This is a genomic window from Thermostichus sp. MS-CIW-26 (assembly GCF_054059115.1).
On sequence record NZ_JBSSBV010000005.1, the window covers coordinates 1 to 57,671 of the forward strand.

A 57,671-nucleotide genomic window follows, 5' to 3' on the forward strand; every position below is an offset into this window, starting at 1 on the left:
CGGGCCTGTTTTGTTCTCTGGTAGAGCAGAGCAGGCTCAGGGCTACTGAAAGCCCGCTCCGTAACGCTTTAGCGGTCGGAGTCGGGTAGTTTACCTTCTCCTCTGTCCGATCCCCCAGCCAAGACCAGGCAGAAAAAAACCGGACTCGGCTTCAAGCCTGCCCGTTGATGGATCCCCTCACCCCTTTCCCACAGGGAGAGGGGAAGACTAATCTGCGCCTTTCACTAGCCGACGAAAGGCCTTTTTGCCCACCTGCAAAATCCGCCCGGCCAGCTCCGAGGCATGGGCAAACTCCAGGTCGGGATCCTCCACCTTTTGCCCATCCAGCCGCACGGCGCCCCCTTGAATCTGCCGACGGGCCTCGGCGGCACTCTTGCACAGGCCACACTCACGCAGGATGTAGCTGAGTTTAACAGGGTAAGACAACCCATCGATGGCAAAGGTGGGGATGGATCCCGTTTCGGCAAGAATACCGTCTAGCACCAGGGCTTGGGCGGTGCGCTGGGCCTCTTCTGCCGCTGCAGGGGAGTGAAACTGGGCCACTAGGGTCTTGGCTAGGAGGATCTGCCGCTGGCGGGGATCCTGCGGCAGCTCGGCAAGGGGCACTGAGGTGAGCAACTCAAAGTAGCGCTCCACCAGGTGATCCGGCACCTTCTCCAGCTTGGAGTACATGGTGAGGGGATCCTCAGTCAGCCCCACGTAGTTGTTTTTGGACTTGGACATTTTCTGGTACCCGTCCAACCCCTCCAAAAGCGGCACCGTCACGCAGAACTGCGGCGCTTGGCCCTTCCAGATTTGCAGATCTCGCCCAGTGAGCAGGTTAAAGCGCTGGTCGGTTCCCCCCAGTTCTACGTCGGCTGCCAGAGCCACCGAGTCGTAGCCCTGCAGGAGGGGATAGAGAAATTCGTGCAAGTATACCGGCGTCCCGGCTTGGTAGCGCTGGGCAAAGTCTTCTTTGGCCAGCATCTGCCCCACCGTCATCTGGGCCTGGAGTTCGATCAGCTCACTGAGAGTCAGGTGGGCCAGCCACTCGCTGTTGCGGCGCACCTCCAGCCGGCCAGGGGTCTCAAAATCCAAGATCTTGCCGGCCTGCTCCAAATAGGTGCGGGCGTTTTCCTCCACTTCTGCTGGGGTGAGGCGGGGACGGGCCTGCGATTGGCCAGTGGGATCCCCGACCAGCGCCGTGAAGTCCCCGATGAGCAAAATAGCCACATGGCCCGCATCCTGGAACTGGCGCAACTTGCGCAACACCACTGAATGGCCCAGGTGTAGATCCGGTCGGGTGGGATCGATGCCCAGCTTCACCCGCAAGGGACGATTTGTTGTGGCCAGGCACTCCGCCAGGGCAGCAGGCCCTCCCGGAAAGATCTCGGCCACCCCCCGCTCAACAATTTGGGCTATCAACGGATCCCGGTACGCTGGCGAAACTGAGGCTGACGATATACTCAAAGCCTGATCCTCCGGCTGAACCCATGAGCCATTTTAAGCCCACGCAAATTAAGCCCACGCAAAAGATGGTCGGCTCTCAACTCGCTCCACCTAGCCCGGTTGGAGTTGTCGATGGGTGAGGTTGGCCATCCTGCTGCCCCAATAGACGCCGCCCTATAATGGGTCTGGCTTGTTGTTGCTTTGCAACACGGACGTGACAGGGTTTTTGACGTGACCTACGGTCGCAGACCATTGGCCCGCCGGGCGAGAAAGCCGGGGTTGGAGCGTGTCTCCAATTCCCCTTTTTCCGGATCGGGGTTTGACGAGCACGCCGACTATGCCCCACCCGCCCGCCCCTCCCGGATCGCCCAGGTTGCCGGTGCAGTAGGCAATCTGTTGCTGGGATCCCTGCTCTTGGGATCCACGGCAACGGCTGCCGGATTGGTGGGGCTGGCCATTAGCTTCCGCAACTTGCCGGACGTGCATCAATTGCGGGATTACGTGCCCATTGCCACCACCCACATTGTCGATATTCGGGGCGAGCCCATTGCCAGCCTACATGGGGAGGCCAACCGGGAAGTGATCTCCCTTGAACAGGTCTCGCCGGAGATGAAAAAGGCCTTGCTGGCCATTGAAGACAGCCACTTTTACACCCATCCAGGCATTAATCCGGTCAGCTTGGGCCGGGCGATCCTAGGCAGTGTGGAGGGGGGTATAGGCTCGGCGGGGGGGGGATCCACCCTGACAATGCAGTTGGTCAAGAACCTGTTTTTGAGGCCGGAGCGTACCCTCAGCCGTAAAGTCGCCGAGATCGTGTTGGCGGTGCGCCTAGAACAGGTCTTCAGCAAAGACGAGATCCTGGAGATGTACCTCAACCAGGTGTACTGGGGGCACAATCTCTACGGCATCCAGGCGGCGGCCCGCAGCTACTTCAACAAGGATGCGTCTGAACTGAACTTGGCTGAAGCGGCGATGTTGGCTGGGATCCTGCCGGCCCCGGAAACCCTCAGCCCCTTTCGCAACCTGGAGGGAGCCAAACGGCGGCAACACCTGGTGCTGGATCGTCTGGTGGAGCTGAAGTGGATTACCCCCGAGGAAGCCCAGGCGGCGCGGGAGCAAAAGCTGACCTTAGGCCGCATTACCTCCTTTCAAAGTAACGCCCCAGCAGTTACCGACGCCATTGAGGCGGAGCTGCGGCGCCGCTATGGGGAACAAGCTCTAATGCAAGGAGGTCTGCGGGTTCAGTCCACCATCGATCTGCGTCTGCAGCGCCTTGCCCAGCGCATTGTCAATGAAGATGGCCCCCGCATTGGGGCAGCTCGTCGTGCCGATCAAATGGCTTTGGCGGCAGTGGATCCCCGTACCGGCTATGTGAAGGCCATTGTGGGCGGGATCAACGCTCAGCGGGGCCAATTTAACCGCGCCACCCAGGCGTTTCGCCAAACGGGATCCACCTTTAAGCCCTATGTGTACTACGCGGCTCTGGCCAGCGGGCGCTATTCACCCGGCAGCATCTTGGAAGATACCCCCGTCACCTATCCCGGCTCGCCGCCCTACAGCCCGAAAAACTACGACAACACCTTTTATGGCTCCCTCACCTTTGCTCGGGCTTTGGAGCTCTCCCGCAACGTGCCCACGGTCAAGTTGGCCGATGATGTCGGGATCCGCAACGTCATTGCAGCGGCTCAGGCCACCGGTATTACTGCCGAGATGTTCCCCAACTTGGCCACAGCTTTGGGCTCGGCCAGCATCAGCCCCCTGGAGATGGCGGCTAGCTATGCGGTCTTTGCCAACGGCGGATATCGGGTGGAGCCGACCCTCTTGGCCCAGGTGGTGGATCGCAACGGCCAAATCCTCTTCGAGGCCAGGCCTCAGCCGCAGCGGGTTTTGGATCCCTGGGCGGTGGCTACGCTCAACCAAATCCTCAAAGGGGTAGTGACCCAAGGCACCGGGACGGCGGCTCGTTTGGATGACGGGCGACCTGTAGCCGGCAAAACCGGCACCACCTCCGATTTCCGCGACGCTTGGTTCATCGGCTATGTGCCGCAACTGTCTACCGCCATTTGGATTGGCAACGACAACAACTCCCCCATGCTGCCCGGCACCGCCGGCGGGGCCTTTGTTGCCCCCACCTGGAAGCGCTTTATGACTGAGGCTCTGCAAGGGATCCCACCTCAGGATTTCCCCAGCCCGCATCAATTTCCCCCTCCCCGACCATGAGCTACAGCGAGGAGCGGCTGGCGCGCATCGAGCGCACGGTGGAGGCCAATGCCCAGGCCATCGCCCAACTGGCCCGGCAAAACCAAGAGCTGATGCAAACCATTGCCGGCACTGAGGAACGCATTGCCAGGGCCGAGGAGCGCATTGCCAGAGCCGAGGAGCGCATTGCCAGAGCCGAGGAGCGCATTGCTGGCGCCGAAGAACGTCTGGAGGCCGAGGTCAAACGCTGGGACGAGCGGTTTTTCCAGCTCAGCCGCGATACCCTCAACTTCACCCGCAATGTAGTGACCATCGCCGCCATCACGGCTGTTTTGATCCCCCTGCTCAGGGATGTCGCTCCCCTGCTGATCGAGCTGTTGCGGGAGGGATCCCGTTAGCCCTCTGTAGCTGGGACATCTCGCTTTTCCAACCGCTGGCCAACAAGTGGTTATCGGCAATTGCGCTGAGACAGCCGCGATTCCACCTCTCTGGGGTCGAGCAGGGTTCCAACCGGAATCGAGGTGTCCAAGGGATCCCAGCGCGTACTGATTCTGAGTTACACTAAGACTGCAAAGAAAGGTAACGCCTTTTTCTGGTTCTCCTGACCCTTCACCGCGTTCTTTCTTGCATTCCTTGCACAAGACACAGAGGACAGACGATTATGGCTTTTGAACTCCCGGCTCTGCCCTATCCTGCCGACGCGCTGAAGCCCTACATGTCGGCAGAAACCTTCTCCTACCACCACGGCAAGCACCACGCAGCCTACGTAGCCAACCTGAACAAGCTCATCGAGGGCACCAATCTGGCCAACAAGTCTCTGGAGGAGATCATCAAAGCCACCTTTGGGGATCCCAACAAAGCGGGTATCTTCAACAATGCTGCCCAAGTTTGGAATCACACCTTTTTCTGGGAATCCATGAAGCCAGGCGGGGGAGGTGCGCCTACCGGGCCTATTGCCGACAAGATCAACGCCGACTTTGGCGGCTATGACAAGTTTGCAGAAGCCTTCAAGACGGCAGCCGCCACCCAATTTGGCAGCGGTTGGGCCTGGCTGGTGCTGGACAACGGCACCCTGAAGGTCACCAAAACCCCCAATGCCGAAAACCCCCTGGTTTACGGCCAAACGCCCCTGCTCACTTTGGATGTGTGGGAGCACGCCTACTACCTGGATTACCAAAACCGGCGGCCTGACTTCATCAGCGCCTACCTGGAGCACCTGGTGAACTGGGATGCCGCCAATGCCCGGCTGGCTGCCGCCTGACTCCACCTGTTCTGGGATCCCTTGACGGGGGATCCCATCGAAGACTAGCCCTATGTCTCTGTTTGCGAAGGGATCCTTGGGGATCCCTTTTTTGCCTCTAGTCTCTTCCCAGGCGTTCCCGCTCCTCGCGCAACCGCTCCAGAAAGCCAGGGGTGGGAGGTTGGGTTGGAGGGGCTGCAAGGGGAGCAGAAGTTGGAGCAACCCGGTTCATCTGGGGGAACAGGGGTTGGTTGATGGGCGGCGGGGGGAGAGGTTTGGCCGGGACAGGGGCTGGAGAAGGTGGAGCAGCGGGCGTGGGCACGGCAACCGGTCGGGGCGGCGGCGCAGCAGGCACTGGAGTGGGAGGGGACACCTGCCGAGTTGGAGCGGGGGGCTGAGGGGTAGAGGACACTGCCTCTGGAGTTGCCTCCGGCCTGGGTGTGGGCTCGCTTGCGGACTCACCCATTCCCGGATCGGGGGCAGGATCATCCTCAAACACCGGTTTGCCCTCCGGATCCCGCGGCAGCCAGTCCAGCAGAGGTTCAGGAGTGGCTGAGGGATCCCGCTCAGGGTGCTCTGCACCGCCGACTGGAAGGGGGCGTTCGGGGGCAGCAGGCGGTCTTTCGCTGCCTGGGCCCGGATCCAACAGCAGACGCAGGCCCCAGAAGGTGCTCCCCGCAATGACAACAAAAAGGGCTATCCCAGCCCAGAGGGGAAACGGCTTGGCCTCGGGCTCTGCCTGGGTACTGAGCAGGTGTGTGCCCGACTGCCCTGTATCCACCGCCGCCAGGGTGCGCTCGGAGAAGATGGGTGCGGTTGGGGGGGGCGCGAGGGAAGAGCTGGCAGCGCTCTGGGAGTGCAGGGATCCCTCCAATTGGGCGCTGAGAACCTTCATATCTTGGGGCCGCTGGTCGGGATCTTTGGCCAGACAGGAGAGCACCACCTGTTCCAGCTCCAGCGGAATCTCATAGGGCAAATTCGAGCGATCGAAGGGCTGAGGCTGTTGGTAATTGTGGGCCTCGTACCAGCCGGGGAAAGAATCGCTCTTGGGTCGCAGAGGTTGTTGCCCGGTCAACATGCGGTAGAGCACCACGCCAAACGAGTAGATATCCGAGCGGGCATCCAAGGCTTCCCCGCGCAGCTGTTCGGGAGAGGCGTAGCGCACCGTACCCAAAAAGCCGGTGGTCTGGGTGCCAAGGGCAAGGGAAACGTCGCTGAGGAGCTTGGCAATGCCGAAATCCAAGATTTTGACGGTTTCCCCCAGGGTTTCATCTTTTAGGACGAAGAGGTTGCTGGGTTTGATGTCGCGATGGATCACCCCCTTGATGAGATGGCCATCCTGCTCAGTCTCCAGGTTGTGGGCGTAATAGAGACCGGCGCATACTTGGCGGGCCATCCTCACCACCTGTTGAGGCGGCAGCACCGGCTGCTTGAGCATTAGCTCCCCCAAACTGCGCCCCGTCAGGTATTCCATCACCAGGTAAGGTTGGTCGTTCTCTAGGCCATAGTCCAATACCTTGACAATGGCAGGGTGCTCCCCCAGCAGCGTGCTGATGCGAATTTCCTGCTGAAAACGTTTGTGCAACTGGCGTCGGGTGTTGTCATCGCCTGCTAAGTTTTGGTGCAACAGCTTGACCGCCACCGGACGGTTGAACAGGCGCGTATCGACAGCCTTGAACACCCGCCCCATGCCACCTGCTGCAATGCTGTGAACCAGTTGATAGCGCTGGCCGATCACTTTTCCAGGAGCAAGCTGGTTCATGGGCAGCCCAAGAGCATGTACCCTCTGATTCTAATGCGTGTTTCTCGGGGGTTTCTCCCGCCTTTCTCTGGGCACTACTGCCAAGCTGTTTTCACTGCTTAATGTGTCTTAATGTGTCTGATGTACTTACTTTTGAATACTTATTAAACGCCCTGCCAGTAATTGAAGGCCGGACAAAGTCTGTGGGGCATCGAGAGCTACTTGGATCTGGAGGGATCTGATAGACTCATGCGGGCGCTTTGCCGGGTCTGTTCATTAGCTGTCTGTCGGGTATTTATGCTGGCTCACTGGCTGCAAATTTCGGGGATCCCTCTAGCCATGATTGGCCCTGTTGAGAATCCGGTGCTGGTGTTTTTGATCATCCTGACCATCATGCTGGTGGCTCCCTTGCTGTTTGAGCGGCTGCGCCTGCCGGGGATCATCGGGTTAATCTTGGCTGGGCTGGTGGTGGGGCCCTACGGCTTGGGCATCTTGCGGCGGGACGAGACCATCATCCTGCTGGGCACGGTGGGGCTGTTGTTTCTCATGTTCATGGCGGGGCTGGAGACCAGTCTGGAAGATTTGAAGCTCAATGCCGGGAAGGCCACCATCTTCGGGGCGCTCACCTTTCTGTTGCCCATGCTCATTGGCACAGTAGCGATGTTGGCCATTGGGTATGGCTTTCTGGCGGCGGTGCTGGTGGCCTCTTGTTTTGCCTCTCACACCCTGATCGGTCTGCCCATCATCTCGAAGCTGGGGTTGATGCGCCTGCAGACGGTGACGGCAACTTTGGGGGCCACCCTTATCACGAATGTCCTGGCTTTGTTGGTGCTGGCGGTGGTGGTGCGCGCCCACCAAGGGGAGCTGTCGCTGCGCTTTTGGCTGACGTTGATCCCTTCCATTGCCCTCTACACGTTTGCCACCCTGTGGGGGGTGCCTAAGCTGGGCAGTTGGTTCTTTCAACGCTTTGGTCACGACGAGGGAGCAGAGTTTACTTTCGTGATCGCCACTTTGTTTGTGGTGGCCTACGGAGCGGGGTTGATCGGCATTGAGCCGGTGGTGGGAGCCTTTCTGGCCGGGACGGCCATTACCCCCATCATCCCCCAGCTCAGCCCCCTGATGAACCGGATCCAGTTTATCGGCAACACCCTGTTTGTGCCTTTTTTCTTGATCTCGGTGGGGATGCTGATCAATCCCGGCATTCTCTTGGGAGAGCCGCGCTCGCTGCTGGTGGGAGGGGTGATGATCGCAGCGGAGGTGGTGAGCAAGTTTCTGGCCGCTTGGATCCCGGCCCAACTGTTTGGCTGGCGCTTTGCCAGCACGATGATCATGTTCGGTTTGTCGATGGCTCAGGCGGCGGCTACCCTGGCGGCGATCACGGTGGCTTTTCAGGTGGAGTTGGTGGATGAGCTGACGGTGAACGGCACCATTGCCATGATCCTGGTGACCTGTGTTGCCTCGCCTTGGATTGTGGCCCGCTGGGGAGAGCAAATGCAGCCCACCGAAGTGGCGGCAGAGTCCACTGAATTGCCCAAGCCAGATTGGGGAGCTCGCGTCTTGGTGCCGGTGGCCAACCCGGATACCGAAAGCAACCTGCTGCAGTTGGCTTTGATTTTGGCCAAAAAAGATGGGGGAACGCTGCTGCCGCTGCATGTTTTGTCTGACCGCGCCGGGATCTCGCCGGCAGCCCTGGCTCGGCAAGAGCAGTTGTTGACCTTTGCAGAAGCTCTGGCCCACAGCGCCGTGACCCGAGTGGAGCCGATTCGGCGGGTGGATGACTCGGTGGAAAAAGGGATCATTCGCTCGGCGGCGGAACGGCAGGCGACCTTGGTGATCCTGGGCTGGAAGGGCTACTCCACCTATGCGGAGAACTTTTTCGGCAGCATCATTGACGCGGTGGTGCGGCAGGTGGGGATCCCAGTGTTGATCACGCGGTTTCCGGTACCCATCGAGACGGCGCGCCGCATCCTCTTGGTTGCACCGGAGCTGGAGGTCTCTCCCGGATCCCTGCAGCAGACCCTTGGGCTGGCGCAGACGCTGGCCGGCGAATTGAAAGCGGGTTTGCAGATCCTGCTGGTGCAAACCCGACCTGGGCGGGAACGCTCCCCAGCCTTGCCGGCAGAAAGCTATGCCCACTTGCCGGTTCAGCGGGTGCAGGGGGGGGTGGTGGCGGAAGTCTTTAAAGCGCTGCAGCCGGGAGATGTGTTGGTGTTGATTCCCAGTGAAACCGGCAACCGGTCGCGCCTGGGCCGAGAGCCGGAGACCATCGCCCGCAACCGACCCAGCCTTCCCATCATCGTGGCGCATTTGCCGCGGGATTCAGCTCATCCCTTGCGCCAAGGAGATGGGGTTCTGGCGGCCGCAGAGCCCACTTGACAGGGATGGCATTGGGGTGTTGTCTGGCGGACTGGAGCTCTTGTCTCAACGACGCCCCGGCTCCCCTGGTAAACTGGGATACCCCAGGTTCGGAGCAGTCGTGAGCCAGAAGGGAGGCCCAGAGCCATAGACTATGTTGATTGAGGAAGTGGGGATAGTGCCCTGCGGAGCACAGGAGTATGGTTGCCTATTTGCTAGAAGTCGGCTGTGAAGAGCTCCCAGCCAGTTTTGTGGATTCGGCTCTGGAGCAGTGGCGAACCGGGATCCCGGCCTCTTTGGCGGAGGCCCATTTGCAAGCGGAGCAGATGCAGCTTTTCGGTACGCCGCGCCGCCTGGCGGTTCTGTTGCAGGGGTTGCCCACCCAGCAGCCGGATCGCACTTTGGAGGTGAAGGGGCCGCCGGTTCAGGTCGCCTACCAAGATGGCCAGCTCACCCCTGCCGGGGAAAAATTTGCCCAAAAACAAGGGGTGGATCCCGGCAGCCTGGAAATCCGGCAAGTGGGCAAGGGATCCTTTGTGTTTGCGGTGCAGCGGGTGCGGGGCCGACCAACAGCAGCTGTGCTCCAGGAACTGGCACCCGCCTGGATTACCAACTTGAGTGGTGAACGGCTGATGCGCTGGGCCTGCGGGGATCTGAAGTTTCCGCGCCCCATCCGCTGGCTGGTCTCCCTTTGGGATGATCAGGTGCTGCCTTTGCTGCTGCCGACCCACGAGGACAATTCCATGCCGGGCTTGGTGGCGGGGCGGGTGAGCCGGGGGCACCGCGTTTTGGGATCCCAGCAGGTTGTCCTGGAGCGGGCCGAGAGCTACGTTCAGCAAATGCAAGAGGCGGGGGTCAGCCCCGATCCAACAGCGCGAGAGGCATACATTCAGGCTGAGGTGACCAAGCTGGCCAGGCAAGTGAATGGGGAAGCCCAGATCCCTGCTCCTTTGCTGCGGGAGGTGGTGCACTTGGTGGAGTGGCCGACGGCGGTTTTGGGGCGCTTTGAGCCAGAGTTTTTGCGCTTGCCCCCTGCGGTGATCGAGACGGTGATGATCACTCACCAGCGCTACTTCCCAGTACGGGATGGCCGGGATCCCAGAAAATTGCTGCCCTATTTCATCACCATCTCCAACGGCGACCCCCGGCAATCGGAGCGGATCGGGGCAGGCAACAGCCGTGTGGTGCGGGCGCGCCTGGCGGATGCCCGCTTTTTCTACGAGGAGGATCGGCGGATCCCCTTGGCGCAGCGGGTGGAACGCCTGCAGGCGGTTACTTTTGCCGAAGGGCTGGGCTCCATGCGGGACAAGGTGGAGCGCATCCGCCACATCAGCCGCCTCATTGCCGCTGCCCTGAACTTGGATCCCCAGGAGCAGGCGCTGGTGGATCGCACGGCTTACCTGTGCAAGGCGGATCTGGTTACCCAAATGGTGTACGAGTTCCCGGAGCTGCAGGGGATCATGGGGGCCGACTACGCTCGGCAGGATGGGGAACCGGAGGCGGTGGCCGAGGGGATTGAGCAACACTACTGGCCTTTGGGAGCGGGGGACGCTTTGCCCAATTCCTTGACCGGGCGGGTGGTGGGCTGGGCAGATCGCCTGGATACCTTGGTGGGCATGTTTCACTTGGGGCGGATCCCCACCGGCTCCTCGGATCGCTTTGCCCTGCGGCGGGCCGCCAACAGCCTGGTGCTGGTTGCCTGGGATGCCGGCTGGACTTTTGACTTTAACTCCCTGTTGCAGAGTGTGGTGCAGGACTATGCCGTTCGCGCTGGCGGGCCGCAGGCCTTGGGAGATGTCCACACCTTGCGAGCCTTGCAGGAGTTTTTGGCCCAACGGATACAGACCCTTTTGCAGGAGGAAAAACGGATTGATTACGACTTGGTCAGGGCTGTGGTGGGGGATCCCGAGTCGGTCAAAGCGGAGGATCCCCAGAAGGCCGAGCTCACCATGCGGGCCCTGGGCAACCTGCCCTTGACTTTGCTGCGGGCGGAGTACCTGCAACACCTGCGGGCCACCGGGGAATTGGCGGATCTCTATCCCACCCTCAATCGCTGCGCCCGCCTGGCAGCCCAAGGGGACTTGGACTACGCCGTGGTGGATCCGGCAGCCGCCGTGGATCCCGGTCAGTTGCAGGAGGCGGCAGAAAGGGAGTTGTACGAGGCTTGCCAGAAGGTCTATCGCCTGGGGGTGGAGCCAGCCCTTCAGGGAGACTTTGTCCCCTTGGTGGAAGCTCTGCAAGCAGCAGCCCCTCAGGTAGCTCAGTTTTTTGAAGCCGTTTTGGTGATGGATCCGGATCCTGTGCGACGGGCCAACCGGCTTAATTTGCTGGGAGTATTGCGCAACCAGTCGCGCCTGTTGGGGGACATGGGGGCTGTGGTCATGGCAGGGGAATCCTCGCCGGAGAAGACCCCCTAGCCGTTTCAGATCAGTTTACTTCGAGACAGATCCCCCTCACCCCCAGCTTCTCTCCCAGAGGGAGCTACCCCCCAAGGACTCTGTCCCACTGGCGCGAACGGCTTGGGAATGGACATATCGTCATTTCCACTCAAACTCAGAACACTGTGCCCACACCTAAACCGTTGGTCGCGTCTTCGCGTCAGCGTTGCGGAACAATAGCGTTGCGGAGCAATAATGCAGGGGGTTAGAAGGTTTTTCAAGGACTCCGTCCCGCTGGCGCGATCAGTAGCCCAGGCGTCTCATCTTAACCTGAACAACCATACGATTTATCCAAGAAATTGCAAACACTGCTGCAAAGCCCGCTGCACCGAGCCTAGGTAGCCCTCTCCAAACAGGTTGAGATGGTTGAGCCAGTGGTAGAGCTGGTAGAGGGGCTTGCGGTGGGGATACCCCTCGTCCAAGGGGTAGGCCTGCTGATAAGCCCGATAGAACTCGGCTGGAAAGCCCCCAAACAATTCTGTCATCGCCAGATCCGTCTCTCGATCCCCGTAGTAGGTGGCCGGATCGAAAATCACCGGGGATCCATCGGCCAAGGCCCCGTAGTTGCCGCCCCACAGATCTCCATGCAACAGAGCGGGTTCTGGCCTGTAGTCCTGAAAAAAGGCTTCCAGCTCCGCCATTACCCGTTCGGCTTGGGCCACCCACGTGCCGCGATACCCCTGTTGGCAAGCCAATTTCACCTGGTAGAGCAGCCGCTGTTCCCGATAAAAATCCGGCCAATTCTGCCGCCAACTGTTGATCTGAGGCGTAGAGCCGATGGTGTTGTCGCGCTCCCAACCGTAGCTGCCGTTGGGGGATAGGGTGCGGTGCAACTGGGCCAACTGGGATCCCAATAAACCCGCAGTCTGCGGACGGGGCGAGGTTAGCTCCAGGTATTCCAGCACCAAGTAGGCCTGCTCTCCTACGGATCCCCAGATGATGGGCTGGGGCACGCGAATGGCCTGGGCAGCCGCTAGGGTTTGCAAGCCCGCAGCTTCCGCTGCAAACATCTCCAGCGCCCTTTCTCCCCCACGGGCCAATTTGACGAAGTAGTCTTTTACCCCTTCTGCAAGAGGGCTTTGGGAAGCGCAGGAAAACCGATAGGTGGCGTTGATGCTGCCTCCGCCCACAGAACGATACTGTAGGGGCCGTAAGGGATCCCCTGTTGCTTCTGAAAGGTGCTGGGCGATGGTCTGCCAAAGAGTTTGCATCAGCAGCAAAAGTCAATTGTCGGAGAAAAACAGGTACTTATGGTCATTTCGGGTAGTCATTTCAGGTTAGGGTGAGACGCCTGAGCCATTGCCTGGGCCATTGAGAAAAGCCCTATGGCCCCGTGCATTCAAAGTTTTAGGTGTGGGCGCAGTCTCCTGGTTTAATTGAAATGACCATAACTCTTTTTTTGTGCTACTTTCACCTTCTCATTCTCAAGAGCACAGTCAATAGCGCGAGGACCCCGTCCCGCTGGCAGGACGGGTTGGACGCCAGACCGGGCTCTATCCTTCAGTCGAGCTTCTGGGTACTGGTCTCCGTCTTGCTGCAGGGCAGCCGAGTCTATCTTGCGCTTGCGGGTCTTGACTTTTGTCGGCCTCAGGTCTTCTCGGTTCAGCCAGCGATAAACTGTTGCACGACTAACCTTGTTCATCCGTGCAACTGCTCCCTTCCTGGACATACCCTATGACTCTCTCTCAGGTCTAAGCTTCCTCCTGAGGTCTACCTCCATGCCTTCTTAGCTGCAGGGCCGTCTCATTCTTAAATGAATTGACCCTGTTCCTAACCTGTGGGGCTCTGGGGTCTTGAGCTTCCGCCTCCTATGGGGAAAGTGGGGGGGAGAGCTGTATCTCAAATTAAGTTCGAATTGAGGTCAGCATTAGCGGCGGAGAGGCTCAGAAATGGCCACCACATCCTGCAGAAACTGATCCTGTTGCTGGCGCAAAATGCCCAGGTCAGGACCTTGGTTGAGCAGGATAAAGCGGGTGCCATCCGGCAATTGCCCCATCATCATCAGCCGATCCGCAGCGGATCCCACCTGAGCAGCCGTGCCTGGGGGCAAGGTGCGCGCCCGCAGGGTGCTGTGGCCAGTGCCCGCTCTGGGCAAGATCCGAGTCGGATCCCCATCTGTGAAATCTACCAGGTGTTCCCAGAGATGAGCTAGGGCGCGGGGGGAAAGGTACAGCGCTCGCCCTCTTTGCCCCAGGCGAATGTCTTGCTCGGCGGGGGCCATTTGGGAATCCAGGCGGGAAATGGGCTGAGCCACCAACCGCTGCCGCAGGTACTCCAGCAGGGCTGTTTCGCCCCCCAGTTCCGCCAACAGGGCTTCTGCCATGGCTCGGTCGTTGCTGCCATTGAGGATCTGCAACAGGGATCCCAGCCGTAGCGAGGTGTAGCTGGCCAGGCAGTGGGCGTCCGCGGGGAGGGCTGTTAGGACTGACACCGAGCCGCGAATGGCAACCGGATGGGGTTGTTGAGTATTGCTGAGGAGTTCTGCCAAACGCTGAGCGCCGCCCAAAGGATCGGGTTGGCCCAGCAAACGGAAGGGGGGCAACACCTTCACATCCCCGTCGATCTGGCGAATGTTGAGGCTATGCAAATGGCGGGCCAGCTCTGCCACATTCGCTTCCGTGAAATAGGGATCCCCGCCACCCACCAGGATCAAATCTCCCGTCAAGCGATGGCCCAACCGATGGCCTGTGGTGTAGAAGCGGGTCTCAAAGCGATGCTCGTAACCCCAAGTCTCCAGGGCCATCAAGCTGATGGCCAACTGATCCAAGGCTCCCACCGGCAAAGGTCGATCCAGCCCATGCTCCGCCAACAGCTCCCCTTCCGGCGTCCAGAGCAGGATCCCCTGTTGAGAGAGCGCTCCCCCTTGGGCCGCCAATCCTTGCAAAAAGCCGGACAAGACCGAAGCGTAAGGAGAATCTTCCCACTGCGGCGATTGGGCGCGGGGCCACCAAGGGGGAAGGCCTGGAGTCCCACTTGGGGAAGGCAGCGGCGGCGGTGGAGTGGGGATGGGGGGGAAGGGATTCTGAGTCAATGTGGGAGACTCGACTTCAGCACCTGTGGGGTTGCTCCAGCAGGCCCCCAAGGCCAAAGCACCAGCTAACGGGATCCCTGCCCAGAGGAGACGACGATGGGGGCGCAACCCCTGTGGGATAAGCGGCATGATGACCTCACAAAGACACTTGCAAAGGACAACGGGCTGGCAAAAGACTTGACGCTACTCTAGTGCCATCCGAACTGCCTTGGCAAATCTCTGTGCCAGCCTTTTCCAGCGTTATCGACTCCGGCCAAGGCAAGCCCATCTTTTGCTTGTCAGGGATCCCAGTCGGCTGTGACGTAAACTACCCGACACCAACCGCTAGGCGGTACGGAGCGGGCTTTTAGTAGCCCTGCAGTTAGCAAGCCAAGCACGAGCCTCTGGGGTGGTTTACAGCACCCCCAATCGACCGTTACCAGTGCCTTAAACAACCGTTTCTGGTGTCCGCAGTATTATTATAGCATTCCTCCCGACACCGACCCTACGGGTACAGTGCGGGGCTCCTGCAATTTCTAGCTGATGGGTAGCCAAAAAATGTTGTATGGCCTGATGGATATCTTTATGGATATCTTTTGCAACTGTAATGGCCGCAGATCGTCTGTTGGCTGTGCAAGGGCTAGGCCGTACTGCAGATCACACAACCTTCTCGGCAAACCGTAAGCTCCTTCTCTCCTTCTCCTCAGTAAAAGATAAAATAGGGCGATTTAGATTCCGAGCATTCCAGGCCGCCGATGGGAAACAGTCAAACCGGGGAGATGGTTCAATCGGAAAAGCAGGCTTTCCTGGAACGGTGGCATGACATTCTCGCCCCCAACTCCCTGGGCTACCGCATTCGGCTGTTGTCTCAATTGGTGCGGCGGAAGTTGCAGTCTCATTTGGAGCCTTTTGGCCTGACCATCTCCCATTGGGTGGTGCTCTGCTGCCTTTGGGAAGAAGACGGGATCCCTACTTCCACTATTTGTGAGCGCTTGCAGCAGTTGGGGGGCACCATGACCGGGGTGTTGGATGGCATGGAAAAACGGGAGCTGATCCGGCGGCAGCGAGATCCTGAGGATCGGCGGATTTGGCGGGTCTACCTCACACCTGCAGGGGAGGAGCTGAAAGACGTTTTACCCCCTCTGATTTGGCAGTTGCGGGAGCAAACCTACGGCTGTCTCAGCCCAGAAGAACAGGCAACCCTCTCGCGGTTGGTGGATCGGCTGATCGCCCATCTGTTAGTGGATCCAGATGCGGCTGTGCTGGCGGAGCCAAGTCAATAGTCTTTATCTTGAGAGCGCCTTTGGGGGAGGGCGGAGCTTTGTCTGGAGATTTGCTGATCCGAAATGCTGAGCTGCTGGTGCCGGAAGGGGATCCCTGGCGGGGGGATGTGCTGGTGCGGGAGGGGCGCATTGCCCAAATCGGCCAAAACCTCTCGCCAGAAGGGGTGGCCAAGGTCATCGACGCCGAGGGCCATACCTTGATGCCGGGGGTGATCGATCCGCAAGTTCACTTCCGCGAGCCGGGCCGAGAGCACAAAGAAGACCTGCAGACGGGATCCTGGGCCTGTGCCCGGGGCGGGGTGACCAGCTTTTTGGAGATGCCCAACACCGACCCGCTGACGATTGACCAAGCGACGCTGGATGACAAGTTGGCCCGTGCAGGCAGCAAGTGTGTGGTCAATTACGGCTTTTTCATCGGGGCCACTGCCGATAACTTAGAAGAGTTGCAAACGGTGCAGGGAGCCTGTGGCATCAAAATCTTCATGGGATCCATGCATGGGCCCCTGTTGGTGGATGATCAGGCGGCGCTGGAGCGGATTTTCGGGGAAACGGATCCCAACTTTTTAATTGCCGTCCATGCCGAAGATCTGTCTCGCATCAAAGCCCGTAAGGCCCTGTTTGCCGGACGCACAGATGTAGCCGTTCACTCGCAAATTCAGGACGAGGAATCGGCCCTGATCGCCTCACGGCGGGCTTTGGACTTGGCCACCCGCTACCGCCATCGGCTGCACATTTTGCACCTCTCCACCGGCCTAGAGGTGGAACTGCTGCGCCAGCACAAGCCGGCCTGGGTGACGGCAGAAGTGACCCCTCAGCACCTGCTGCTCAGCACCGCCGATTACGCCCGGCTGGGATCCCTGGCCCAGATGAACCCCCCCCTGCGGGATCCCCCCAATTCGGAGCAACTGTGGCAGGGGCTGCAGGACGGGATCCTGGATTGCATTGCCACTGACCATGCCCCCCATACTCTGGAAGAAAAGGCTCAGCCCTACCCCCACTCCCCCTCGGGTATGCCGGGAGTAGAGACGGCCTTGCCCCTGATGCTGACTGCAGCGCAGCAGGGCCGCTGCACGCTGGCGCAGGTGGTGCAGTGGATGTGTGAGGCGCCGGCCCGCCTCTACCGGATCCCCAACAAAGGGCGGCTGCAGGTGGGCTACGACGCCGACCTGGTGCTGGTGGATCGCCACACACCCAAACCGGTGCGGCGGGAAGAGCTGCTGACCAAATGCGGCTGGAGTCCCTTCGAGGGCTGGGAATTGGTGGGCTGGCCCCTAGTCACGATCGTGGGCGGACAGATTGCCTTTCAAAACGGCCAGGTGGATCCCTCGGTGCGGGGAAAGGCTCTTCAGTTTCAGCGCTAGCCAGGGATCCCTGCTATCCCGCAAGGGCTTCCGATAGCAGCAGGACAGAAGTGGCGCAGTAGCCTATCCTAGCTTCCCTCTCCCTTTGTGGGAGAGAAGCCAGGCCTGAGGGCGGGATGGCGCAAAAGCCTCAGGAACGGTCTCAGGCTGGTTTGCCGATCACCACACACCTCGGCCTGCTGGGTCCGGCAACTCTGGCCCAGAAACTCGTGTTACTCTGAAAATGATAATTACTGATAATCAAAATTGAAAACAGCAAGGAGGGCCTCATGAAAGTTGCCTACGTGTTCACTCACCCTCGCTGCGGCACCTATAAGTTGGGCCAGATGATCCTGCCCCAGCTAGAAGCAGGGGTGCATGGAGCGCAGGTGGTGGGCATGTTCTTTTTCGACGACAACTGCTTTGTTTTGCGGCAGGGGGATCCCATCGGCGAGCGCCTAGCCAAGATTGCCGAAGCGCAAAACATTTTTCTGATGATGTGCGACATGTGCGCCCTGGAGCGCAACCTGGCGGAAGGGGAACCCAAGTGGTGCGACGCCCAGGGACGTGGGTGCAAGGAGCCGGGCTACTGCGTTCCTAAAAACGTGGTCAAAGGCGTGCAGGTGGGCTGTTTCCCTGACCTCTACGAGGCCTTGAAAGACAACCCACCTGACCAAGTGATTACGCTTTGACGGAAGGACCCCGACTTAGCTGACGGCCACAGCCGCCGGCGGCTCTTGGCTGGGCTGAGAGCCGATCTTGCGGAAGATCAACCGCTCGTTGGCTACATCCACCAAAATGCGGTCGCCGGGTAGGAACTCGTTTTCCAGCAGCTTGGTGGCAATGGGATTTTCGATCTCCCGCTGGATCACCCGCTTCAGGGGACGGGCCCCGAACACGGGGTCGTAGCCCACCTCTGCCAGGTAGTCCTTGGCTTCTTCGGTGAGCAGGATCTCGATTTGCTGATCTGCCAGCAGCTTTTCCACCCGCTGCATTTGCAGGCCGACAATCTGGCGAATTTGCTCTTTGGTGAGGGCGTGGAAGATGATCAGCTCGTCCACCCGGTTGAGGAACTCCGGTCGGAAGTGGTGCCGCAGCATGGCCAGCACCTGAGTTTTCATCTCCTCGTAGCGGCTTTCATCGGCCCCAATTTCCAGGATGAGATCGCTGCCGATGTTGCTGGTCATGATGATGATGGTGTTTTTGAAGTCCACTGTCCGCCCTTGGGAGTCGGTGATGCGGCCATCGTCCAGCACCTGCAGCAGGATGTTGAAGACATCCGGGTGGGCTTTTTCCACCTCGTCAAACAGCACCACCGAGTAGGGGCGTCGCCGCACCGCCTCGGAGAGCTGCCCGCCTTCTTCGTAGCCCACGTAGCCTGGAGGAGCTCCGATTAGACGAGAGACCGAGTGCTTCTCCATGTACTCGGACATGTCGATGCGCACCATCGCCTCGGAAGTGTCGAAGAGGAACTCCGCCAAGGCACGGGCCAGCTCGGTTTTCCCCACGCCAGTGGGCCCCATGAACAGGAAAGAGCCGATGGGGCGATTGGGATCCTTCATGCCGGCCCGGGCGCGCCGAATGGCTGCCGCTACGGCGGCTACCGCCTCGTCTTGGCCCACCACCCGCTGGTGCAAATGGGCTTCCAGGCGCAGCAGCTTCTGCTTTTCCGACTCCATCAGGCTGGTGACTGGGATCCCCGTCCAGCGGGAGACGATCTCGGCAATATCTTCGGGAGTCACTTGCTCCCGCAGCAGCGGCTCGCCGTTGGCCTGCAGCTTGGCCAGGTGAGCCTCCTGCTCTTGGATTTGCCGCTCCAATTCCATCAGCTTGCCGTACTTGAGCTCGGCAGCGCGGTTGAGGTCATATTTTTGTTCAGCCTGTTCGATTTGAAGCTTGACGGCGTCCCGCTCGGCTTTAAGGCTTTGCAGGCGTTCGATAGCCTCTTTTTCAAATTGCCAGCGAGCATTCAACTCCCGTTGTCGCTCCGTCAGGTTGGCCAGCTCCTGCTCAATTTTGCTGAGGCGATCTCTAGAGGCAGCATCATCTTCTTTTTTCAGGGAGAGCTCCTCCATCTGCAGTTGCATGATGCGCCGGTCGATCTCGTCCAGCTCGACGGGCTTGGAGGTGATCTCCATCTTCAGCTTGGCCGCCGCCTCGTCCACCAGGTCGATGGCTTTGTCGGGCAGGAAGCGCTCGGAGATGTAGCGGTTGGAGAGCACCGCTGCCGCCACCAAGGCGGAGTCGCTGATTTTGACCCCATGGTGCAGCTCGTAGCGCTCTTTGAGGCCGCGCAGGATGGAGATGGTATCTTCCACCGAAGGCTGATCCACGTACACCGGCTGAAAGCGGCGTTCTAGGGCCGCATCTTTTTCGATGTGCTTGCGGTATTCATCCAGGGTGGTGGCGCCGATACAGCGCAACTCGCCCCGCGCCAGCATGGGTTTGAGCAAGTTGCCGGCATCCATGGCCCCTTCGCCGGCCCCGGCGCCGACAACGGTGTGCAACTCGTCGATGAAGAGGATGATCTGGCCTTCGGATTCAGTGACCTCTTTGAGCACAGCTTTGAGGCGGTCTTCAAATTCCCCGCGGTACTTGGCCCCGGCAATGAGAGCGCCCATGTCCAGAGCAATGACTCGCCGGTTTTTCAGAGACTCCGGCACATCTCCCCGGTTGATGCGCTGGGCTAGGCCCTCCACAATGGCTGTTTTCCCCACGCCGGGTTCGCCGATGAGGACGGGGTTGTTTTTGGTGCGGCGGGAGAGCACCTGAATGACGCGGCGGATCTCGTCATCTCGCCCGATCACCGGGTCCAGCTTCCCTTCGCGGGCCGCCTGGGTGAGATCGCGGCCATAGCGCTCCAGGGCTTCGTAGCGGGATTCGGGGTTTTTGTCGGTGACCCGCTGTTTGCCTCGCACCTCTTTGATGACCGGTTTGAGGCGCTCTACCGTCAGGCCCAGGGGTGCCAAGACCCGCTTGCCCACCCGCTCATCTTGCAGGGATCCCAAAAACAAGTGCTCCACCGAGATGAAATCATCGCCGTACTCTTTGCGAAACTCCTCGGCCCGATCCAGGGTGGTTTCCAGGCCGCGACCCAAGTAGAGCTGATCCACCCGCGCCAACTTGGGCTGCTGGTTGATGAAGCTTTCCACTTTATCCCGCACCAGCTTTGGATCGATACCTGCCCGTTGCAGGAGGGTTTGGGTGAGCCCCCCCTCTTGATCCAGAAGGGAGATCAGCAAATGCTCGGTTTCCAACTGTTGCTGCTGGTGCCGCCGGGCCACATCTTGGGATTGGACAATGGCGCTCCAAGCTTTTTCGGTAAATTGGTTGGGATTGGTGGGCTGCATAGGAGTTCGGCAGAGCTTTGCTACTCAGTATAGGAAGGCAATACAGACACAGGGAGCACCCTGGACTCTTTCGGGGCAGTAGAGCTGGGTGCCGGAAGCTCCGGTAGGATCTTCCTGATCTAGGTATCGCCTATTTTGCCAGAGCCAGAGTTCGCAACAACCGTCCTCTCCAGCTGCGATCCATGGAGGGATCCCCGCCTTATTCTTCTTCTTCGTAGGGACGGCCTTCCCCGATTACCGCCAGGTCAATTTGTTGGCGGTAGTAATCCACGTTCTTAATCTGCACCTCCACCCGATCCCCCAGGCGAAACTGGCGCCGACTCTTGCGTCCCACCAGCGCCTGCTGACGGCCGCGGTACTCGTACCAATCGTTTTTCAGGGTGCTGACCCGCACCAAGCCTTCCGCCAAGATGGGATCCACCTGGACAAAAAAGCCGTAGTTCTGGACGCCGATGATCAGGCCGGGGAACACCTCTCCCAGGTGCTTTTGCATGAACTCAGAGCGCTTCAGGCCCATCAGCTCCCGTTCCGCCTGCTGCCGGATCCGGTACCCCTCCTGAATTTTGGGCAGTTGCGCCTGGAGAAACGCCTGCCATTCCTCCTGCACCTTGGGCGGCAACACTTGCCAGTCGATTTGGCCGTAGCCGCTGGGGCCGTGCAGATCCACCACAGTTTTGGAGCGAGGGCTGCGGCGATCGCGTCCTTTGCTCAGGGCCAGGTGCAGAGCACGCAAATTGAGCAAGTCGGCATAGCGGCGCAAGGGGGCCGTAAAGGTGGCGTAGGGTTCTTTGAGGCCCAACCCAAAATGGCCCAGGTGTTCTTCCAGAGGCTGGAGACGATACTCGACCGGGGGCAAGGTGGCCAGCATCTGCGCCACCAAGGCCGGGCTCGCGCCAGAGGCCAACACATCGGGAGCGGTGATGCGGGCACAAATCCGCTGCCAGTCCGCCAGAGTTACGACAGCGGGATCTTGCAAATTCAGATCCAGCTTCATGGCATTGGCCAGGCGCAAAAAGCTCTGCAGGGCCTCGGCGGCAGGGGCAGGCTGCACGCGGGCCAAAGAAGGGATCCCCAACTGGCGCAAATGGTGGCCCAGGATTTGGTTGGCCAGCAGGAGAATTTCCGTCATCAGGGCATGGGCGCCGAGGCGATCGCTGATCAAGAGGGGGCCGTAGCCGCTTTCATCGGCAGAGTAGGGAGTGAGCAAATCCAACAGGGGCAGGTCAAATCCCCCCGCCTGGTGACGTTTGGCCCGCAGGATCTGGCTGAGGCGCAGCAGATTTTGCAGCAGGGCCATCAACTCCGGCACTTCTTCGTCGGGGCCCAAGTCGGCGGTGGTGGCCAAAAGAGCCTGCACCTGACCATAGGACAGGTGAGCCCGCGATTGCACCAGGCTGGGGTAAATCTCGAAGTTTTGTACCACCCCTTCTGGGTCGAGGGTCACTAGCAGTGAATAGGCCAAGCGCTCCTGCTGTGGCAACAGAGCCAGGCGGTTGTGCACCTCCGGCGGAAAGAGAGGCAGCACCATCGTATCGAGGTAGACGGTGGCCGTCCGCTGCTGAGCCTCTTGCTCCAAGGGGTGGTCGGGATCCAGCCAGTGGGCTACGTCGGCAATGTGGATCCCCAGCAGCCAGTGGTCATTCTCTTGCCGCTGCAAGGAAACAGCCACGTTGGGTTCCAAGCCGTGGGGATGCTGCAGATCCAAAGGCTCCAAAGTGATGCAAAACCAATCGCGCAGATCGCGGCGGCCCTTTTGGTCAGAGCGGCTGAGCTTTTTGGGCAGAGCTGCTGCTGCCTCCAACACTGGAGCGGGAAACTCCTGCGGTAGGTCGTACTTGCAACAGACCAAATCTGCATCGATGGAGGCCTCTGGGCCGTCGCCCAAAATTTTGCGAATGGTTCCGGTTGGGGGTAGATCCCCCAGCGGGTAGCGATCCACCTCCACATAGGCCACCCGCCCCTCTGCCAGCTCGACAGGGGATCCCTCCGTCAGGGCCAGCTCGAACAGCAGCCGGTCGTCCAAGGGCACCACCCGAAAACCCTGTTCCGTCTGTTTGAGGCGACCCACCAGGGCAGAATTGGCCCGCTCCACAACGGCCACCACCTCTCCCTCAGGGCTGCGGCGACGGTTGCCATCTTTGGTGACCCGCGCCAACACCTGATCCCCATTCCAGGCGCCGCTGAGGTTGCTGCCGTGGATGTACACATCCTCCACCCCCGGCTCGTCCCGAATGGCGAAGCAGAAGCCTTTGCTGGAACAGCGCAAACGCCCCACCACCAAAGATTCGTCCGGCTTGCGCCGATAGCGAGGGGGATCCCCTAGTCGTTCCAGAAACCCGGCCCGCACCAGGCCATCGAGGGCAATCTCGAGCATTTCCGGCGCTTCTGGGTCGGGGGACTGCAAGAGGGCAAGAAGAGTATCTTTGTCGGTCAATTGATCGGGAGGCTGAGAGAGAAAATGCTGAAAAATTCGAGAGAAGTCCATTTTGGGTATTGGCAAAGGGTATTGGCAAAAAAGAAAAAGAGGGGTTAAGACATCGCAAGACCCAACCCGTTGGCGTTAGTCACGCTGGCCGGTGACAATGAAGGCAACCCGCTGGCCGATGTTGGTGCTGTGGTCGGCCAGACGCTCCAGGTAACGGATCGCCAGCAACATCAATAGAATAGGCTCGACCGATCCGCGAATGTCAGACTGCTGCGCCAACGTATTGTAAAGGTTAGTGTAATCTTCATCAACGGCGTCGTCTTCCCGCTTCAGTTGTCGGCCCAGGTCAGCATCCAATTCCGTCAGGGCCACCAGGCTGTGGCTGAGCATTTTCTGGCAACGCTGCATCATCACGCGAATACGACCCAGCTCCGGGGGCGGCGGGTACATGACCAAGCGCAGGGCCACTTCGGCCAAATCTTTGGCGTAGTCGCCAATCCGCTCCAGATCGCGTACCAGTTGCATCAGGGTACTGATCCAGCGCAGATCCCGCGCCACCGGGGAGCGCAAGGCAATCAAATTAATACAGTCTTTCTCGATTTGACGATAAAAACGGTCAATTTGCTTGTCTTGGGCGATCACCTGTTCGGCGGCGGCCAAGTTCTGTTCAAACAGGGCCTGCTGGGCCAAGACCACCGACTTTTCCACCAGCGCCCCCATGCGCAGCACGTCCTGCTGTACCCGTTTGATGTGAAGTTGCAGCTCGGCTTGCCCCATGGCTTTCTCCCATGAATGTGGGCAGGGGGGAAATGTCTGCAGTCGTTTTGGATTCAACAGAGCCAGTTGATCTCAATCATGGCAAACTTCGCCTGGAATAGGGGCAGGGAAGATGGCCAACTTGGGGGAAGATGAAAATAGCGGTTGCCCTTTGAGGGGGATTCGTCTGTCTGGAGTTCTCGGGTTGCTTTGTCATTGAGACGGTCTCATGGCTCTCCCCCCTATCGTTGTGTTGGACGATGATCCCACCGGATCCCAAACCGTTCACAGTTGCTTGCTCCTCACCCGCTGGGATCCGCAGACTTTGAAGCTGGGGTTGCAGGATAGCTCGCCAATTCGCTTTATCCTCACCAATACTCGGGCTTTGCCCCCGGCGAAGGCAGCGGAGGTGACGCGGTCGGTATGTGGGGCGTTGAAGGAGGTGATGGCGGAGCTGGGATGTGAGCAGGCTATTTTCGTCAGCCGCTCCGACTCGACGCTGCGGGGGCATTACCCCCTGGAAACGGATGTGATGGCAGCAGAGCTGGGGCCTTTTGATGCCCATTTTCTGGTGCCGGCCTTTTTTGAGGGAGGGCGCATCACCCGCAACAGTGTCCACTACCTACGGGTGGGGGAGCGCTGGGTGCCGGTGCATGAGACGGAGTTTGCTCGGGATGCGGTGTTTGGCTACCACCACAGCTATTTGCCGGACTATGTGCAGGAGAAAACCCAGGGGCGGATCCGGGCTGAGCAGGTGGAGCGATTGACCCTAGAGCAGATTCGCGCCGGCTGTCTGGAGCGGCTTTTGAGTCTGGAGGGGAATGTCTGCTGTGTAGTGGATGGAGAAACTCAAGCGGATTTGGATCGCTTTGCCCAGGATGTTTGGGCGGCTATAGAGCAGGGGAAGCGCTTTTTGTTCCGCAGCGCCGCCAGCCTCTTGACGGCTTTGGCCCAATTGCCGCCACAGCCGGTTCTGCCAGAGCAGATGGGGCGGTTTGTCCGCTCAGATCGGCCAGGGGTGGTGATTGTGGGATCCCATGTGCAAAAGTCCAGCCAGCAGTTGGCCCGCCTTCTGCAGGAGCCTGAAACCCAAGGCATCGAGGTGGAGGTGAGGCGACTATTGGATCCCGACGCGGAGCTGCTGCCTGGGATCCTGGCCCAAGTTCACAGCGCCTATGAGCAGGGTCTGACGCCGGTGGTCTACACCAGCCGAGAGGAACTGACTTTTGAAAAGGACGCCGTAGAAATGCGCCTGGCTTTTGGACAGAAGGTTTCGCGGTTGTTGATGGGCGTGGTGCAGGGGCTGCCAGAAGGGATCGGCTATCTCATCAGCAAGGGCGGCATCACCTCCAACGACACCCTCAGCACTGGCCTCGACTTGCCGGCGGTGCGTCTGCTGGGGCAAGTCTACCCTGGGATCTCGATGGTGATCACCCCGTCCGATCATCCCCGCTTTCCCAACCTGCCGGTGGTGTTGTTTCCGGGCAATGTCGGCGAGGCGGATACGCTGCTTTTGCTCCACCGTCGCCTCAAAAGTCGGGGCTTGATTTAGGGTGAAGAGGATGGTCTTGTGGGTTCCTCCTGCCGATGGCTGAAGTTGTCCCCCCGCCGGAAGCCTTGCCCACCTCGGATGCCTGGTGGGGATCCCTGCGGCAGCCGCAGGCGGAACTGCCCCCGGCAGTGGTTCACCCTTCTTCCGCTCGTTTGGGCAGCCAATCCTGGGATGCCGATGTGGTGATTGCCGGCGGCACCTTGGGGATCCTTCTGGGGGCGGCTTTGGCCAAGCGGGGCTGGCGGGTGATCCTGCTGGAGCGCGGGATCCTGCGGGGGCGGGAGCAGGAGTGGAACACCTCACACCAGGAGCTGCAGGTGTTGTTAGAGCTGGAGCTGCTTACCCCGCCCGAGTGGGAGGCAGTCCAGGTTACCCACTACCCGAGGGGGCGGATTGGCTTTGGGGAGGGCCCCCACTGGTGGGTGGAGGGAGTGCTGAATGTGGGCGTGGATCCAGTCAGCCTCCTGGAGTTCCTCAAGCAGCATTTCCTGGCCTGGGGGGGCCAAGTGTGGGAGCAGACTGCCTTTCAAAGTGCCACCGTTCACCCCGATGGGATCTGCCTCCAGACCACCAAGGGACAGATCCGTGCTCAACTGCTGGTGGATGCCATGGGGCACCGCTCGCCCATCGCGGCCCAGGCTCGCCAAGGGCAGCCGCCAGATAGCGTCTGTCTGGTGGTGGGATCCTGTGCCCAGGGGCTGCCCGACCAACCCACGGGAGATCTCTTCTACAGCTTTACCCCAGCCCAGAATGGCTACCAGCCCTTTTGGGAAGCTTTCCCTGCCCGCGATGGGCGCACCACCTATCTTTTTACCTACTGCGACCGGGATCCCCGGCGGCCTAGTCTAGAGCAGCTCTGGCGGGATTACTGCCGGCTGCTGCCAGCCTACCAGGGGGTGGAGCTGGCCCAGATCCGCTGGGTGCGCAAGCTATGTGGCGTTTTCCCCGCCTACCGCCGCAGCCCGCTGCAACTGCCCTGGGATCGCCTATTGGCGGTGGGGGATAGCAGTGGCAGCCAGTCGCCTCTAAGCTTTGGCGGCTTTGGCGCCATGTTGCGCCACCTGGATCGCCTACAGCAGGGGATCCACGAGGCCCTGGCGCAACGGCAGTTGAACCAGGCAGCCCTGGCCCTGCTGCAACCCTACCAGCCCAACTTGGCCGTGACCTGGCTATTTCAGAAGGCCATGATTCCCCCTCTGCAGAACAAAAGTTGGGATCCCAATAGCATTAACCGCCTGTTGAGCAGGGTGTTTGCGGCCATGGTTGCCGCCGGCCCCCAGGTGGTGCAGTCCTTTTTGCAGGATGTGGTGCAGTTTGGCGGCTTGGCCCAGGCCCTGTGGGGGATGACGCGTCGGGATCCCAGCTTGGTAGCCAGACTTTTGCCTCGGTTGGGGTTGCCGGAGCTGGTGGCATGGGCGGGCCACTTTGGCGCCCTTGGCCTCTACGAGCTGCTGCAAAGGCTAACAGATCGCCCGGAGCCGGAAACCAACCCCCAAGACTACTTCTGGAAGCGGCGCCGCGAGGCTTGGCGCTACGGCTGCGGTCAAGATTACAAGTTATTTCCATAGTGATTCTGTAGATATTCTATCTGAAAATAGGGGCTTTGAACGAGCTTGAGACGTTCCCCTGACAATCTGCACCGCCGAGGCCCTAACTCGCAGTTTTTATCTCATTAGGAAGAGGAAAGTTGAGAGCCAAGGAGCGGTTGCACTACTGTAATTCAACATAGCTGCAATCAAGACACTCAAGAGATATCGAAACATTGTCAATGTGATCAAGCTCACCATTACGTTTCATGACGTTTGATATCCATAGTGGAAGAGTTGGGAATTCTTTATCCATCCACTCGTCAGTGTAGGAGTTAGCCATGGTTATTCTCGACTACAGCGATACAGACAGTGGCTTCTGGGCTTCGACTCCTCAGGGTTTGGTGGAGGTGATCAAGTTTCAGAATCACTTCTACGCCCTTCGGCAAGTGTACAAACGCGCCCAAGACGCGATATCTGCCTGTCGCGCCGACATTGAAAGGGGATTTCTTAGCATTGTGGTGCAGTTTGAGAATCACGCGGAAGTGTGGGCTCAACTGTCGCCGGGCGTACCCGTGCAGTCCCAACCAGAGGCTGCTCCTACGGGCAACCCTGCCAAGCCCAAGCTGACCTATCGCGGCCAACCGGTGAGCAAACCTTCCCGAAATCCCAGCCTCGCCCGCAGGCCCTTGCCTGACTCCCTCTATTTCCGCGGCGCGAAGATCGGCTAGACCGTTTCCGTTTGCCAGGTCTGGAGCGGTCGAGATTTCCCTTCTGGCCGCAGCCATCTGCGTTAGCGGTGCAAAGCACCATAGAGGCCCACTCCATAGCCCAGTACCTCAACCGGATCCCCTTGGCTTTCTGCCGGCAGTTGGGATCCCTTTCCCAACCACTGGGCCTCGTGGCTATCCAAAAGCTTCTCCCAGGTGCCGCTGGGCCATTGGGTATAGGTGACTGGCTGATCGGGGCTGAAGTTGAAAAGGGCAAGCAAAGCCTGGGATCCCTGGCGGCGGTGCAGGGCAAGGCCAGCGCCCGAAAACAGCTCCACTTCCACTCCATCCCGCTCCAAGTGCTGGAGAGCCGGTTGAGTTTTGCGCAGCCGGATCAGGGCCTGGTACCACTTCCAGAGAACCTGGTGGTGACCGGCCTTTTTCAACTCCCAATTCAGCTTGGAGCGCAAGAAAGTCTCTTCAGCTTGGGGATCCGGCGGCTCTCCCTGCCAGGCAAAGGCGCTGAACTCGCGGCGGCGTCCTTGGCGCACCGCTTCCACCAGGTCGGGATCCCCGTGGCTGACAAAATACAGAAAGGGGGCCACCTCCCCGTATTCTTCCCCCATAAACAGCAGCGGCAGCATGGGGGCCAACAGCAGGGCAGCGGCAGCCAACTTGAGGCCCTCGAAAGAGGTGAGCTGGCTAAGGCGCTCTCCCAGCCTGCGGTTGCCCACCTGGTCGTGGTTTTGAATGCAGACAACAAATTGGGATCCTGACCGTCCGGCGGCGGAGTTGCCGTAACGCCTGGCGCGGTAGCGGGAGTATTGGCCGGAAAAGACGTAGCTTTCCCGGTAGGACTTGGCCAGTTGCTCCAATTGGCCAAAATCCTGGTAGTAGCCCACTGTTTCGCCGGTGAGCAGGGTGTGAACCGAGTGGTGAAAGTCGTCGCACCACTGGGCATCTAGCCCGTAGCCCCCTTGCTCTCGGGGGGTGATGAGGCGGACATCGTTGAGGTCGCTTTCGGCAATGAGAACCCTGGGCCGGCCAGTGCGAGCTTCTAGGGCATCCACCTGCTCTGCCAATTCCTGCAAGAAGGGGTAGGCGCTGAAGTCGTAGATGGCATGCACCGCGTCCAGCCGCAGCCCATCGAGATGAAACTCCTCCAGCCAGTACTCGGCGTTTTGTAGGAAAAACTCTCGCACGCCGTCAGAATAGCGGTCGTCGAAGTTGAGGGCATCCCCCCAAGGGGTGTGGTACTTGTCGGTGAAGTAGGGGCCAAAATCCCGCAGGTAGTTCCCCTCCGGCCCCAGGTGGTTGTAGACCACATCCAAGATGACGGCCAAACCCAGTTGGTGGCAGGCATTGACTAGGGCTTTGAAGCCTGCCGCTCCTCCATAGCTGGTCTGCACCGCGTAGGGGTAGACGCCGTCGTAGCCCCAGTTGCGCTCTCCTGGAAACTGGGCCACCGGCATCAGCTCCAGCACGTTTACCCCCAACTCCACCAATTCCGGCAGGCGAGGGATCAGAGCGGCAAAGGTGCCCTCGAGGGTAAAGGTGCCTACATGCAGCTCGTAGAGGATCCACTGAGACAGGGGGATCCCCTTCCACCCCTGATCCTGCCAGTCGAAGTGGGGATCCACCACCCGCGAGGGGCCATGAACGCCATGCGGTTGACAGCGGGAGGCCGGGTCTGGTCGCTCCACTACCCCTGCCTGGGTGTGCAGGCGGTAGAGGTAGTCCACTGGCCCAGGTGGGATCCCGTCCACCTCCCCCTGCCAATAGCCCTGCTCATCCCGCACTAGAGTAAAGCAACGTTGGACAGGGCTGAGCAGCTTCAGCTCCACCTGCTCAACCAAGGGCGCCCACACCGAGAAGTGATAGCAGCCTGAGCCCAGGGGATAGGCGCCCATCCGCCCGGCCTGGAAGAAAGGAGAAGCCTGCAACACAGAATCTATCCCGCAACTCGGCTTCCACTATAGCGAGCATGCCTGGCAAAAGCCGGAGAGTGGGTTTTTGGCTTCTCCTCTGCCATAGTGGAATGGGTCTGATACATTTACGCTGAACACTGCTGAACATCACTGTTCAACTATGCAGCGATAGCATTCTGTTTGTTTCCATTCGCGTCAGCGGGACGGAGTCCGAACAGAATGGCGGTATCCCGCAAAGCTTTGAGTAGAATACCCAAAGCGCAGTTTCCGTGTCGTCTTACTACCAATTTTCTGCTTTGCTTTGGCTACCATGTTGGCAGACTCGAAAGTAAACAGAAAGATCAACTGGTAGTAATCCGTACTGAACATATTATACATTATTTTCAGTATAGTTGAGCTTATTATTGACTAGAGTCATGCTCTAGCGCTTAGGTCTCATGCTCAACTACCCGCCCAGCTATCCCGATCCCACTGTTGTGGACATCTACCACGGGCAGCCGGTGCCGGATCCCTACCGCTGGCTGGAGGATCTGGATTCGGAGCAGACGCGGGCCTGGATTGAGGCGCAAAACCACCTTACCTTTAACTACTTGCAGCAGATCCCAGCCCGGCAGCGGATCCGAGAACGCCTGACCCAGCTCTGGAACTATGAAAAATACAGCCAGCCCTTCAAAGAAGGGGGCCGCTACTTCTACTTCAAAAACGACGGCCTGCAAAACCAGAGCGTTCTCTACACCCAAGAAAGTCTAGAGGGCCAGGCGCGGGTTTTGCTGGATCCCAACACCTTCTCGGAAGACGGCACGGTGGCTCTAGCGGGCATTGCCATCAGCTGCGCTCGCGACAGCAGTGCGGAGCACGCTGGACGGTATCTAGCCTATGGCCTCTCCTGCTCCGGCTCCGATTGGCAAGAGTGGAAGGTGCGGGACATCGAGACCGGCGAGGATTTGCCGGATCACCTGCGCTGGATTAAGTTCTCGGGAGTAAGCTGGACCCTGGACGGGCAGGGATTTTTCTACAGCCGCTACGACGAACCGGCCCCCGGCAGCGAATACGAAAGCGTCAACTACTTTCAAAAGCTCTACTACCACCGCCTGGGCACCCCCCAGTCAGAAGATGTTTTGGTCTATCACCGCCCCGACCAAAAAGAGTGGGGCTTTGCCGGCGGGGTTACTGAAGATGGGAATTACCTCATCATCTCCGTCTGGCGGGGTACGGATCCCAAAAACCTCATCTTCTACAAAGACTTGCGGGATCCCCAGTCTCCTGTAGTAGAGCTCATCCGCGAGTTTGAGGCCGAATACAGCTTCGTGGGCAACGACGGATCCCGCTTTTGGCTGTTGACGGACTGCCAAGCTCCTCGGCGGCGACTGGTGGCCATCGACTTGGAGCAGCCTGACCGGGTGCAGGAGGTGATCCCCGAGGCGGAGGAGACCCTGCAGGGGGTTAGCTTGATCAACAATCAGTTTGTGGCCTTCTACCTCAAAGACGCCCACACCCAGATCAAGACCTTTGCTTTAGACGGTAGCTACCTAGGAGAAATTCCGCTGCCCGGGCTGGGATCCGCCAGCGGCTTTGGCGGCAAGCGCTACGACACCGAGACCTTCTACACCTTCACCAGCTTCACCACCCCACCCACCATCTACCGCTACGATTTCACCAGCGGCACCAGCACCCTGTTCCGTCAGCCCCAGGTGGATTTCGATCCCCAGGCCTACGAGGTGCAGCAGGTGTTCTACACCAGCAAAGATGGCACCCGCATCCCCATGTTTCTTGTTCACCGCCGCGGCCTGACTCGGACAGGGGATCACCCCACTCTGCTGTATGGCTACGGCGGCTTTGGCATCTCTCTTACCCCCAGCTTTTCAGTGGGTCTGGTGGCCTGGCTGGAAATGGGCGGTGTCTATGCCCAGCCAAGTTTGCGCGGCGGCGGCGAGTACGGAGAAGAGTGGCACCAGGCGGGCACCAAGCTCAACAAGCAAAAGGTGTTCGACGACTTTATTGCCGCTGCCGAGTGGCTGATAGCCCATGGCTACACCAACCCCGCCAAGTTGGCCATCTCCGGCGGCAGCAACGGCGGCCTGCTGGTGGGGGCCTGCCTGGTTCAGAGGCCGGAGCTGTTTGCAGCGGCCCTGCCGGCAGTGGGGGTGTTCGACATGCTGCGCTTTCATAAGTTCACCATCGGCTGGGCCTGGATCTCCGAGTACGGATCCCCGGAGAACCCGGAGGAATTCAAGGCCCTCTACGCCTATTCCCCTCTGCACAACCTCAAGCCCGGCACTGCCTATCCCGCCACCCTGATCACCACCGCAGATCACGACGACCGGGTGGTGCCCGCCCACAGCTTCAAGTTTGCCGCTGCCCTGCAGGCAGCCCAGGGGGGATCCCAGCCCATCCTCATCCGCATCGACACCAAGGCAGGGCACGGGGCCGGCAAGCCCACCAGCAAGCTGATTGAGGAAGCTGCCGACCGCTGGGCCTTTTTGGTGCAGGTGCTAGGGATCCCCTGGGACGGAACGGGAAGTTAGCGAGCTCTAGGACCCAGGCCCACCCGACCGGCATAAACTGCCGCTTCCCCCAGCTCGTCTTCGATGCGCAGCAGTTGGTTGTACTTGGCAATGCGCTCGCTGCGGCAGAGGGATCCGGTTTTGATCTGCCCGGCACGGGTGGCCACCGCCAAGTCGGCAATGGTGGTGTCTTCCGTCTCGCCAGAGCGGTGGCTGATGATGGTGCGAAAGCCGGCTTGAACTGCCAATTGGATGGCCGAGACGGTCTCCGTCAGGGTGCCGATTTGGTTGGGCTTGATCAAAATGGCGTTGGCGGCGGCGCTGTCGATACCCTTTTGCAGGCGGGTCAGGTTGGTTACAAACAGGTCATCTCCCACCAGCTGTACCCGGGATCCCAGTTGAGCGGTCATGGCTTGCCAACCGGCCCAGTCTTCTTCCGCTAGCCCATCTTCAATGGAAAGGATGGGATAGTTGGCCAGCAGTTGCTGGTAGTAAGCCACCATATCAGCCGCGCTGTGGGCTTTGCCCTCAAAGTGATATTGCCCATCCTGCAGCAGCTCGTTGGCGGCCACATCCAAGGCCAAGGCGATATCTGCTCCCGGTTTGTAGCCTGCCTGTTCAATAGCCGTCATCAGCAGATCCAAAGCCGCCGCATTGGAGTCGAGATCAGGAGCAAACCCCCCTTCATCCCCCACACCGGTGGACAGCCCCTTCTGCTGCAGCACTTGTTTTAGTACCGCAAACACCTCAGCCCCGTAGCGCAGCGCCTCGCGAAAGCTGGCCGCTCCAATGGGCACAAGCATAAATTCTTGAATATCGACGTTGTTGTCGGCGTGGGCGCCGCCGTTGAGCACGTTCATCAGCGGCACCGGCAGCAGGTTGGCAAAGGGCCCCCCCAGGTATTTGTAAAGAGGCAAGCCCACTGCTTCCGCAGCCGCTTTGGCTGTCGCCAGAGAAACTGCCAAAATAGCGTTGGCCCCCAGGCGGGACTTGTTGGGGGTGCCGTCCAGGTCGATCAGCAACTGGTCAATACGGGCTTGGTTGAGGGCATCTTCTCCCTGCAGCTCCGACTGGATGGGGCCAAGGATGTTTTCCACCGCCCTCAGCACACCCTTACCGCCGTAGCGTTTGGGATCCCCATCCCGCAGCTCATGGGCCTCGAAGGTACCGGTCGAGGCACCGCTGGGAACCTGCGCCAAGCCCGTTGCTCCATTGGCTAGACCCACCAGGGCTTCTAGGGTGGGACGCCCTCGCGAGTCGAGGATCTCATGGGCGGTAATCCACTCGATGGCTGTTTCCACAGTTACACCTCAGCAATTGGCTAGATAGCTCTGGCCAAAGCCAGATCCCCCCATAGACTAGTAGATTCTTGCCCGCGATCCGGTCAGCTTCCAGAAAACTTTAAGTCTGTCCTTCGGGCACAGAGATTCTTCAAGGCTGCAGCAGTAGACTGAACATAAGCCGGGTAGAGCTTCAACCAACCATCGAGCGGGGTTTGCCTGGGCAAGGTGCTACTCAGGAGGTGTTCTCCTCTTCCTTCTAGGCAAAGCGATGGCTCAGCTGCATCGGGTCGTGTACGGTGATCTTCTTCTTGTGAATGGAGATGTACTTCTTCTTGCGCAGCTCTCCCAACAGGCGGGTGATGGTGACGCGGGTTGAGCCAATGGCCTCGGCAATGGCCTGGTGAGACAGCTTGAGATCGATGGTGACCCCATCTGGGCCAGGCACCCCGAAATCGCGACAGAGAATCAACAAAAAGCTGACCAGACGGGATCCCATGTCGCGATGAGCCAGCGTCTCGATCATCATCTCCGTTTGCAAGATACGAGACGACAGGCTTTTAACCAGCAACATGGCCAGTTCGGCGTTCTCCTGTAGGGATTTCTCCACCTGCTCGATCGGCAGAGAGAGCAACTCAGTAGGTGTAAAAGCCACCGAGTGATAAAAGCGGTCGGAGCGCTGTCCCGTGATAAAGGAGAGCACGCCGAAGATGCTGTTTTCGCGTAGGAGGGCGACGGTGATTTCCTCCCCCATTTCGTAGACCCGCGAGAGCTTAACGGCTCCCTTCACCAAAAAGTAAACCCGCTCCGCCGGATCCCCTGGAAAAAAAATGGTCTTCCCGCGCTCAAACGTTTCGATAACCGGAGGATGGTGAGGGCCTCCCAATTGCTTGAAGGCTGTGATCAGAGATTTTTCCGCTACGGCCACCGCCATACTCATCAACCTTTTAAGGTCAGTTTATACCTAAGATCAACCTATTAAGATCAATCTAGAAGCATTAGGCTAGGTTGCAACCCCTTGACTTCAGAATCGATGATGATACCAAGATTTACCCTAAAGTAGAAGGTTCTGCCCAGGCATCTTTGTAGCACGTGCTACATTTTTGAGTCTCGTTTTTGCCCCAGAAAGGGATCCCCAACCGAAAGCAGGGGTTAGGATAAGAGCCATTGTCGCTGGGGGTTGCGTCGGCCCTTGGCGGTAGAGAGTGGAGTGGGTTGGAACATTCTATCTATCTATCTATCTATGGGGATCCCAGAGGTTATCGTTGCTGCACCTTCTCAACTGAGCCGCCAGCATTTCACAGTGCGGATGCCGGATCCGGCCAATCACCTGCTGGAGGTGGAACTGCAGATCCAAGAGGTGGATCCAGAGGTGCCTTTGCGGCTGCGACTGCCGGTGTGGACGCCGGGATCCTACCTGGTGCGGGAATATGCCCGTCACGTGCAGGAGTTTCAGGCGGCAACCGAGCAAGGGATCCCTTTGGCCTGGCGGAAGGTGGACAAGAACACCTGGCAGATCGATCCGCCGGGCTGTTCTGCCGTGAAGGTGTGCTACCGGGTCTATGCCTATGAGCTGACGGTGCGCACAAACCATCTGGATTTGACCCACGCCTATTTCAACGGGGCAGCGCTCTTCCTCTACGTGCCCGGTCGCGAGCGGGAACCCTACACTTTGACGGTGATCCCCCCCAAGCCGGATTGGCACATCGCCACCAGTTTGCGGCCCTTGACCTCTCCTTCTGAGGATCCCACTTCCGGCCAGTCTTTTGTGGCAGAGGACTATGACGAGCTGGTGGATAGCCCGGTGGAGGTGGGTCCACATCGAGTGCAATCGTTTGAGGTGGAAGGGATCCCGCATTACCTTGTGGTTTGGGGGGCGGGCACTCTGGATGTGGAGCGGGCTGTCGCTGATGCTAAGGCGATTGTCAAAACCACAGCCGCGTTTTTCGGTGGGCTACCCTACGACCGCTACTGGTTCATTGTGCATTTGTCGCCGGGAGGATTTGGTGGCCTTGAGCACAAGTACAGCACCACCCTTCTTTACTCTGGGCTGGAGCTGCATCAGCCGGAGTCCTATCGGCGCTTTTTGTCTTTGCTGGCCCACGAGTTGTTTCATGCCTGGAATGTCAAGCGTCTGCGTCCGCTGGCATTGGAAAAGATCGACTACAACCAGGAAAATTATCTGGAATGTCTGTGGTTTTGTGAGGGGGCGACCAGCTATTACGAAAATGTCATCTTATTGAGGGCAGGGATCCTCAGTGCCGGCGATTTCTTGAAGATTCTTTCCGAACAGATTGGTCGCTTGCAGCGTACTCCGGGCCGGGCCGTGCAATCGCTGCGGGAATCCAGCTTCGACACCTGGATCAAACTCTACCGCCCCCACGAAAACACCCTCAACAGCCAGGTTTCTTATTACTTAAAAGGGGCTTTGGTCTGTTGGCTGCTGGATCTGCACATCCGTCACCTTTCCGGCGGTCAGGGATCCCTGGATACGGCTTTGCAGGATCTGTGGCAGCGCTTTGGTCGGTCAGGGAAGGGCTACAGCGACCAAGACTTGCGGGAGGCGTTTGAGCGGGCAGCCGGTGCCGATCTTGGCCGGTTTTTCGCAGCCTATGTGGAAGGCACGGAAGAGCTAGACTACAACACTTACCTACACCCCTTTGGCCTCACCCTTAAAGCCCACTTCAGCCGCCCCAACCCCATCCCATACCTGGGCCTTAATTTCAACGGCGAGGGCAATCGCATCAGCACAGTGGAGATGGGATCCCCGGCGCAAAAAGCGGGCATCTGGGCCGGCGATGAGCTGGTGGCCCTGGATGGGTTCAGGGTGAGCGCTGCCAACTTGGCGGAACGCTTGACGGCCTATCAGCCCCACCAGATCATTTGTTTGAGCGTTTTTCAAGCCGATCAGTTGAAACATTTCTGGATCCCGTTGGATCCCCCTCGGCCCGATGTCTACACGTTGGAGGTGTTGCCTGAACTGACTCCTGCTCAAGAAGCTCTTCAGCAAGGCTGGCTGGGATCCCTTGTCGGCGCCCAGCTTCGGTCAGAGGCAGGTCCCCATCTGCTTGAAAATTCACCTATCTCCTCCTATCATGTTGAGGCAAGCAGGTAATCCAGTTAACTGGAAAGAAAAGTAACAGCAGCAGAGGACAGGAGTATCTGATGGACTTAGTTTTGGTTTTATTGATTGGGGCAGCTGTTGGTTTCTCGGTAGGCATTTACGTTGCTCGCCAGTATGGGGCCAGTCCTAAACTGGAAATCTGGAAACGAGAGATTATCAGAGATATATCTTCGCAGCTAAGCCAACGCAGCCAAGAACTCAACAACCCGGACAAAGCACTCATCAAGTTGAGCGAAGGATTGGTAGACAAGATTTCTCAAAAGTTACAGGAAAAGTTACAGGCCGTCCAAGCTACCCTTGAAGAGTTTAAATTTCGCCTTGCTGACAGCCAGCAAAGCTTGCTACAGGACTGGGGCAGAGACTTTCTACAAGCTATATCTGTAAAGTTGGCCGAACATGGCCAGCAACTGAACAATCAGCTAGCCATTCTGGAAAATCTAGTGGAAGAGGCCAAAGATATTTATCGGCAACTACGGGTTACTATTCAAAGTTCTCATGGATCCGAGATATGCCCAACTGCAAATCAGGACTCCCAGAATGAGCAGGTTACTCAGGTCATTGGTAAAGCACCAGATCCTGAGACACCAGACGAAGTACTAAGAGACAAGGATGGGACAGCTACTGTTGATATATCAAAGATAGAGTCGTTCTTAAACTCAAAAAACATAAAGATAAAAAGCATAGCTGCGGAAGAAAAAGAGGAAAAGCTAGATCAAATAGCCGCCTTTATGGGCAGCCGATACTCTTTTATCAAGAGATTTTATGGAATGGTTAAATCAAACATGAAGAGCGGCAGTTCTTTCTTCCTAAACCTTAGAGACGAACCTCCACAAGTAGTCAGTTCAACTTGCCAAGTTGCTAAGGAGTTACACGACATCGCATTTTTGGAAGAGTACAGATACTCTAAGGCGCCCAGATGCCTTTTGGTAGCGAGACCCAGTAGGTCGCCTCAGGCGCTGAATTTTCTGGCAGGGAACTGGCTGGAAAGATATGTTAGGGGCACGCTGATCCGCCTTGTTGCGGCTCACACCGAAAAGATCAGTTTCTCTTACGTCGCGAATGCCCAAGTTACTTTATCGAATAGAGCCGATTTTGAGATGGATCTTTTCTTCCATATCAATGATAAATTCTACTGGGTGGAATCGAGGACAGGTGGGTACCAAGATAAAATACAAAAATACTCCGGAATCGCTCATGAACTCGGTCTTCAGGGAAGCCAAGCTTTCATAGTTTTAACTGATGTTAGTCAAGATACAAGAAGTAGTCTATCTTCCCTCTATCACCTGTCAGTGATTGGCGTCGATGAGGTTGAGTCTACCTTTGATGGGATCCTGAAAAGCCATCTCTGAAAGTCTGAAAAAGTCCCCAAGAGCATCGGCTCAGGCCACAATCTTGACGGCTTGCTCCATACACCACCAGGGATCCTCCGCAAAAGCTGGCATGGGAGTGCTGCCTGCCTTGCCCAGAACGGCCAGCCTTACCTCTCGATCTAGACGGGATCCGGCCCCGTAGGGATCTTCTGAGGGAGGTTCCAGCCGTTGCCCCAGAGGGGGCATCACCATAATGCCTGGCTGCATGCTGGTGCTGCTGACCCAGATTTTGAAGCGATCCACCGCTACGTCTGTTCCTTCTGGCAGCTGCATCTGCAGCAGGTAGCGGGGGCCAGAGCCAATCAGCAGGCTCTCGTTGGGGCGTAAACGGGCAGGCAGATCTGGTTGATAGGGGTAAACCAAATCCACGCTGTACCGCCGCTCGTCAAAGACGGTGACATAAACATGCACTGGAGTGGGGGCTCTGTTTCTCAAGGCAATGGCCAGGTTGCGGCCTGCTTGGATTTGCACTTTCCCTTGGGGATCCCGCGGCAGGGGGCTCACTTCGGCAGGGGCAGAGCTGCTGGCCGGGGTTTCCAGTTGGAGAAATTCCACTTCCAAGATGCTGCTCAGCGCATCGCTGGCAGGTTGCAGGTTCAAAAGATTACCAAAAGCAGCCACGTGCTCCAACAGCCGCACCAGCTTGCGAGGCAGGGCCAGTAGCTTCTTCACCGGGATCCGGAAGGCCGCCAGAGCCACCTCTTCCCCCCGCCGGTAAAAGTGATAAGTGGCATCGGGCAACAGCTCTACCCGCAAGTCCGCTGCTTCCGGGTCTGTGTAGGTCAGAAGCGGTGAGGCCGGCAAGGCCGCCAGCAAATCGGCAACGGGCATTTGCACTTGACTGGGATCCGCACAGGTGAAAGCCACCCGCAACGGCTGGAATCGAATAGAGGACATGGGGAAAACCTGGAACGGAGTCTGCCGTATTCTCCTGCTCTGAGGTTGCCAGGCAAGCAAGCCAAGCTCTATATTACCTGCTCATTACCTGCTCAGTTCTCTCGACTGGGCTGTGGCCAAGTCAGCTCTCGGCCAACAGACTCCCAACAGGCCATAGCTCCGTAATCAAACTTAACACCAAAGGCAAATGGAACCATTGGGAAACTATCCCGGATCCCATCTGCAAATGATCTCTTAATGGTCTATTCTTGATCCTGTTGTCGGGTTTGTGGCTGGAGTGGAGCCCACCTCTCCTCTTTCTAGGCTGATCTACGGAGAACCATGTTTAGCAAAGCTTTTTCTTTTCAGAAGGTGTTTGCGCCAGCGCGTCGTCGGTTGCTTGTCCTGCTGTTGGCTGCGTTGATGGCTGGGTTTGGCTGGGGTCTGGCTCCAGTGTTTGCAGCTAGGGATATTCCTGCAGTGGCTCTGTCGCCAACTGAGTCTATTACCTTTACCGAAGCCCAGTTGGCCAAAGGGAAGAAGCTATTCAACACCGCATGCGCCCAGTGCCATGTGGGCGGCCAGACCTATCCCAACCCGGATGTGAGCTTGAAGCTTTCGGATCTGGAGGGGGCAACTCCCCCACGGGATAATGTGCTGGCGATTGTGGATTACATCAAGAATCCAGTCACCTATGACGGGGTGGAGTCTCTGTTGGAGTATCACCCCAACACCCAGCTCACCAGTGAGTATCCACGTCTGCGCAACCTCACCGACGAGGATCTGAAGCTGATTGCGGGCTACATTCTGGTGCAGGCCAAGACCGTTCCCGGCTGGGGTGGTACCAAGAACGAAAGCCACAGCGACCTATCAGCCTATCTCTAATGCCGCATCTGGATCAGAAGTTGCCTATGAGATGGCGGATCCCGTCTCGCCTCTAGGCCTAGGTCGGGATCCTGGCCTTGTTGTGGCTGGGGCTGGCCAGTCCGGTGGCGGCTCGCATTGATCCTTACGTGAACCAGTATTTGCGGGTGAGTGGCCCTGTGGAATTGCCTCTAGATGCCGCAGAGCATACCCTCACCTTTACCCCAGAGCAGCTCACGGACGGCAAAAATCGTTTTCAGTCCGCCTGTTTGAATTGTCATGTGGGCGGTGCCACTTTGCCGGCTCCCAACATTTCCCTCTCTTTGAAGGACTTGCGCGGTGCCACTCCACCCCGAGATACCCTTCAAGCCTTGATGGAGTACCAGCGGGATCCCCGTAGCTACGATGGCTCGGATTCCAGCTATGGATGCCGACCTGTACCCCCTTCCTGGATGGACGACGAAGCCGTAAACTACCCGGCTCCGACCGCTAAGCGGTACGGAGCGGGCTTTCAGTAGCCCTGAGCCTGTTCTGCTCTACCAGAGAACAAAACAGGCCCGGACCTCTAGGCTGGTTTACGACAGCCCCCAAGAGCGCAATCACATTCGCACCATTCAAATCCGCATCCCCTTCCCATCCACAGTGCCCACACTTAAACGACTTGCCACTGCGATAGGATTGCGCAGGGTCGGGATGGATGTGCAAACACCGGTGGCAGGTCTGCGACGTGTAGGCGGGCGGCACAAGAATCAGAGAAACCCCTGCAACCCTCGCCTTGTACTCCAGAAATTGACGTAGTTGGTAGAACGCCCAACTGTTGGTCCTACGCCGCTCAGCTTTGCTGCGGGGTTGTTGATTGACCCTTTCCCGGATCCCTGTCAAGTCTTCCAGAGCAATAGCGCTGTTTGTGGTCTTTGCCCTAGAGACAATAGCTTTGGAGATGCGATGATTGACCCACGCTTGAAAGCGTCTCTCCTTGCCAGACAGCCGTTGCAACAGTTGACGGCATCTGCGCCGCGAACTGCGTGTGCCCTTACTGGCTTTGCGTTGGAGTACCGCCCTCAACCGGGAGTAGCGCTCTCGGACTCTGCTCAACTGCTGTCCATTCCAGTTGTCCCCCTCTGACGTATGGGCAATATCTGTCCTCCCCAAGTCCACCCCGATCACCTTGTCGGTATCTTGTTGCTTGGGTGGCTTTTTCTCTACGCAAATCTGGATGTAGTAGGAGCCATCTTTGCGCTTGATCAGCGTGGCAGCTTTTGGGTTGGAACCAGCCAGCATCCCACGCTGGTAGTTGCCAATGGCCAGTTCAAAGCGTTCTCTCCCTTCCACCGTGGTCAGCGACACCGTCCAGTCTTTTTGACGGAACGAAAAGATACGGGCGTCGTAGGTAACAAAGCCGCTCTTAAACTCCTTGACGGGACGCTTTTTCTGCTTAGCCACTTTGCGGGAACCCGCTACCCGTCTGCACACCTGTTGAGCCAAGTTGCTGGACAAGCCAAACCGGGCTCGAGTCTCGTAGTAGCAAAGGGATTGCAGTTTGACCGCGTTGACGATCTTCTCCGGCGTGTTCTGGTTGACCCAATTCAAGGCTTGGCCAAAAGCCTCCATCGTCGCGTCCAATTTGGCGGCTTGCGACTGGGACGCCTTGAGCTTACAGGAGACGGTCAGGACTTGGCTCATAAGTTCATTGTAATTCATCAAAGCGCATTCCTCCCGGCACTGACCCTACGGGTACAGTGCGGGGCTCCTGCGATTTCTAGCTGAACTCCCCTCTCCCTCTGGGAGAAGGGTTTAGGGGTGAGGGTTGACGGCTTTCAAGATTGAAAAAGGCGGGAATAGAGCTGTTGGTGGACTTGACAATCGCGTTCTTGTAGGAGGGTGAAGCTGCCCAAAGCCGGCCAGCTGGGGGAGAGGTTTGGCCTTTCGGCCCGCTTCACAACCGGCAGGATCTCTTGGTGTACCACTGCCTCGATGGGCTCGTACAACTGAGCCAATAGGCTTTGCCCCTCGGTATGCCCCAAAGGTACCAGACGCACCGCTGCCGAGACCAGCCCAGTGAGGGAGGAGAACAAGAAGGCACGCAGGGTATCTTCCAACCCAATGCCCGCCTGAGCGCAGATCCAGCCAAACACCACGGAATGATGCAGTGGATCCCCCTCTGCTTTGGGGACGGAGATTCCCCAGGTGCGTTCTGCCAGTTGAGCTAGGCGTTTGCCCAAATCCAAGCTGGCTTGGCGCGGTTCTGCCGCCCAACGGGTTGCTTGCAGTTGCTGCTGCAGTTTCTCCACTCCTGACTCGGCTCCCAATCGGGACAGACAATGGGCCAAGGCACAGGCTCTGCCCTCGGTGGGGGCTAGGCCCATGTGTAAAACCCCCAGCAGATATTGCTGCACCCCAGCCCGATCGCGAAGTTGACCCGCTTGAACGGCAGCTTCCAAGCCCCAGGAGTGGGAATAGGCCCCAATCGGCAGAGCAGAATCGGTAAGTTGTAGCAACAGATAGAAAGCGCCGCTGGATCCTAGAGAAGCAAGTCGGGGGGAAAATTCACCACGCATTTTCGCGAAGCTTTAGCGGGGGCGGATCAGGCCGTAGCCACCGTGGTTGCGGACGTAGATAACGTTGATCTCGCCATTTTCGATATTGCGGAAAACGTAGAAGTCGTGATCCACCAGCTCCAACTGGTGCAACGCTTCCTGAACCGTCATGGGTGGCATGGCGAAGTACTTGGTGCGCACCACCTCTGCCGGTAACTCCGCTTGCCGTTCCGTATTTAGCGGATCGGTGGCGGGCTGCTGGGCCACTGCCACGGAGGTTTTGGGGGTGTGGCGGACGCGGTGAATGCCGTTCCGTTCTTTGTATTTGCGCAACTTGCGGGCCAGCTTGTCGGCCACACGGTCGATGCTGGCATAGAGGTTTTCGCTGCTTTCTTCCGCCCGGATCACGGTGCCATTGGCGTAGACGGTCACTTCGGCAGATTGGCTGGCACTGATACGGGGGTTGCGGGCTACCGATAGATTGACATCAACCTCACTGGTGATCTGGGCAAAATGACTGACAGCGCGCTCAATTTTTTCTTGAACGTAGCTGCGGATGGCGTCGGTAATCTCGACGTTTTTCCCTTGGATCACAAGCTTAGTCATGAGGACTCTCCCAGTCATGTCGGTTTATACCTGAGATAGCGCCTCATCCCCACCCGGGATCCCTCTAACTCTGGAAAGCGATCCCAGCTCACAGGCGACGTCAGCCCTTTAATTGGCAAAAATGGAGCCCTGTCATCAAGGGTGAGCAGATCGGCTTTGGGAGTGGCACTAACCTCTTGGGTTAAGTCTAGGTTAACATCTCGCTCAAGGATCTCTGCCAGAGGTTAAGAATAAATTTAGGCTCTCTTAATGTTTCAGAGATGTTGAATTCCAGATTTTCCCGAATCGCAGGAGCTCTGTAGAGAAGCGGGATCCCCGCCCTGCAAGACATGCACTTCTATTGGCTGTGTTGAGTGTCTTTGGGAAAGGTTTTTTAGAGTTTAAGTTGCAAGTTCCTCAGTCAAAAGCCAAATCTATCATCAAACCCATAGACAGATCTAGCCTGCTAAAAATCTTCCTGAGCTGGATTTTGAGTTGGTTAAACAATGTCTCTAACTCTGACCTGTTTTTGAGAGACTGAAGGTGGGCCGTATTGCCCATAAGCTCGGCAATCCAGATGCTTCAGCTTTCCTCCAGGGTATGTTGGTATTATCCTACAGCCTAGCAGCATCTTGATTGGATAGCCATTGACAGCAAAAATGAAGGGATATTGATATAAATTAAGCTTTTTATCGATTTTTTATCAATATGAGGCTTTCGACTTGAGAGATGGTGTTGTTGTCGGTATTAGCTTTGACAAGCCTGTTGTTCACTGTTCCATGCTGTAAGGTTTCTATCGGAGAGCATGCCTCTAACCCCCAAAACCCTGAACTTTGCTGAATTTACTGAGCTTTAGGCGGTTTGGCAAAAGTCATTGAGAGGGATATAGTAGACCAAGTTTCCCCCTGATCCTTGAGTCCACCGCAACGGTTGCCGGGAAGTGAAGGGGGAAAGCGCTCGGGGGGTATTCCTCAGGGCTTTGCGGGATACCGCCTTCCTGCTCAGAGATAGGCAGGATGCGATCGCTTCTTTCCTGAACCATGTTCAGGAGAGTTCAGCGTGAATGTATCAGCTACATAAGTACATAAGAACTTGGAACTCGGTTCTGCCGCTGCAGTCACCTTGAGGAGCGGTGGGGAGAAGGCCAACTCTTTCCGGGGTGGCTGAAATGCTACCCTCGAAACCAGCTTGGTGTGCAAAAGGTGGGGCAGACTGGGTGGGCGGAGGGATCCCGTTGAAGGCGGCAGAGCTTTTAGACAGAGCAGAAGAGGCTCTACAGGAGCAGTTTCAGGCGGTGGAGAAGACCCTCAGAGAGAACCTGGCGCGGGTGCTGCGGGCCTTTCGCGACCAGCGGGTGGGATCCCATCACTTTGCCGGGGTGTCGGGGTATGGCCACGACGACCAGGGGCGGCAGGTTTTGGATCGGGTGTTTGCCCAGATCATGGGCTGTGAGGCAGCAGTGGTGCGGCTGCAGATGGTGTCTGGTACCCATGCCATTGCCTGTGCTTTGTTTGGGGTGCTGCGTCCGGGGGATGAGCTGCTGAGCATTACCGGCCCCCCTTACGACACCCTTGAAGAGGTCATCGGTCTGCGGGGTTCCGGGCGGGGATCCCTACGGGAGTTTGGCATCGGTTACCGCCAGTTGGATTTGCGGGAGGGAACTGTCGATTGGCAGGCCCTGAAAACCGCCCTCAGACCGCAAACCCGCTTGGTTCACATTCAGCGGTCCTGTGGCTACGATTGGCGGCCCAGCTTTTCCATTGCCCAGATTGCCGAGATGATCCAAATGGTCAAAGCGCAAAACCCCGAAGTTGTGGTTTTTGTGGACAATTGCTACGGCGAATTTGTGGAAACCCAGGAGCCAACCCATGTGGGCGCAGATCTGATTGCCGGATCCCTGATCAAAAATCCGGGGGGCACCCTCGTTCCCGCAGGGGGCTATGTGGCCGGGCGGGCAGAGCTGGTGGAGCAAGCCGCTTGTCGGTTAACGGCTCCGGGCATTGGTTCGGAGGGGGGGGCAACTCTAGATCTCAACCGCCTTCTGTTTCAAGGCTTGTTCTTGGCCCCGCAGATGGTGGCCGAAGCGGTGAAGATCGCCCATCTGGCGGCGCAGGTGTTTTCTGATCTGGGCTACCCGGTCTCGCCTCTGCCTCAAGCTCCTCGCACCGATATCATCCAGGCCATTCAATTGGGATCCCCGCAAAAGCTGCAGGCCTTTTGCCACGCCATTCAAAACAGTTCTCCTGTGGATTCCTACCTCACCCCAGTTCCGGAGGTGATGCCCGGTTATGCAGACCCGGTGGTGATGGCAGCAGGCACCTTTATTGCCGGGAGCAGCGCCGAGCTGTCTGCCGATGGGCCGATGCGGGATCCCTACACCGTCTACTTGCAGGGGGGAACCCATCTCTACCATGGGCGGCTGGCCCTAGAAGCCGTCTTGCAAGCTTGGGAAACCCTGTAGGCCAACAGTTTGCTCTCGGCTGACCAACTTTTCGCTCAATCAATCAGGGGGTAGGATCAATCTACAGTTGCCATTCTTTAGAAAGGGATCCCTTCCGATGTTGAGCTGGTATCGTTCTTGCGCATCTCCTCGCCGTTGGGGATCCCGTTTGACTCTGGCTCTGGTGGCATTGGGGTTGGCCGGCGGCTGTCGGCTGCTGGATCGGGTGGGAGAGAGAGGCTTGCCAGTGGGATCTGCGCTGACCCGTTCTGCTCTGTGGAGAGGCAGCCAAACCGTGACGGGAGCGCTGGAGGTGGGAGATCAAGTCAGCCGCCAGTACGGCAGCTTTTGGGATGGGATCCCCGTCACCGCTGAGCCGGGACAGATTTTGATTGCGGCCCTAGAGAGCGAAGATTTTGATGCTTACCTGGAGCTGGTGGACGGTCAAGGGCGGGTGATTGGCTTTAACGATGACTCTGGCCCAGATGTGAATGCCCTGTTGGCGGTGCGTCTGCCGGAGGGAGGCACCTACACCTTGCGGGCCACCAGCTTTGAGCCGGAATCCACCGGCAACTACCGGCTCACCTATATCCTCACCCAGGTAGATTGGCAGGAAAGCCTATCGGGCCGTCTGCAGGAGGGATCCCTTCAGCATCCCGAGGATGGCAGTTGGATGGACGAATATCCCATTGCCGCCCGCGCCGGCCAGATCCTGATCGCTTCCATGACCAGCTCCGATTTCGATGCCTTTTTGCAGCTGCTGGATCCCAGTGGAGAAGTCAGGGCTTGGGATGATGACCAAGGGGGTGGAACCGATGCTCTGATGATTGCCTTTCTGCCCCGCACCGGCACTTATACCCTGCGGGCCAACACCCATAAGCCACGAGAAGAAGGAGCCTATAGGTTACAGTACGCCTTGCGCTAGCCCCTGCTCGCCCAGATTCCCTGTCTTACAGCTTGGATAAGGGGGCTTGCGGATCTTCTGGTGCTGATGTCGAGATTTTGACAGGAATCATCGTTTTTTAACGCCTAATGTTGATATATGTCAGGAGTTGCCAGTTTACCTTCCTAAGATCCTCACAAAGCCAGAAGGGGCACTGCTTGCTGAGCTTTGTGGGAAAGCATAACATCTTATCCTAAGTTGTGACGGAGCTGAAATATTGTCCTCGGGGATGAGGTCTTTTTTCTAGAATCGAATCGATGGCCTAGACCATTCTTTTGCAGTTCAGCCCCTATCTCCACAAAATGGATGCCATGACTCCTGAAATGGTACGCCAGTTTTGGTCTTTGGTCAGCGAGATTGGCAGGCCAGATTGGCTCACAAAGCGTGACGATGACTTGGTGAACCTGCTTCTGAGCGCCTGTCAGAAAAAACACGCCCTCAGCAGTGTCGATGCCTCAATTCTCAATCGCTACATCAGCATTCGCTTGCCCTTGATTCGCGATATCCTCGTGGATTAAACCTAGAGAGGACAAGGTTTTCCCATCATGCTGGCCGCACAAATCACCTTGCTGGTCTACGGGGCACTGCTTCTGGTGGGCGGAGCAATCGGCTATAGCAAAGGCAAAAGCTCCAAGTCTCTCATCGGGGGGCTGGTTGGGGCCGCCCTCAGCGGAGTCAGCTATGGGCTGCTGGGGGTGGATCCCCGCTGGGGGCTGGGCTTGGGCCTGGGGACGACAGTGCTGGGATCTATCGTATTCGCCCTGCGCTACCGCAAAACCCGAACGTTAATGCCTGCCGGCTTGATGTTCATCCTCAGCTTGGGAGCAGCTGTCCTTCTGGGGCTTAGCTTTGGAGCGGCCTAGGCGACTTCTGGTTGCGCCGGTGGGGTGAAGTTTGTTGAACATTCGATGTAGTCAATTTCGATGTAGTCAATTTTCAGCTCTCGGCCCGAGCGAGTCTCTTCCATCGGGGATCCACAGTTGGGGCAAGCATAGCGCCGGCCTATTTCTGGCTTGTATTCTTGGCCGCAGGGATGGCAATAGGCAATGAGCGGCGTTTCCCGGATGACCAACTGGGATCCCTGTAGGAAAGTACCCTGGGTTTGTGCGGCATAGGCAAAGGTTAGGCTGGCCGGCTCTACACAGGTGAACTGTCCTACCACCAGGTGCACCCGAGCGATCTGAGGCTGTCCCGGCTGACTTTGCCACCAGTCACGTAGTGTTTGGATCAAGGCGCGGGTCATGTCGGTCTCGTGCATCTCTTACCTGATACATTCACGCTGAACTCTCCTGAACATGGTTCAGGAAAGAAGCGATCGCATCCTGCCTATCTCTGTTCGCGTCAGCGGGACGGAGTCCAAGCAGGAAGGCGGTATCCCGCAAAGCCCTGAGGAATACCCCCCGAGCGCTTTCCCCCTTCACTTCCCGGCAACCGTTGCGGTGGACTCAAGGATCAGGGGGAAACTTGGTCTACTATATCCCTCTCAATGACTTTTGCCAAACCGCCTAAAGCTCAGTAAATTCAGCAAAGTTCAGGGTTTTGGGGGTTAGAGGCATGCTCCAGTCGCCGGCCATTTCTGGCGTCGCCTCCGGGTGGATGTAGGCGGGCTTCTCTCGGCGCGGCAGTTGCCCAGATACCACCAAATGGGCCAGCGTATCGCAAATAACTCGGGTGGCCATTAGAGCTGTGATATCGCTAATGTCGTAGGGGGGAGAGACTTCCACCACCTCCAGGCCACAGATCGGTGCTTCCCGCACAATGCGCTTGAGCAAGTAGAGCGCTTCCCGCGGCAGCAGCCCACCCGGCTCTGGCCAGCCTGTACCGGGTACAAAGCCGGCATCGATGCAGTCGATATCGAAGCTGATGTACACACAATCGGTGCCGTCTAGGGCTTTTTCGAGGGCGAAATCGGCGGCTGCATCCAAGCCCATTTCGGTGATGTCGGTAACGGTGAGGATGTGGGTGGCCCGCTCCCGGCACACCTTCACCCCTTGCCGTGGCACTTGCCAGCCACCAATGCCCAGTTGCACCAGGTTGTGGGCCGGTGCGTTGCGGATGTTGGTGGCATGAAACCAAGGCTAAGCCTCGACTCATTGTTGCCAGCCGGATAGGGAAAGCCTCGCTTCCTTGGCCAAAGCCGCTTGGGCTTCGGTAGAAAAGCCGTTATTTGCGTTCGATTCGGTGGTCATGGCTGGGATCCCCCATTAGGTGGTGTATTCGGCGTTGATGCGCACGTAATCGTAGCTGAGATCGCAGCCCCAGGCCACGCCCTGGCCGGATCCCTGATGGAGATCCACGGTGAAGGTCACCGGATCCCCTTTCAAGTACTCAGAGGCTGCCTTGCGATCGAAAGCCAGGGGCATTCCCGCCTGCATGAGCAGAAAATCCCCCAGACGGATATCCAACCGGCGGCTGTCGAAGGGGATCCCGGCCCGTCCGGCGGCGGCTGCCACCCGTCCCCAGTTGGGATCGTTGCCAAAAGCTGCCGCCTTCACCAAGGGAGAGCTGGCGATCACACGGGCCATGTGTCGGGCTGCCGCATCATCCACAGCCCCACACACCCGAATTTCCAGCAGCTTGGTAGCTCCTTCCCCGTCGCGGGCAATGGCCTTAGCCAGATGAATGCAAACTTGGTTGACCATCTCCGCCAAAGTCTGGGCAGCTTCTGTGCCGGCTTGCAGGGTTGGGATCCCACTTTGGCCGTTGGCCAGAGCCAAGAGCATGTCGTTGGTGCTGGTATCCCCATCCACCGTGATTTGGTTAAAGCTGAGGTCGGCAGCTTGCTTGAGGATCTGCTGCCACAGGCGGGGATCCACAGCCGCGTCACAGGTTAAAAAAGCCAGCATCGTGGCCAAGTTGGGGTGGATCATGCCGGATCCCTTGGCAATGCCCCCGACCCTGACGGTGTACCCGTCGATCTCAGCTTGCAGGGCAACGCTTTTGGTCACCAAGTCGGTGGTGATGATGGCGCGGGCGGCGCTCTCCCCCCCCTCTGGAGAGAGGCTGTCGATAAGGCCAGGCAGGGCTGCTTGGATTTTCGGCATTTCCAGTTGTCGCCCGATGACCCCTGTGGAGGCCGTGAGCACCTGATGGGCCGGGATCCCCAACCGTTCTGCCACCCAGAGGGCCAGTTGGGCGTTGTTGCGCTCTCCTTCTTCTCCGGTACAGGCGTTGGCTTGCCCAGCATTGCAGAGGATGGCCCGCACCGGCTGCTGTTGGGCGAGGATCCCTTGGTTGTAGGTAACACAGGCTGCTTTGACCTGATTGGTGGTAAAAACGCCTGCCCCAACCGCATCGCACTCGGAAACGATCAAAGCCAAATCCGCAGCTCCTGAGGGCTTGAGGCCAGCGGCCACTCCAGCGGCTCGAAATCCTCGCGGGGCTGTAACAGCACCTGCAACCGGTTTAAATGGGGATCCCATGTGTTCCTTGGCCAGGGGGTGGTCGGCAACATCATACCGACTTGCTGCTCCGATTTGGGTCATCGCAAGCTTTCCGTGAGAAACTCTCTGGAAACCGGTTCTGAGGGAAAGAGTTGTAGTTACGCCTACCAAGCAGAGGCGGCAGAGAGGGTTATTTTGAAAGTGTGCGCTTTCTATCACCCATCTTTTCCCCTTTTTAGATTGGGAAGGATACTCTTCTATCCTCTGCTCTGGGAACTGCCAGCCATGCCTGCCCCTGTCATCACCCTCAACCATGTCAGCAAGGTCTATTCCAATGGCACGGTGGCTTTGCAGGACATGAATATGACCATCCAAGAAGGGCAGTTCGTTAGCTTGGTGGGGCCATCCGGCTGTGGGAAAAGCACAGTGCTACGGTTGGTGGCAGGTCTGGGGCATCTGACCACAGGCTCTATCGAATGGGGGCAAAATCTTGAGAAGGATGCTCCCCAAGGGGAACCCAAGTTGGCCTTTGTGTTTCAGGAACCGGCCCTTATGCCTTGGGCGACGGTGATGGACAATGTGGGGCTACCCTTAAAGTTGGCAGGTGAGCCCAAGCCAAAAGCCGATCGAGATGTCTTGGAAGCTCTGCAACTGGTGGGCCTGCGGGGGTTTGAGCGCAGTTTTCCCCGCGAGCTATCGGGCGGCATGCGCATGCGGGTTTCCATTGCTCGCGCCCTGGTAACCAAGCCCCAAGTGTTGCTGATGGACGAGCCCTTCGGCGCTTTGGATGAAATCACCCGCAGCAAGTTGAACAGCGATCTGTTGGAGCTGTGGCAAGAAAAGCGCTGGACGGTGCTCTTCGTTACCCACAACATTTACGAGGCTGTCTACCTGTCCAACCGCGTGGTGGTGATGGCGGCTCGCCCAGGGCGGGTGGTAGCCGATATTCCCATTGATGCACCCTACCCTCGCTCGGAAGACTTTCGCACCTCTTCCCTCTACAACAACTACTGCCGTGAAGTGTCGGCCCGTCTGCACGAGGCCATGCACGGCTCAGCTCAGGATCCCCCCTATTTGCGCCCCCTCTCTGCTGGACGTTTGCGCTGATGGGATCCCTGGCTTAGCGGTGTTCTCTCTGTTGCGTAAGTCCCTTGATGCCCCAACCTCACGATATGTTCGACCTGTTTGTCCAGCTTCTCGAGCCATGGCGCCGTTGGCTGGGATCCCTTGTTGGCTTGGGGGAGAGCTGGCCTCTCCATTGGCCAGATTGGTCTCTGCCCAAGCTGACCGGCGCAGTTGGAGAAAAACTCGGATCCCAACCCACGGATGAGGCAGACATACCGAGTGCCGGCTCAGGGGTGCCTGCAAAGGGGTTGAATCTGGGCCGTTGGTTCAACCTGGAAGTGATTGCCCCCCTTATCGTCGGGATCCTCTTCTTGGTGGGCTGGGAAGTGGCGGTGCGGGTAACAGGAGTGCCCCACTACCTCTTGCCGGGGCCGATTTTGGTGGTGCAAACCCTCGTTCGCGACTGGGGAACGCTTTTTCCTTCCCTGTTGATCACCGTGCAAATTACGGTGGTGGCCTTTTTGGCTGCCACAGTGTCGGGGCTTTTGGTCGCGATTGTGTTCACCCAGAGCAAGTGGATTGAGCGCAGCTTTTTCCCCTATGCGGTGATTTTACAGACGATGCCCATTGTCTCCATCGCCCCGCTGATCATCATTTGGCTGCGCAACAACACCTTTGCTGCGATGGTGGTGTGCGCCTGGATTGTGGCTTTTTTCCCGATTCTTTCCAACACCACTCTGGGGCTGAACAGCGTCGATCACAACCTGCTCAACCTGTTCCAACTGTACAAGGCCAACCGCTGGCAAACGTTGATCTACTTGCGGCTACCCAGTGCCATGCCCTATTTCATGGGGGGCCTGCGCATCAGCGGTGGCCTCTCTTTGATTGGGGCGGTGGTGGCGGAGTTTGTCGCTGGTACTGGCGGGCAGCGGGCCGGGATCGCCTACCAGATCTTGATCTCCAGCTTCAACCTGCAGGTGCCCCGCATGTTTGCGGCCTTGATCTTGGTCACCGGCTTGGGGATCCTGATCTTCATTTCCTTGAGTGCTCTATCCGACTGGGTGTTGGGCAAGTGGCATGAGAGCGCTGTGCGCCGAGAGAATTGAAAAGTTGAGCTTGTTAGAAATCTATAGTCTTTCAGGTTAGGGCAAGACGCCTGGTTTACTGAGAAAAGCCTTTTGGCCTGGCATATTCACCGTTTTAGGTGTGGGTACAGTGTCTTAGAATAATCACGACATCTAAAAGCAGGTAGAAGACGTCTTCTGGAAAAGCAGAGGAACCGCGCTGCGCTTGCTGTCAGCGGCTATCTCAGTCCTACTTGTGGGTTGCTATCGGAGGGGGATGAACTCAGTGCGGCCAATGATTTGCTGGCCTTGATCCGAAAGAGCATAGTTGATGAAGTCGGCCACCACAGGGCTGGTTCTTTGAGGTGCCACCAAAAACACAGTCCGCGCCAAGGGGTAGCTGCCCCTCTGGATGGCCTCACGGGTGGGCATCTGGCCGTCGATGGGCACAATCCGCACCGTTTGCTGGTTCTGCACCTGATCGACGGTGCTGTAGGTGATGCCATCTTCTCCCAAAGCCCGCAGCAGCGGGGTGGTGACATCTTCTGTGGCGGTGGTGAAGTAGGGAGGGTTATCGGGAGCGAAGGGCAGCCCCAACAACACGAGTTCTTGGAAAACGCTGTAGGTGCCGCTCTGGGGGGCGCGATTGAGGACCCGAATCCGCCGATCCGGGCCGCCCACCTGGCTCCAATTGGTGATCCGACCCTGGAAGATATCGGCCAATTGCTGCAGCGTCAGTCCTCCTTTGTAGGGGTTGTTCACCCCCACCGCCACCGCCAGGGCATCTTTGGCCACCGGGATCGCCTGTAGACCCGCCTGCACTTCGCTGGCATTGAGGGGGCGGGAGCTAGCGGCCATCTGGATGCGACCTTCCATCAGGGCCTTCAGGCCGGCATTGGATCCATTGGGCTTGCCATCCGGGATCCCATAGGTGAGGGGAATGCCGGGGTTGCGCTGGGTGTAGCCTCCCTTCAGGGCAAAGACGATCCGGATCATCGTGACGCTGCCATCCACCTGGAGCACTGCTGGGTTGGGCAGAGAAGTATCCAGATTAACGGCGTTGGCAGGCGGGTTGGGTACCTGGGCCTGAGGGGGGTTGGGCGCTGTTGGGGCTTGGGGCCGGGCAGCTGGAATCTGGCTGGGGATAGGAGGCGTGTTCTCTCTATTCAGGAATGAGTCCAACAGGCCGGAACGATAGGCATACCAGCCGCCGCCTCCCAGTATCGCGAACAAAAGAATGTAAACGATTGGAGGTGGGCCGGAAGGTCGTGCGGTCATGGGATCCCCCCTAAAGAAAATTCACGATCCAGACTTTTGAGACTTCCCCCCTCTGTTGTATCAGCTATCCGCGCAGATTGGGTGAGCGACAGGTCAAGGCATATCTATCCGCACATGGCCGCCTCTCGTCCCACCTCGCGCAGCTCGATCACATCCGCACGGGGATCCGCCTGCACAACTTCCAACTCGATCCAAGCCCCCAGAGGAATCTGGCGTTCTAGGCGCACCGGCACCCGAAAGGCAATCTCATCCAGCATGGCCAACACCAAGTTTTCCTGCTCGCGCAGGTAGCCCAAGACCAGAGCCCGCCAAATTTGCCCCGGTCGCAGGCGCAGGTATTCGATGCTCCAATAGCGCTTGGATTTCCGCTCCACCTGGTTGGCCTCAGCGGTGCCCGGCTCAATCCCCAGCAGCAACTGCTGCACATCCGCCTCCGTCAACGGCAAGGGATCCCCGCGCAAAAAGGCCTTGATCTGGTAGTGGGCCACCAAGTCCAGGTAGCGCCGAATCGGGGAGGTAACCTGACAGTAGGCCTCAAGCCCCAGCCCTGTATGTCGCCCAGGTTGGGTGGCCACTTCCGCCCGCGATAGACAGCGCATGATGGCAAAAGACCGAACCGGCCCCTGGGGATACCTATCCAGCACTTCGGGAGGAGGTAAGTCGGGAGCCGGCTGCAGACGATAGGGCACCGGGATCCCATTTTGGCTGGCGAAGCGAGCCGCCACCTCGCCGGTGAGCACCATCATTTCCGCCACCATCTGCCGCGCAGGAGTATCCTCGATTACCCGGAGGTGGGGGATCTCGTCGATGACCTTGATATCTTGCTCCGGCAGGCCGATCTGAATGGCCCCCTGAGCCATGCGCCACCCATAACGCCACTGGGCCGCCCGGGCAATGGCTGTCAGTTGGGCCTCTGCCCCCAACTCCAACATTTCATCGGCATCTTCGTAGGTGAGGCGGTAGGTCACTTTGATCTGGCTGAGGCAAATCTTGGAATCCCGGATCTGGCCGTCGGATCCCAGTAGAATGCCAAAGCTAAGAGCAGGCCGCACCTCTCCCTGCACCAAGCTCATCGGGCCGGTGGACAACTCCGGTGGGAACATCGGGATCACCCGCTCCGGCAAATAGACACTGGTGCCACGCTTGCGGGCTTCCAAATCGAGGGGATCCCCCCACTGCACCCAACAACTGGGATCGGCAATGTGGATCCAGAGCTTCACCGCGTCATCCGACCAGAACTCGACGCTGAGGGCATCGTCAATGTCGCGGGTGCTGGCATCATCGATGGTGTAGGTGTGGAGGTGGGTGAGATCCTGCCGCAGGTGGGGATCCCAGAAAGAGGGAGGCTGGCTGAGCAGGGCTTGGGTGTATCGCTCCACCGCCTTCGGGAACTGGGTTGGGATCCCGGTGAGGCGCAGGGCCAGGTTCTCGTGGCGGCTCCACAGCCCCAGAGCCACCAAAGCCTCAAAGGCCCCCTGCGGAGTGTCAGGAAACCCCATCAGCTCCAGCAGTTGCGAGGCCCGTTCCCGATCCGACGGGTTGAGATTGGAAGAGAGATCCTCGTGGCTGCGAATGGCTGCCGCCGCTCCCTGTAAGGCCAGGCGTTCCAGCACCTCCAGGCGGGCCCGCTCGGCAGGAGTCCAGGGATACCCTTGGCCGAGATGAGCCAGAGCCTCCCGCAGGTGGGCCTCAAACTCTAGTTGTTCCTGCTGCCGTTGTTGGGCAACGGCCATTTGATGGAGGATCTCCTTCACCTGAGCCGGAGTGCGGGGTTCGTAGCTCTCCCCCTTTTGCTTGAAGTAGGTGCGATCCTCGCTCAAGAGGCGGTAGGCGGCATAGGTAGAGACCGGGGAATCATCAGAAAACAACAGCTGAGCCATTTCGGCCAAGCTCAGAGACCGCCGCTCCTCCTGCACCAGTTCCCAGGCCAACGCCAAACTTTCGGGATCCAACTTTGCTTGCACCGCCTGCCAAAAGCCGGGAATGTCGGAAGCCGTGAAGCTGGATCCCCCGTTCAAAGCAAAGGTAATCTGGCGAGGGTGAACACTATGAACCTGCCCAGAAGGCACCCCCAGCAGTAGGTTCTTCTTGCCCTCGGTGCCCTGAACCACTGCCAACACACGGTCGTTATTGTAACGAAACTCCACCAGTGTGCCCTTTTCCACCCGTTCTCCCCATGTCGGCTGTCGTTAAAGCGCAGGCTTTCTTCCATTCTCCATCAGCTCTGTCCGCCTGCCTACCTGGAAACCCCGGCCAGAAGACATACGGACACTATGAACAGGTAGCAGATGTCAGATACATGGGTACTTAAGCATATAGATATATGACATATAGACATATGAGATACGGGTTCTCAGGTAGATTACGGCTATGTATTGGGTACTGCGAGTCTCAAGCAGAGGCCAGCTCTGCCAAGTTCCTGGGATGAGGTTACCAACTGGAGTCCCTAAACTGCGTAGAGATACTGTTGCCAACGTTTCCCAAGTATGTACTTCCACTTCCATGTGTGATATCCTAGGCTCTAGGGGTAAGGCACAGTTATCACGGACTGCTGCCTGATCTAGCGAACAAGAATCGGGCACTTACGGATTGTTTTCCTGCGGTGAAGATCCTCAAAGCAGGAGGGGTTGTGTTTTTTCCCTAGAGCTTCTTAGCACTCAACTTTTTAGCACTCAAAAGGTGAGCTGTGGACAACCCGAAGCGACTGTTGCTCATCGACGACGATCCGAACTTGATCCTTCTGGCAAAGGACTACTTGGAGTTTCGCGGCTACGAAGTGGTGGCGGCGAGCAACGGTCTGGAGGGGTTGGAAGCGATGCGCCATTTCACTCCAGACCTGATCATCTGCGATGTGATGATGCCGGAGATGGATGGCTACACCTTTGTGGAAACCATTCGCTCCAACAGTGCTACGGACTGGATCCCCGTGATTTTTCTGTCGGCGCGTGGGCAGACGGCAGACCGGGTGCGCGGCCTGACCACAGGGGCAGATGTTTACATGGTCAAGCCCTTTGAGCCGGAAGAATTGGTGGCGCAGGTGGAATCTTCTCTCAAACATACTGAGCGCCTGTTACAAATGCAGGGCGCGGGCGTTCAACCCGTCATAAAACTGGATCGGGAAATTGAACTTACGCCAACGGAAACCAAGGTGATCCAGTACGTGGCCAGGGGCCTGTCCAACCGCGAGATTGCCGAAGTTCTTGGGGTGAGCCAGCGCACCGTTGAAAGCCACGTCAGCAACATGCTGGGCAAAACCGGCCTGCACAACCGCACAGAACTGGCCCGCTGGGCAATAGAAAGTGGTTTGGGCAAAAAACCGTTGTAATTCCCGCCACCCCTTTCAACGGCTGGAGAACTCTATCTCCTCGGCGCGATTGGAGATAGGGTAGTGATCGCACTTGAAGGGCAAGGTAACTGGGGTGGGCAAGTCTTTTCAAAAATTGGCGGGGGAGGATCTGCTGGCCTTGCCCCAACGTACATTGGCCGCCGATTTTCACTGCGTTACCCAAAAACTGGGTCTAAAGCCCCGTCCTTCCAGGACAGTTTTTGCCCTGTTGTTGTCATTTTAAACAGGAATGAAACATTTCCGTTGCATTGCTTCCTAGCTCCTTTCTCCCTCTGGGACAGGATCTAAAGGTGATTGTGGAAGCGGCGTGGAACGTTTGGGCAGCAGCGGGGGTGTCTCAATCTAGTTTGAAATGACTATAGACCTGCAATGATATAGACCTGCAATGAAATAAACCCATGCTGGTCAGGGAAGCCAAACTCCTCAACGCCGCTCCAGCGCCATACCAAGCCTTGGATGAGGCCCTGCCCAGTTTGTCCGCAACCAATGCTTGCGTCACTGGATGGATGAGCGTGGTGTCAACAAAGCTGCCTTGTACTCCCGATGCAATGTTAACTTGGCAACTGGGATGGGTTTCCCCGCAAGGCTTCCAGGAAGGCAAATACTGCAGGCGGATGCAGCGCAGAGGCCAGAACGGCAGCCCCGATCACCCGCTCCAGTGGGATCGGCAGCCGCCGGATCTGGATCCCTTCGGGAATGGGAATGGCGGCCAAGCGGGGCAAGATGGCAGCCCCCAGACCCTGTGCCACCATGTTCACAATGGTGGAGTCTTCCTTCACCAAGTAGGCCACCTTGAGGGTTTGGTGAGCGGCTTCCCAGTGGTTCCGCACCGCCGTGGTACATTCGGCGTAGTTGTAGAGAATGTAGGAAAAACGGGAAAGATCCTCCCAGGTCAAGGTTTCCGGCAGGGGCCCAAAACTCAGCGGAACCAACACAATGAACTCATCGCGGGCAATCTCCCACGTCTGTAGATCCTCAGCAGCCCGCGGCAGGGGCAACAGGCCAATATCCACCTGGCCCGATCGCAACAGATGTTCAACAGTGGCCGGATCTTCTTCTGTGAGGGTGAGGGTAATCTGGGGAAATTGTTGGCGGAAGCGGGCGATCACCGGTGGCAGCAAATGGGTTGCAGCACTGCGAAAAGCGGCAACCCGCACATTTCCCCCCCGCAACCCTTTTTCCAGGTTGGCCTCATAATCCATTTGTTCCCGCAGTTGCAGCATTTTGCGAACATGGCGCAGCAGTCGCTCCCCCACCGGGGTTAGGCGCGCCCCAAAGCGACCGCGCACCAACAGGGTCACCCCCAATTCTTCCTCTAGGCTGGCAATGGCCCGGCTCACCGCCGACTGGGAAATGTGCAATTGCAGGGCGGCATCGCTGAAATTCCCCCGCTCCACCACAGCCACCAGGGTTTGCAGTTGTGAGATGTTCATGGATCCCATCTATTCGATCTGCGCATAGATGTGATGCTATCTCAGGTTTGAACCCTCCGCCGCACCTGACTAAACTACGACATAGCTTCCCCTTCACACTGCGAAATAACGCGAAACAGTGTGAAAACCTCTTTATCTTCCTGTCGTTGGTCAAGTGTCCCTATGTCGAGATCCATGTTTGCCCTGCTGCCATTCCATCAATTTCGAGATACTCCCGGCGTGCGTTTTTTTGACATCACGGTTGCGCGATCCAACGCCCGCGATTTGGTTTACCACGATGGGCCGGCCATCAGTCCCC

At 58.2% G+C, this 57,671-nt stretch carries 44 protein-coding genes and 1 pseudogene (1 of these 45 running past the window's edge); 24 read left to right on the forward strand and 21 right to left on the reverse strand.

The genetic code is table 11. From position 1 onward, the window contains the following. Positions 1 to 207: 207 nt before the first annotated feature. Positions 208 to 1,449: a tyrosine--tRNA ligase gene (gene tyrS, locus ACVWZU_RS03050; RefSeq protein ID WP_457443313.1), complete on the reverse strand. Its 1,242-nt coding sequence runs from the start codon at positions 1,447 to 1,449 to the stop codon at positions 208 to 210. A gap of 210 nt (positions 1,450 to 1,659) precedes the next feature. On the opposite strand from tyrS, the gene ACVWZU_RS03055 reads away from it, so the two are divergent. From ACVWZU_RS03055 to ACVWZU_RS03065, 3 genes are all read left to right on the forward strand, one after another. Next, the gene (locus tag ACVWZU_RS03055) at positions 1,660 to 3,648 is read left to right on the forward strand and encodes a transglycosylase domain-containing protein (RefSeq protein ID WP_457443315.1); all 1,989 of its coding nucleotides are present in this window, start codon (positions 1,660 to 1,662) and stop codon (positions 3,646 to 3,648) included. Then, entirely contained in the window at positions 3,645 to 4,025 is a 381-nt protein-coding gene (locus tag ACVWZU_RS03060; RefSeq protein WP_457443317.1) for a hypothetical protein, read from the forward strand. The genes ACVWZU_RS03055 and ACVWZU_RS03060 overlap by 4 nt, the downstream gene beginning before the upstream one ends. A gap of 263 nt (positions 4,026 to 4,288) precedes the next feature. Beyond that, positions 4,289 to 4,888, forward strand: a complete 600-nt coding sequence (locus ACVWZU_RS03065) for a superoxide dismutase (RefSeq protein WP_457443319.1) — start codon at positions 4,289 to 4,291, stop codon at positions 4,886 to 4,888. Positions 4,889 to 4,985: 97 nt separating this feature from the next. On the opposite strand, the gene ACVWZU_RS03070 is transcribed toward ACVWZU_RS03065, so the two are convergent. Continuing rightward, positions 4,986 to 6,629: a protein kinase domain-containing protein gene (locus tag ACVWZU_RS03070; protein ID WP_457443321.1), complete on the reverse strand. Its 1,644-nt coding sequence runs from the start codon at positions 6,627 to 6,629 to the stop codon at positions 4,986 to 4,988. Positions 6,630 to 6,905: 276 nt separating this feature from the next. Here ACVWZU_RS03070 and ACVWZU_RS03075 point away from each other — a divergent pair, with 276 nt between their 5' ends. Together ACVWZU_RS03075 and glyS are read left to right on the forward strand one after the other, a co-directional pair. Continuing rightward, positions 6,906 to 8,984 (forward strand): cation:proton antiporter domain-containing protein, encoded by a 2,079-nt coding sequence (locus ACVWZU_RS03075; RefSeq protein WP_457443323.1) that lies wholly within the window; start codon positions 6,906 to 6,908, stop codon positions 8,982 to 8,984. Positions 8,985 to 9,163: 179 nt separating this feature from the next. After that, on the forward strand, positions 9,164 to 11,380 hold the full coding sequence (glyS, locus tag ACVWZU_RS03080) for a glycine--tRNA ligase subunit beta (protein ID WP_457443325.1): 2,217 nt from the start codon (positions 9,164 to 9,166) through the stop codon (positions 11,378 to 11,380). Between the two features lie 308 nt (positions 11,381 to 11,688). Here glyS and ACVWZU_RS03085 read toward each other — a convergent pair whose 3' ends face one another. The 3 genes from ACVWZU_RS03085 to ACVWZU_RS03095 all read right to left on the reverse strand — a co-directional run bounded on the left by ACVWZU_RS03085 (position 11,689) and on the right by ACVWZU_RS03095 (position 14,561). Further along, entirely contained in the window at positions 11,689 to 12,612 is a 924-nt protein-coding gene (locus tag ACVWZU_RS03085) for a fructosamine kinase family protein (protein WP_457443327.1), read from the reverse strand. A gap of 161 nt (positions 12,613 to 12,773) precedes the next feature. Then, the gene (locus ACVWZU_RS03090) at positions 12,774 to 13,070 is read right to left on the reverse strand and encodes an IS630 transposase-related protein (protein ID WP_457443329.1); all 297 of its coding nucleotides are present in this window, start codon (positions 13,068 to 13,070) and stop codon (positions 12,774 to 12,776) included. A gap of 198 nt (positions 13,071 to 13,268) precedes the next feature. Further along, positions 13,269 to 14,561: a D-alanyl-D-alanine carboxypeptidase gene (locus ACVWZU_RS03095; RefSeq protein WP_457443331.1), complete on the reverse strand. Its 1,293-nt coding sequence runs from the start codon at positions 14,559 to 14,561 to the stop codon at positions 13,269 to 13,271. A 629-nt stretch (positions 14,562 to 15,190) separates the two neighbouring features. On the opposite strand from ACVWZU_RS03095, the gene ACVWZU_RS03100 reads away from it, so the two are divergent. From ACVWZU_RS03100 to ACVWZU_RS03110, 3 genes are all read left to right on the forward strand, one after another. Continuing rightward, positions 15,191 to 15,694, forward strand: coding sequence for a MarR family winged helix-turn-helix transcriptional regulator (locus tag ACVWZU_RS03100; protein ID WP_457443390.1), 504 nt, complete (start codon positions 15,191 to 15,193; stop codon positions 15,692 to 15,694). 38 nt (positions 15,695 to 15,732) lie between these two features. Next, positions 15,733 to 17,055 carry a dihydroorotase gene (locus ACVWZU_RS03105; protein WP_414331633.1) on the forward strand — a complete coding sequence of 441 codons (1,323 nt, stop codon included), beginning with the start codon at positions 15,733 to 15,735 and terminating at the stop codon, positions 17,053 to 17,055. 269 nt (positions 17,056 to 17,324) lie between these two features. Then, a complete protein-coding gene (locus ACVWZU_RS03110; protein WP_457385289.1) occupies positions 17,325 to 17,726 on the forward strand; it encodes a SaoD/DsrE family protein in 402 nt (133 codons plus the stop codon). 15 nt (positions 17,727 to 17,741) lie between these two features. Here ACVWZU_RS03110 and clpB read toward each other — a convergent pair whose 3' ends face one another. The 3 genes from clpB to phoU form a co-directional block, all read right to left on the reverse strand. Then, complete coding sequence (gene clpB / locus ACVWZU_RS03115; protein ID WP_457443333.1) at positions 17,742 to 20,384, reverse strand: ATP-dependent chaperone ClpB; 2,643 nt, start codon at positions 20,382 to 20,384, stop codon at positions 17,742 to 17,744. A 199-nt stretch (positions 20,385 to 20,583) separates the two neighbouring features. Beyond that, the gene (locus tag ACVWZU_RS03120) at positions 20,584 to 22,869 is read right to left on the reverse strand and encodes a ribonuclease R family protein (RefSeq protein WP_457443334.1); all 2,286 of its coding nucleotides are present in this window, start codon (positions 22,867 to 22,869) and stop codon (positions 20,584 to 20,586) included. A gap of 75 nt (positions 22,870 to 22,944) precedes the next feature. Then, entirely contained in the window at positions 22,945 to 23,586 is a 642-nt protein-coding gene (gene phoU, locus ACVWZU_RS03125; protein WP_414350183.1) for a phosphate signaling complex protein PhoU, read from the reverse strand. Between the two features lie 208 nt (positions 23,587 to 23,794). Here phoU and ACVWZU_RS03130 point away from each other — a divergent pair, with 208 nt between their 5' ends. The 3 genes from ACVWZU_RS03130 (at position 23,795) to ACVWZU_RS03140 (ending at position 27,374) form a co-directional block, all read left to right on the forward strand. Then, on the forward strand, positions 23,795 to 25,117 hold the full coding sequence (locus ACVWZU_RS03130) for a four-carbon acid sugar kinase family protein (RefSeq protein WP_457443336.1): 1,323 nt from the start codon (positions 23,795 to 23,797) through the stop codon (positions 25,115 to 25,117). Between the two features lie 35 nt (positions 25,118 to 25,152). Then, on the forward strand, positions 25,153 to 26,685 hold the full coding sequence (locus ACVWZU_RS03135) for an NAD(P)/FAD-dependent oxidoreductase (RefSeq protein WP_457443338.1): 1,533 nt from the start codon (positions 25,153 to 25,155) through the stop codon (positions 26,683 to 26,685). A gap of 299 nt (positions 26,686 to 26,984) precedes the next feature. Then, positions 26,985 to 27,374, forward strand: coding sequence for a hypothetical protein (locus ACVWZU_RS03140; RefSeq protein WP_457404955.1), 390 nt, complete (start codon positions 26,985 to 26,987; stop codon positions 27,372 to 27,374). A 62-nt stretch (positions 27,375 to 27,436) separates the two neighbouring features. Here ACVWZU_RS03140 and treZ read toward each other — a convergent pair whose 3' ends face one another. Continuing rightward, positions 27,437 to 29,263, reverse strand: a complete 1,827-nt coding sequence (gene treZ, locus ACVWZU_RS03145) for a malto-oligosyltrehalose trehalohydrolase (protein WP_457443392.1) — start codon at positions 29,261 to 29,263, stop codon at positions 27,437 to 27,439. Between the two features lie 455 nt (positions 29,264 to 29,718). On the opposite strand from treZ, the gene ACVWZU_RS03150 reads away from it, so the two are divergent. Beyond that, positions 29,719 to 31,806: a prolyl oligopeptidase family serine peptidase gene (locus tag ACVWZU_RS03150; RefSeq protein ID WP_457443340.1), complete on the forward strand. Its 2,088-nt coding sequence runs from the start codon at positions 29,719 to 29,721 to the stop codon at positions 31,804 to 31,806. Here the strand turns inward: ACVWZU_RS03150 and eno are convergent. Beyond that, complete coding sequence (gene eno / locus ACVWZU_RS03155; protein ID WP_011434092.1) at positions 31,803 to 33,086, reverse strand: phosphopyruvate hydratase; 1,284 nt, start codon at positions 33,084 to 33,086, stop codon at positions 31,803 to 31,805. The two genes, ACVWZU_RS03150 and eno, sit on opposite strands and share 4 nt — an antisense overlap. A 238-nt stretch (positions 33,087 to 33,324) precedes the next feature. After that, complete coding sequence (ntcA, locus tag ACVWZU_RS03160) at positions 33,325 to 33,999, reverse strand: global nitrogen regulator NtcA (protein WP_457439781.1); 675 nt, start codon at positions 33,997 to 33,999, stop codon at positions 33,325 to 33,327. Positions 34,000 to 34,308: 309 nt separating this feature from the next. Between ntcA and ACVWZU_RS03165 the strand changes: the two genes are divergently transcribed. Beyond that, positions 34,309 to 36,180 carry a M61 family metallopeptidase gene (locus ACVWZU_RS03165; protein ID WP_457443394.1) on the forward strand — a complete coding sequence of 624 codons (1,872 nt, stop codon included), beginning with the start codon at positions 34,309 to 34,311 and terminating at the stop codon, positions 36,178 to 36,180. A gap of 50 nt (positions 36,181 to 36,230) precedes the next feature. Then, a complete protein-coding gene (locus ACVWZU_RS03170; protein WP_457443342.1) occupies positions 36,231 to 37,538 on the forward strand; it encodes a hypothetical protein in 1,308 nt (435 codons plus the stop codon). Positions 37,539 to 37,568: 30 nt separating this feature from the next. Here ACVWZU_RS03170 and ACVWZU_RS03175 read toward each other — a convergent pair whose 3' ends face one another. Continuing rightward, positions 37,569 to 38,456 (reverse strand): hypothetical protein, encoded by an 888-nt coding sequence (locus ACVWZU_RS03175; RefSeq protein ID WP_414375365.1) that lies wholly within the window; start codon positions 38,454 to 38,456, stop codon positions 37,569 to 37,571. A 321-nt stretch (positions 38,457 to 38,777) separates the two neighbouring features. Between ACVWZU_RS03175 and psbV the strand changes: the two genes are divergently transcribed. Continuing rightward, entirely contained in the window at positions 38,778 to 39,320 is a 543-nt protein-coding gene (gene psbV, locus ACVWZU_RS03180) for a photosystem II cytochrome c-550 (RefSeq protein ID WP_011434097.1), read from the forward strand. Positions 39,321 to 39,397: 77 nt separating this feature from the next. After that, positions 39,398 to 39,817 (forward strand): photosystem II cytochrome PsbV2, encoded by a 420-nt coding sequence (gene psbV2 / locus ACVWZU_RS03185; RefSeq protein ID WP_457443344.1) that lies wholly within the window; start codon positions 39,398 to 39,400, stop codon positions 39,815 to 39,817. On the opposite strand, the gene ACVWZU_RS03190 is transcribed toward psbV2, so the two are convergent. The 3 genes from ACVWZU_RS03190 to hpf form a co-directional block, all read right to left on the reverse strand. Then, the gene (locus ACVWZU_RS03190) at positions 39,789 to 40,982 is read right to left on the reverse strand and encodes an RNA-guided endonuclease InsQ/TnpB family protein (RefSeq protein ID WP_457443396.1); all 1,194 of its coding nucleotides are present in this window, start codon (positions 40,980 to 40,982) and stop codon (positions 39,789 to 39,791) included. The two genes, psbV2 and ACVWZU_RS03190, sit on opposite strands and share 29 nt — an antisense overlap. A 134-nt stretch (positions 40,983 to 41,116) precedes the next feature. Then, positions 41,117 to 41,857, reverse strand: a complete 741-nt coding sequence (locus tag ACVWZU_RS03195; RefSeq protein ID WP_457385092.1) for an urease accessory protein UreF — start codon at positions 41,855 to 41,857, stop codon at positions 41,117 to 41,119. A 12-nt stretch (positions 41,858 to 41,869) separates the two neighbouring features. Then, complete coding sequence (gene hpf / locus ACVWZU_RS03200; RefSeq protein ID WP_414352005.1) at positions 41,870 to 42,442, reverse strand: ribosome hibernation-promoting factor, HPF/YfiA family; 573 nt, start codon at positions 42,440 to 42,442, stop codon at positions 41,870 to 41,872. A gap of 1,213 nt (positions 42,443 to 43,655) precedes the next feature. Here hpf and ACVWZU_RS03205 point away from each other — a divergent pair. The 4 genes from ACVWZU_RS03205 (at position 43,656) to ACVWZU_RS03220 (ending at position 46,667) form a co-directional block, all read left to right on the forward strand. Further along, the gene (locus ACVWZU_RS03205) at positions 43,656 to 44,882 is read left to right on the forward strand and encodes a methionine gamma-lyase family protein (protein WP_457443398.1); all 1,227 of its coding nucleotides are present in this window, start codon (positions 43,656 to 43,658) and stop codon (positions 44,880 to 44,882) included. Between the two features lie 97 nt (positions 44,883 to 44,979). Next, positions 44,980 to 45,786, forward strand: coding sequence for a PPC domain-containing protein (locus ACVWZU_RS03210; RefSeq protein ID WP_457443346.1), 807 nt, complete (start codon positions 44,980 to 44,982; stop codon positions 45,784 to 45,786). Positions 45,787 to 46,115: 329 nt separating this feature from the next. Beyond that, positions 46,116 to 46,322: a hypothetical protein gene (locus ACVWZU_RS03215; RefSeq protein ID WP_238376795.1), complete on the forward strand. Its 207-nt coding sequence runs from the start codon at positions 46,116 to 46,118 to the stop codon at positions 46,320 to 46,322. Positions 46,323 to 46,349: 27 nt separating this feature from the next. Next, complete coding sequence (locus ACVWZU_RS03220) at positions 46,350 to 46,667, forward strand: TMEM14 family protein (RefSeq protein WP_011434105.1); 318 nt, start codon at positions 46,350 to 46,352, stop codon at positions 46,665 to 46,667. On the opposite strand, the gene hypA is transcribed toward ACVWZU_RS03220, so the two are convergent. The 3 genes and pseudogenes from hypA to argJ form a co-directional block, all read right to left on the reverse strand. After that, positions 46,664 to 47,062 carry a hydrogenase maturation nickel metallochaperone HypA gene (gene hypA / locus ACVWZU_RS03225; protein ID WP_457443348.1) on the reverse strand — a complete coding sequence of 133 codons (399 nt, stop codon included), beginning with the start codon at positions 47,060 to 47,062 and terminating at the stop codon, positions 46,664 to 46,666. The two genes, ACVWZU_RS03220 and hypA, sit on opposite strands and share 4 nt — an antisense overlap. Positions 47,063 to 47,309: 247 nt before the next feature. Continuing rightward, a pseudogene (locus tag ACVWZU_RS03230) lies at positions 47,310 to 47,882 on the reverse strand (arginase family protein); the annotation flags it as partial. 126 nt (positions 47,883 to 48,008) lie between these two features. After that, the gene (gene argJ / locus ACVWZU_RS03235; RefSeq protein WP_414522225.1) at positions 48,009 to 49,226 is read right to left on the reverse strand and encodes a bifunctional glutamate N-acetyltransferase/amino-acid acetyltransferase ArgJ; all 1,218 of its coding nucleotides are present in this window, start codon (positions 49,224 to 49,226) and stop codon (positions 48,009 to 48,011) included. A gap of 246 nt (positions 49,227 to 49,472) precedes the next feature. Between argJ and ACVWZU_RS03240 the strand changes: the two genes are divergently transcribed. Continuing rightward, entirely contained in the window at positions 49,473 to 50,294 is an 822-nt protein-coding gene (locus ACVWZU_RS03240; RefSeq protein ID WP_457443350.1) for an ABC transporter ATP-binding protein, read from the forward strand. A 266-nt stretch (positions 50,295 to 50,560) separates the two neighbouring features. Next, positions 50,561 to 51,358, forward strand: coding sequence for an ABC transporter permease (locus ACVWZU_RS03245; RefSeq protein WP_457443400.1), 798 nt, complete (start codon positions 50,561 to 50,563; stop codon positions 51,356 to 51,358). 222 nt (positions 51,359 to 51,580) lie between these two features. On the opposite strand, the gene ACVWZU_RS03250 is transcribed toward ACVWZU_RS03245, so the two are convergent. After that, positions 51,581 to 52,594: a phosphate ABC transporter substrate-binding protein gene (locus ACVWZU_RS03250; RefSeq protein WP_457443352.1), complete on the reverse strand. Its 1,014-nt coding sequence runs from the start codon at positions 52,592 to 52,594 to the stop codon at positions 51,581 to 51,583. A 104-nt stretch (positions 52,595 to 52,698) separates the two neighbouring features. Next, the gene (locus ACVWZU_RS03255) at positions 52,699 to 54,759 is read right to left on the reverse strand and encodes a ribonuclease catalytic domain-containing protein (RefSeq protein ID WP_457443354.1); all 2,061 of its coding nucleotides are present in this window, start codon (positions 54,757 to 54,759) and stop codon (positions 52,699 to 52,701) included. 521 nt (positions 54,760 to 55,280) lie between these two features. Here ACVWZU_RS03255 and ACVWZU_RS03260 point away from each other — a divergent pair. Next, complete coding sequence (locus ACVWZU_RS03260; protein WP_457387558.1) at positions 55,281 to 55,919, forward strand: response regulator transcription factor; 639 nt, start codon at positions 55,281 to 55,283, stop codon at positions 55,917 to 55,919. 572 nt (positions 55,920 to 56,491) lie between these two features. Here ACVWZU_RS03260 and ACVWZU_RS03265 read toward each other — a convergent pair. Next, a complete protein-coding gene (locus tag ACVWZU_RS03265) occupies positions 56,492 to 57,373 on the reverse strand; it encodes a LysR family transcriptional regulator (RefSeq protein ID WP_414343826.1) in 882 nt (293 codons plus the stop codon). Positions 57,374 to 57,547: 174 nt separating this feature from the next. Here ACVWZU_RS03265 and ACVWZU_RS03270 point away from each other — a divergent pair, with 174 nt between their 5' ends. Beyond that, positions 57,548 to 57,671 carry the 5' end (the start) of a redox protein gene (locus ACVWZU_RS03270; protein ID WP_414343843.1) on the forward strand. Its footprint extends 341 nt past the window's final position, so the window shows 124 of its 465 coding nt (coding positions 1-124); it begins with the start codon at positions 57,548 to 57,550; the stop codon falls past the right edge of the window.

Bases quoted from the DNA above. Each gene is read 5' to 3' on its own strand.
- ACVWZU_RS03065 (WP_457443319.1), top strand. From the start codon at position 4,289: ATGGCTTTTGAACTCCCGGCTCTGCCCTATCCTGCCGACGCGCTGAAG.
- ACVWZU_RS03175 (WP_414375365.1), bottom strand. From the start codon at position 38,456: ATGTCCTCTATTCGATTCCAGCCGTTGCGGGTGGCTTTCACCTGTGCG.
- ACVWZU_RS03075 (WP_457443323.1), top strand. From the start codon at position 6,906: ATGCTGGCTCACTGGCTGCAAATTTCGGGGATCCCTCTAGCCATGATT.
- ACVWZU_RS03085 (WP_457443327.1), bottom strand. From the start codon at position 12,612: ATGCAAACTCTTTGGCAGACCATCGCCCAGCACCTTTCAGAAGCAACA.
- ACVWZU_RS03250 (WP_457443352.1), bottom strand. From the start codon at position 52,594: ATGACCGCACGACCTTCCGGCCCACCTCCAATCGTTTACATTCTTTTG.
- ACVWZU_RS03060 (WP_457443317.1), top strand. From the start codon at position 3,645: ATGAGCTACAGCGAGGAGCGGCTGGCGCGCATCGAGCGCACGGTGGAG.
- hypA (WP_457443348.1), bottom strand. From the start codon at position 47,062: ATGCACGAGACCGACATGACCCGCGCCTTGATCCAAACACTACGTGAC.
- clpB (WP_457443333.1), bottom strand. From the start codon at position 20,384: ATGCAGCCCACCAATCCCAACCAATTTACCGAAAAAGCTTGGAGCGCC.
- hpf (WP_414352005.1), bottom strand. From the start codon at position 42,442: ATGACTAAGCTTGTGATCCAAGGGAAAAACGTCGAGATTACCGACGCC.
- ACVWZU_RS03140 (WP_457404955.1), top strand. From the start codon at position 26,985: ATGGTTATTCTCGACTACAGCGATACAGACAGTGGCTTCTGGGCTTCG.
- ACVWZU_RS03120 (WP_457443334.1), bottom strand. From the start codon at position 22,869: ATGGACTTCTCTCGAATTTTTCAGCATTTTCTCTCTCAGCCTCCCGAT.
- ACVWZU_RS03070 (WP_457443321.1), bottom strand. From the start codon at position 6,629: ATGAACCAGCTTGCTCCTGGAAAAGTGATCGGCCAGCGCTATCAACTG.
- ACVWZU_RS03195 (WP_457385092.1), bottom strand. From the start codon at position 41,857: ATGCGTGGTGAATTTTCCCCCCGACTTGCTTCTCTAGGATCCAGCGGC.
- ACVWZU_RS03150 (WP_457443340.1), top strand. From the start codon at position 29,719: ATGCTCAACTACCCGCCCAGCTATCCCGATCCCACTGTTGTGGACATC.
- ACVWZU_RS03240 (WP_457443350.1), top strand. From the start codon at position 49,473: ATGCCTGCCCCTGTCATCACCCTCAACCATGTCAGCAAGGTCTATTCC.
- ACVWZU_RS03170 (WP_457443342.1), top strand. From the start codon at position 36,231: ATGGACTTAGTTTTGGTTTTATTGATTGGGGCAGCTGTTGGTTTCTCG.
- ACVWZU_RS03130 (WP_457443336.1), top strand. From the start codon at position 23,795: ATGGCTCTCCCCCCTATCGTTGTGTTGGACGATGATCCCACCGGATCC.
- phoU (WP_414350183.1), bottom strand. From the start codon at position 23,586: ATGGGGCAAGCCGAGCTGCAACTTCACATCAAACGGGTACAGCAGGAC.
- ACVWZU_RS03100 (WP_457443390.1), top strand. From the start codon at position 15,191: ATGGTTCAATCGGAAAAGCAGGCTTTCCTGGAACGGTGGCATGACATT.
- ACVWZU_RS03090 (WP_457443329.1), bottom strand. From the start codon at position 13,070: ATGTCCAGGAAGGGAGCAGTTGCACGGATGAACAAGGTTAGTCGTGCA.
- ntcA (WP_457439781.1), bottom strand. From the start codon at position 33,999: ATGGCGGTGGCCGTAGCGGAAAAATCTCTGATCACAGCCTTCAAGCAA.
- glyS (WP_457443325.1), top strand. From the start codon at position 9,164: ATGGTTGCCTATTTGCTAGAAGTCGGCTGTGAAGAGCTCCCAGCCAGT.
- argJ (WP_414522225.1), bottom strand. From the start codon at position 49,226: ATGGGATCCCCATTTAAACCGGTTGCAGGTGCTGTTACAGCCCCGCGA.
- treZ (WP_457443392.1), bottom strand. From the start codon at position 29,263: ATGGGCGCCTATCCCCTGGGCTCAGGCTGCTATCACTTCTCGGTGTGG.
- psbV (WP_011434097.1), top strand. From the start codon at position 38,778: ATGTTTAGCAAAGCTTTTTCTTTTCAGAAGGTGTTTGCGCCAGCGCGT.
- ACVWZU_RS03110 (WP_457385289.1), top strand. From the start codon at position 17,325: ATGAAAGTTGCCTACGTGTTCACTCACCCTCGCTGCGGCACCTATAAG.
- ACVWZU_RS03095 (WP_457443331.1), bottom strand. From the start codon at position 14,561: ATGCCGCTTATCCCACAGGGGTTGCGCCCCCATCGTCGTCTCCTCTGG.
- ACVWZU_RS03215 (WP_238376795.1), top strand. From the start codon at position 46,116: ATGACTCCTGAAATGGTACGCCAGTTTTGGTCTTTGGTCAGCGAGATT.
- ACVWZU_RS03210 (WP_457443346.1), top strand. From the start codon at position 44,980: ATGTTGAGCTGGTATCGTTCTTGCGCATCTCCTCGCCGTTGGGGATCC.
- ACVWZU_RS03190 (WP_457443396.1), bottom strand. From the start codon at position 40,982: ATGAGCCAAGTCCTGACCGTCTCCTGTAAGCTCAAGGCGTCCCAGTCG.
- ACVWZU_RS03135 (WP_457443338.1), top strand. From the start codon at position 25,153: ATGGCTGAAGTTGTCCCCCCGCCGGAAGCCTTGCCCACCTCGGATGCC.
- ACVWZU_RS03220 (WP_011434105.1), top strand. From the start codon at position 46,350: ATGCTGGCCGCACAAATCACCTTGCTGGTCTACGGGGCACTGCTTCTG.
- ACVWZU_RS03165 (WP_457443394.1), top strand. From the start codon at position 34,309: ATGGGGATCCCAGAGGTTATCGTTGCTGCACCTTCTCAACTGAGCCGC.
- ACVWZU_RS03265 (WP_414343826.1), bottom strand. From the start codon at position 57,373: ATGAACATCTCACAACTGCAAACCCTGGTGGCTGTGGTGGAGCGGGGG.